This is a genomic window from Kaistella yananensis, assembly GCF_026107505.2.
Taxonomy (GTDB): domain Bacteria; phylum Bacteroidota; class Bacteroidia; order Flavobacteriales; family Weeksellaceae; genus Kaistella; species Kaistella yananensis.
The window spans coordinates 344,705-402,375 of the sequence record NZ_JAPCHZ010000005.1 but is presented as its reverse complement, the minus strand read 5'-3'; the positions used below and the strand labels follow the sequence as shown (position 1 = coordinate 402,375).

The window sequence follows — 57,671 nt, the reverse complement described above, 5'->3', positions numbered from 1 at the left end:
AATTCTGTGGTTTTAATTGTAGCATTACTCGGTTTATTCGCACTTTCATCATTATTGATTGAGCAAAAGTTGAAAGATGTCGCCATCAAAAAAATATTGGGAGCATCAGAAAAATCAATCGTTTTAGATTTAACGAAAAAATTCTTGATCATTTCTGCAATAGCGGTGTTAATAAGCATTCCAATAAGTTATTATTTTATGAATGAATGGTTGAAAGATTTCGCATACAGAATAGAAATGCCTTGGTTTCCTTACGTTTTAAGTTTTGTGATTTTGTTGCTTTTGACTTTCGCTGTTGTGAGCATTAAGGCGTATCGTGCAACGCAAGTGAACTTGGTGAAATATCTTAAATACGAATAATTTTCAAACACATTAGTCACATTAGAAAGAAGATAGGACGCAAAAAAGTTCACAAAAGATAAAATCAAAAATTTTCGAATTAGTTTTTTCTAAAACAAGAAGAATGACTGTCTAAAAAACTTATGTGACTAATGTGTCAAAAAAATAGTCTATGAAAAGTTTAAAATATATTTTAATATTAATTTCTTCAGCAATTTTTGCCCAAAATTGGACTTTGCAAAAATCCTTGGATTATGCATTAAAGAATCATTCTTTAATCAAGCAAAGCATTCTTGAAGTTCAGAAATCCGATCGCAATATTGCTATTGCAAAAGGAAATCTTTTGCCTTCTGTGAATGCGGGAATCAATCACAATTACAGTTTTGGTTCCACGATTGACCCTTCCACAAATTCAAGAAAAACCTTGAATACGCAATACGATCAATTCAGGATTTCAATGCCGGTTGAACTATTTAATTGGAAAAATTATGGAGAAATTAGCTTAAGTAAACTCAATAAAGAAAGTTCGGAATACCGATTAAAATCTGCACAAAATGATATTTCTTTAAATGTGATTCAACAGTTTTTTCAGTATCAATACGACAAAGCGTGGTTAGAGGTTTTGCAAACCCAAATTTCAGGAATAGAGGAGCAGATCAAGCGTACCGAAAAAGAAGTGGAAATTGGAAACCGTCCGAAAAGTGATATTTACGACATCAAAGCCAATCTCGGAACGATAAAGGAACAATGGATTTCTGCACAAAATCAAAAAGAACTTTCAAGAATTATTCTTCAAAACGCCATTGGTTTGTTGGATGATAAAATTGACTTTGTCTTAAATGAAGAAAATCCTGAAAACGTACTTATCAACAATGAAGATTTCGTTCAAAAGTTATTGGAAAAGAATCCACTTTATCAGAATGCCATCAAGCAAAATGAAATTGCTTCAAAAAGTATAGAACTTGCAAAATCTGATTATTATCCAAGACTTTCAGGAATGTACCAATGGTCGACATTTTTCAGTAAAGAGCTGGGAAAAGAAGCTGCATTTCAATTTTCAGAGCAGTTTAAGCAGAACAAAAATAATTACGTTTCTTTCGGTTTGGATGTTCCCATTTTCAATCGCTTTCAAACCAAAAATAGGGTAGAACTCGCAAAACTTTCTGAGGAAAATACTTCTTTGGAAAAAGACAAAATCGTCTTAGAACTCACAAAAAATCTTAAAACCATTGAGATTCAATACCGAAACGCACAAGAAAAGTATAACGCTCTCGAAGAAAACTTTGAAAATCAAAAACTGTCCTTTCAAAAATCCGAGGAAAAATACAAGGAAGGAATGATGGACGCCTACACTTTTTTTATGGTTAGAAACTCTTGGCTTCAAGCGAATTACAACTTGATTAAAAGCAGATATGATTTGATGTTGCAGAGTGAATTGGTGAAGGTTTATTTGAAGGATTGAAGGAGGTTTAAACAGGAATTAAAACTCATTTATCGCATTATCAATATCTGAATTATGTTTTTTGGATAGATGTTTGACTTTTAGTTTGGAAACAGTCCAATCTTCTGGAAGCTCACCTTCTTTACAAATAACGCTTTTTTCATATCATAAAAATTGACTAAATTATGCTCCTTTTTGAAAAGCAATAATCTATGTCAAAAAATCTCTCCCCACGCCAATCCCTCAATAAATCATTTCTTAAAATAAAGCCCAACAGAATTGAAATTGAAAACTTCAAAAGGAGTTTTATTACATTGTTGGATGACATTAATGAAAAGGAATCAGAGGAATTTCAGAAAAACTTGATTTCCAATTTTCTCAAGCAAAATGCATTTGAAGGCAATTATTTCATCAATACGAAAGGTAGAAATGATTTGGTTATTCATAACGACAAAACCGCAAAAAGTTCGGTTGGTGTAATTATTGAAACTAAACAATCGGGGAATAATGCGGAAATGATGACGACTAAGAAACTGAACACAAAAGCGTTTCAGGAATTGGTTCTGTATTATTTACGGGAGCGGATTACACATAAAAATTTGGAGATAAAACATCTCATTGCAACCAATGTTTACGAATGGTTTATTTTTGATGCGAATACTTTTGAAAATTGTTTTGCAAAAAACAAAAATCTAGTAAAACAGTTTGAAGATTTTGAAAGTAAGAGATTATCAGGAAACACGACCGATTTCTTTTATTCTGAAATTGCAAAACCTTTCATCGATGAGGTTGTACATCATATTGAATATACTCATTTCAATCTTAGAGATTATGAAAAGTTTGTCCGAAACAACAATCCGAAAGACGACAATCAACTGATTGCTTTGTTCAAGATCTTGTCGCCGTCTCATTTGCTGAAACTGCCTTTTATTAATGATAGTAACACGCTTGATAAGAGTTTCTACAATGAATTGCTCCACATTATCGGACTTACGGAGACGAAAGATGGCGGAAAAAGATTGATTGAAAGAAATAAAGAAAATCAGCGAAATTCGGGTTCGTTGATGGAAGATACCATCATTCAGTTGGATACTTTGGATAAAGTAGGTCGCGTGAAAAAATCGTTTCTCTACGGTGATAATTACAATGAGAAACTGTTCAGCATTGCACTTGAACTCAATATCACTTGGATAAATCGTGTACTTTTTCTGAAACTTCTAGAAGGTCAGTTGATTAATTACCATAAAGGCGACAAGTCGTATGCATTTCTCAATTTTGACAAGATAAAGCAATACGACGACCTCAATACTTTGTTTTTTCAGGTTTTGGCAAAAAGGTTTGAAGACCGAAATTCTGATGTCAGCAAAGCATTTGCAAAAGTTCCTTATCTCAATAGTTCGCTTTTTGAACCGACAGAATTGGAGCATACTACTTTAATGATTAGCAATCTTCGTGACGATAAAAACATCCCAATTCTCAATTCCACAGTTCTGAAAGACGAACAAGGCAAAAAAAGAACAGGCGAACTGAATACTTTGCAGTATCTTTTCGAGTTTTTGGATGCGTACGATTTTGCGAGTGAGGGTTCAGAAGAAATTCAGGAAGAAAATAAAACCATTATCAATGCCTCTGTTTTAGGACTTATTTTTGAAAAAATTAATGGTTATAAAGACGGAAGTTTTTACACGCCTGGTTCCATCACGATGTATATGAGCCGTGAAGTTTTGCGAAAAGCCGTTCTTCAAAAATTTAATGAAACAAAAGGTTGGAATTGTGAAAGTTGGTCGGACTTAAAAGAAGATATTAATCAGTTTGTTAAAAACTATTCCGCAGGAAGAAGAGAAGCAAGGAAGGAACTTAATGTTATTTTTAATAGTATTAGAATTTGTGATCCTGCAGTTGGTTCAGGACACTTTTTGGTTTCTGTTTTAAATGAGTTGATTTATATAAAGTTCGAACTCAACATTCTTGTTGATAGAAAATTTGAAGTCTTAAATGATTATGAAATTTCAGTAGAAAATGATGAATTAATAATCGAGGCAGATAAAGTATTCTTTAAGTACAATCCTAAAAATTCGGAAAGTCAGCGAATTCAAGAAACGCTGTTTCACGAAAAGGAAACCATTATTGAAAACTGTCTTTTTGGAGTTGATTTAAACCCCAATTCTGTGAAAATTTGCCGTCTTCGTCTTTGGATTGAGTTGCTGAAGAATGCGTATTACAAATCCGAAAATGAGTTGGAAACCTTGCCGAATATTGACATCAATATCAAAAATGGTAATTCATTGATTAGCCGTTTTCCGTTGGATAGTGATTTGAAATCCACATTCAAGAAAACCAAGGTTTCTGTGGAGGACTATAAGCAAGCCGTTTCCGATTATAAAAGTGCTGAAAGCAAAGAGAAGAAACGCAATCTCGAAAAATTTCTAGAAGATTTGAAATCTGATTTCAGGTCAGAAATCAGCAGAAACAGCAAAGAAGTTAAATCTTTGAACCTGCTTCGTGGCGAATACTACAACAAATACGGAAGCGAACAACTTTTTGAAGTGGAACTTTCTAAAGCTCAACAAAAAGACAAAAAGGATTTGGAAACCAAAATCCGCAAATTGGAAGATTTTATTGAGGAAATAAAGAACAATAAAATCTACGAAAATGCTTTTGAGTGGCGTTTTGAATTTCCTGAAGTTTTGAATGATGAAGGCGACTTTGTAGGTTTTGATGTGATTATTGGAAATCCGCCTTACATTCAGTTGCAGAAAATGGGAGCTGAAAGTGATGCATTGGAAAAGGTCGGTTATAAAACCTATGCAAAAACAGGAGATATTTACAGTTTATTCTACGAGCAAGGAAATAATGTGCTGAAAAAAAATGGTTTCTTGATGTTCATTACTTCTAACAAATGGATGCGCGCAGCGTATGGCGAAAGTCTGCGAAAATTCTTTGTGGAAAAAACCAATCCGCTTTTATTGATTGATTTCTCGGGAAATCAAATTTTTGATACAGCAACTGTTGATACCAATATTTTGATGTTTGCAAAGCAGAAAAATGAATTCAAAACAGAAGCCTGCATCATCAAAGAAAAGCTGTTAAATAATTTGAGCGTTTTTGTTAGACAGAACGCACAAAAATGTGAGTTTTCGATAAGTGAAAGTTGGGTGATTTTAAGCCCAATTGAAAAAAGTATTAAAAGAAAAATTGATGAAGCAGGAACACCTCTAAAAGATTGGGATATTAATATTTACAGAGGAATTTTGACGGGGTATAACGAAGCATTTATAATTGATGGGAAAAAGAAAGATGAGCTAATTGCTGAAGACCCAAAATCCGCTGAAATTATACGACCTATTTTACGTGGCAGAGATATAAAAAGGTACGGTTATGATTTTGCGGATTTATGGTTGATAAATTCACATAATGGAATTAAGGAAAAGGGCATAAAACCAATAAATATTGATGATTTTCCTGCGATTAAAAAGCATTTAGATAAATATTATTTTGAGTTATCAAAAAGAGCTGACAAGGGTGAAACTCCTTACAATTTGAGAAACTGTGCTTATATGGACGATTTTTCTAAGCCAAAAATAATTTGGAAAAGAGTTGGTTCCATTTTGAAGTTTTGCTACGATGAAAATGGAACAATGGCATTAGATAGCACTTGTTTTGCAACAGGAATATATATGAAATTTTTAGTCTGTTTTATGAACTCTTCAATAGGAAATTATTTATTATTAGATTCACCAAAAACAGGAACGGGAGATCTGCTTATTAGTGTTCAAGCAGTTGAACCAATCGTTGTTCCATTGCCTAGTGATGAGAATCTACAATTAACGAATGCTTTATTTGAATTGGCTTTAAAAGAAGATAATGTAAATAGCAAAATTAATAATATCTTCTATAATATTTTTGAATTCACAGAGGAGGAAATTCAATTTATAGAGGAACAAATTAACTAATAGAATTTAATAGCTGTTGAACTGAATTTTCTATTTCTTCGATTTCAAAATTATCAAAGCCAAACAAACCATATACATATTTATCAATTTTATCATAATCTAATTCACTCGTTAGATCTACAATTTCTGATAAATCGTTATCAATAGGGAATGGTAGATTTTGAAAATAATCTGTGAAAATCTTAAAGCCCGTCTGATCAAATGAATAAATGTAATATCTGAACAAATATCCACACAATGTGGAATTTAAAAGAAGCCATAAATACTCCAAATTTTTTCCAACAATGAAGTAGCAGTCATTTCCAAAGAAAAAATTCTTGTCATTATCTAATGCAAATCTTGGGAAATTAATGCTATTACTTTTTGCTATTCTCATTATTCCAGGATATATTATTTTCTGCTTAGAAAAATCGTCCCAATAACTTATAGAATCCTGAGTTTCAAACCATTGATTATTAGTCTTTTTGCGTGCTCCAACATCGCCCGTCTGCTTCAATCTGTCATAGCCAAAACTCAATAGATGCTGTTTTATCGCAGGAAATAGCTCTATATCAATTTTCAAACTTGGAAATGTAGTGATAATGTAAAGGTCTGCGAATTCATAAGAATAACGCTTTATATCTCGTCCTCTTAATAACGGTCGTATAATTTCTTCACTTTTAGGATCCTGTTCTATAAGTTCTTTTCGCTTTTCCCCACTTATGATAAATGCTTCATTTAATCCTGTTTTTATGCCATAATTGATTGAGATGTCCCAATCTTTTAATGGAACACCAATACGTTCTATTTTTTCCTTAATCTGCTTTTCAATGGTTGAAAGAATTACCCAAGAATCTGATTTTTCAAAAGCCGAAATCACCGAGTTCTGTCTAACAAAAACGCTCCTTTTGTATGATGAAAAAATAGCAATGTTTTATTCTATGCATTTTTGGTTTAATTTAACCAGTTAAATAATTTAATACAGACAATATGATTTACGGTTATATCCGCGTAAGCACAGACAAACAAACAGTAGAAAACCAACGCTACGAAATCAACCAATTCTGCGAAAGAAGTATCGTTGTGGTTGATAAGTGGCTTGAAGAAACCATTTCAGGTTCCAAAAAACTAGATGAAAGAAAACTTGGCAAACTTCTCAAAAAAATGAAAAAAGGCGACATCCTTATTTGCTCCGAACTTTCACGCCTCGGCAGAAATCTCCTGATGATTATGGGAATTCTCAACGAATGTATGAACCGCGACATCCAAGTTTGGACAATTAAAGACAATTACCGTTTGGGAAGCGATATCAATTCAAAAGTTCTCGCATTTGCTTTCGGTTTATCGGCAGAAATTGAAAGAAATCTGATTTCCCAAAGAACCAAAGAAGCCTTGGCTCGCAAAAAAGCAGAAGGCGTGATTCTCGGCAGACCAAAAGGTAGAAAATCCGCCAAAACAAAACTTACAGGTCAGGAAAAGAAAATTCAGGAACTGCTTGATAAAAAAGTTTCATACTCTGCAATCGGCAGAATTTTGAATGTTCACCGATTGACGGTTTCGGCTTTTGTGAAAGAGAAAATGAATTAAAATCATTAATTTTGGTAGATTGTAACAAAAATCAAAATGCATCTATTTACCAATTCTAAAAACATCCTTCCAGAATTAAAAGAAATTCCATTTAAACTTGAAAAGGAAATCCAAGCAATATTTGAGAAGAACATCTTTTCAATTACAGGATTTCATTTTGTGAAATCTGAATTCACAATAAAAAGTAACAGGATTGATACTTTGGCTTTTGATGAGGATAGTAATTCATTCGTGATCATCGAATATAAGAGGAATCAGAATTATAGTGTGGTTGACCAAGGTGTTTCATACCTCAATCTAATGCTGGAATACAAAGCGGAGTTTATTGTGGAATACAATGAAACACAAAAGAAAAATTTAAAACGTTCTGATGTTGATTGGTCTCAAAGCAAAATTATTTTCGTTTCTCCATCTTTTAATGATTTTCAGAAGCAATCCTCGAATTTCAAAGATTTGGCAATAGAATTATGGGAAATAAAGCAGTTTGAAAATGATGTTTTAGTCATTAATCCTGTGAAAAAATCAAAATCTGCCCCAAGTATCAAACAGGTTCAGAAAAATGATAATTCAGAAATCAGTAAGGTCATTCAGCAAACTAAAGTTTATACGGAAGATGATCATCTGCAAGGTAAACCCGATTATACTATTGAACTTTATGAAATTTTCAAAACAGCAATTCTCAATTTAGGAAATAACCTTGATATAAAGCCTAAAAAACAAGAAATTGGCTTTATTTCGAAAGGAAAAATATTTGCCGATGTTTGCATTCTTAAAAACAGTTTAAAATTTTGGATTAATCTTAAGCGCGGTCAATTGGATGACCCGAAAAAAATTTCGCGTGATGTTTCATCCGTTGGACATTGGGGATTATGAAGTTGTTGTAGATGATACACAAAATTTGGAGTATGTGATGAGTTTAATAAAACAAGCCATACAATAAACACATATCGATGGCAGAATTTCTAAATAAAAAGAAACTATTAGAGTGGGTCCCAAAACTTATTGAGACCGCTGGAAAAGAATTGGTTATCATCAGTCCTTATATACAAATTTCAGAGAAGATTTTTAAACTTTTAAAAGAATCTGAAAAAAGAGGAGTTGAAATAACCTTGATCTATAAAGAGGGTGAGCTTTCTGAAAAAGAACGAAAAAAGTTTGATGAAATTGAAAATTTGAATCTATTATATCAACCCAACTTACATAGTAAATGCATATATAATGAAAAGTATTTACTTGTAACTTCAATGAATCTCTATGATTTTCGCAGAAGCATAATCGTGAAATGGGTGTTTTGTTCAGAAGAACAGATGAAGATGACACAGGTTGGAACGACTACAGAAATTCGAGAGATGACGAAAGTATCTTCCAAGATGCTATTGAAGAAATTAAATCGATCTTGACAAGTTCGGAATTTGAGAAAGAAAGTTTTGAAACAAAAACCATTGCTTTTGAAATGGAAATCATCAAAACAAAGAGAGATTTTGTTGATGAGAAGTGTCGTAATTTGAATAAGTTTTCAAAAAATAAAAAATTTATCCCATTTCAGCACGGTGAAGAATGGTTCTGCAGATGCGACAATTTTGTGGATGGTGTAGATTTAATAATTGAAGACAATAGAGTTTCCTTAAATCTGAATTTTGATGAAGATCGAACAAATGATATTTATGAGAAACTTAAAACCAATAGGTATAATAAAGGTAGGGAAGATTTTAGAATTATAGAATGTTTTCGTCTTTATTGGACTTACCCGAAATCTTCGCCAACTTTGTATTCGTACAAGAACCACGATGTTTGGAATCATAAGTCAGGAAGCAAAGAATTCCTTGACGGCTATTTTAAAGGCTTGAATGAGTTTTTTCGAATTTTGAAACATGAAATTAAGAGAACTAAAATCTTGTATGTCTTCAAAAGAAAGTGTACTTTTTCTTAGGGAGTGTTTTTGATTTTTTAAAGGTAGATAAAAAAGTTATTTACCTAAAATTTTTAGAGCTTTAAGGGCTCAAAATTTTCCAGAATAACTTTTTTCTAGGTTTTACAACAACAATTTTTGTTTAAAATATTCATTTCTTCTTCTTAAAAGCGTCTGCTTTTTGATTTCTGCCCTCGTTTTAAGGATTTCGTCGGTTCTTCCGAAGTAAACGTCAGCTGGAGTGAGGTTTTTCAGTGATTCATGATAACGCTCGTTGTTGTAGAGGTTTACGAATTCTTCCAAAGCAGCCTCCAGTTCTTCCGGACTGTAGTAATGGTGCAGTTTCACGACGTTTTTCATCGTCCGGTGATAGCGTTCAATCTTTCCCTGGGTTTGCGGATGTGCCGGTTTTCCGTTAATCTGATTCATATCGTGATTCTCTTTCAGATAATCCTTCAGTTCTGCAGCAACGTAGCAGGAACCGTTGTCGGAAAGAAGTTTGGGCATCTGTCCTTTTCTTAATCCTGCCTTTTTCACAGCCCGGTCAATGGTGCGCTGCACATCCTCTGCCTTCATGGTTTCACAGAGTTCCCAGTGCACAATATATCGGCTAAAATCGTCGATTACGGTACTCAGGTAATACCAACCCCAACCGATGATCTTGAAGTAGGTAAAATCCGTCTGCCACATCTGGTGTACAAAGTTGGTTTGTCCTTAAACTCGTTGGCTGCCGAAATCAAAATGTGTGACGGTGCTGTAATCAGGCCTCTGTGTTTCAGAATGCGGTAAACGCTGGATTCTGAGATGAAAATTCCCTGTTCATCGGTTAAGGTATGCGCTACTTCGCGGCTGGAGAGTTCGGGATGTTCCAAAGCGGTTTCCACCACCAGATTTTTCTCCTCTTCAGGAATGCTGTTCCATTGTCTGCGCGATTTGGGAGCGTTGAAAAATCCCGCATCTCCTTTTTCCAGATACAATCTGTACCAGTTGTAAAAAGTGCTTTTGTGGATGCTCAGTTCCTGAAGTGTCCTGTTTACGCCAATCTCGCTTCTGGTAACCATGCGGATGATTTCCAGTTTCTCTTCTGCGGATAATCTCATATACTTACGGTATTTTTCCGTTATCCCAGAATTTCCAAACTTTTTTTTATGATGTCGTAACGGATAACAAGATCGGCAACCGTTTCCTTGAGTTTACGGTTTTCTTCCCGCAGAAGTGCGACTTCGTCGGAAGTGGCTTCACGGGTGGTATCTCCTGAAAGACGCTTCTTGCCGGCCTCAATAAACTCTTTGTTCCATTTGTAAAAGGTGGATTCCTGTATGGCGTATTTGCGGCAGAGCTCTGCAATGGATGTTTCTGCTCTGAGTGCTTCCATCACAACAAGGATCTTTTGCTCAGCCGTGAAAACTCTTCTGGTTTTTCTTCTGATGTATTTCAGGTAAGTCTCCGGTGTGGACTTCTTTTCTGTTCTCATAATATTCAAATTTAATTATTAAATGATTACAAAAACACTATCTTAGTTTTAGCTTAAATCAGTACACTTTTTGCTGACGATTTACACTAATTTAACTATTAATAAAAAACTAATAACCACTATGAATTTTCTATTATTTGGAGGTGAGCCTGATTCAGGTAAAACTTCAACAGTTACAAGATTAACAAACTTGTTATTATCTACACCATTTTCATTTACAATTGCTGATGGTATATTTCCTCCGGTAGGAGGAACAGATTTTTTAATCCTATTGCATAGAGTTGTAAAAGTACAAAGTCAATATGTTATAGTAAGCTCACCAAGTGATGATGCAGCAGCTATAAATAATTTAAGAGATTTTATCATTAAGCATAGTAGTGCTAAATAATCGATATTATTGTGAGTAGTGTAAGAGATATTGATTGGGAAAGAAGTTATTTTTTCACCACAATAAAAATAAATCCGACAGATGCAAATGTGTTTGAAATTCCTTTGGCACGGATTACAAGAAGACATTCTTCTGGACTTTTTGCTCCTGCAATAAATTGGTATGAAAATACAGTAGATAGACTCGTTAATTTTATAATAACAAATCCTCCTTTTAATCTGTAAATTAAGTATCATTTAATAAGAAATCAATGACTGAAATAACAATACCTAAAAATATCACTCCAAATAAAATGGAGGATTTATATAAAAAATATATAAATAACCAGGATGTGAGCAATATACATCTTAAAATTCCAGGTTCATTAAACAAATATACCTTTGGATTATTGGGAGATTTGTTGAAGTTTATTATAACGTTAAATAGTAAATCAAAAATCCAGACATTAATACTAGATGTAGATAATGAAAATCTAATCAGTTTTTATGATGAAGAGTATGCTTATCCTATAATTTCATTATTGTGGAATACATCAAATTTCACTGATAAAAATAATGTAAATATTAAAGATAGCTTAAGAGAAAAGCAAAATGAATTTTTCATAAAAATGAATTCGTTAGCTAGGATAAAGGGCAATAAGTATATTTTGACTAATACGGATCATCTTTCAAAAAACAAGGGTTTAATCAGATTACTTGAAAATCCTGATGGCTTCAATGATGATGAGGATCAAATTAAATATAGTGTCAAGAAAATTTTTAATGAGTATGTTTTGACCTTTAATAAAAGCAATAAAGTCGAGCTTGAGAACCTTATCGAAGATATTGGTGCAATAGTTTATGAGTTAACAAAAAACACTTACGAATGGGGCAAAACAGACCAAAATTTAATTGAGATTCCAGCGAGTATACGTGGAGTTTATTTTAGATTTCATATAAATAATAGTAAAAAAATATTGGAAGAGTTTGAGGAAACACCTATCCAATCTTTTTTTCAACACCCATTTATTTTAGAAAACTGTATAAATGATCAAAATCAAATTTATTATTTAGAAATTCTTGTATTTGATTCTGGAGTAGGATTTATCGATAAATTTATTCAAAAAGAAGATTTAACTGATTTAGAGGTTATTAAAAAATGTCTTATAAAAAATCAAACTTCTTCCACCTCCAACCTTAAATCGAAGAAAGGTATAGGATTAGACCGTATTTTAAACATATTAAATAAAAAAGGTTTTGTGAAAATTTCAACTGATAAGTATTGTGTTTACAGGGATTTAATAAAAGACAATTACAAACCTATTGACGTAGAAAAACTAAAGGATTTGAAGCTTGAAGATTGGAATAATGATAATTTCAAAACAGATAATATCACTAAATCGCGAGGTTCTTATATCAGTATTCTATATCCATTTAAAAGCAATAGATAATGGGGAAATTCTACATTTACAACTCAAATATTGAAGATAAAAAATATAAGAGTGCTACAATAATATTTAATCCAAATATCGAATTTGATTTTGGCGCTTTAAAAAATGAATTAACGGAACACTTTCGAGATTTCCATCAAACGAATGCTCTTGTTTTTCTTCATTGCTCTTGTTTTTCTTCAATAGATTCCCACCTGAAAGATAATCTTGATAAGATATTTAGAAGTATTCCGAAAGCAGAAGAAAATTCACTTGTAGAGAGTATTTTTTATGTTGGCTACAATAAATCAGATTTTATCTTTTCAAAGAAAGATAGCTTTCTGAGAGAAAATTTTAAGGAAATAGTTAATCAAGGATTAGCAAATATTTTTATATCAAATGGAGGCCTAGTAGAAAGTAATGGTGTTTCTCATCATTATGTTTTTCCATCAGGAAAACATTCAACCAAATTTTTAAGAACAGCAAATGTATTAGTGCAAAAAAGTGAAATTGATTTTATTGGATTAAATCTTTTGCATTTATTTAAATACGCCGAAATTAAAAATATTTATTGTGACACATTATCGATAAATGTAATTGGGTATTCTATGGGGCAATACCTGAAAAGATATGAGAATAGAGAAGATTTTAATATAGAATCTTTTAAATCTTACGATGGTATATTTAGTAAAAATACAAGATTCTATAAAGATTCTATTTTTTTAATATCTGCATCCACTTCGGGAGGTTTAGTTCATTATTTAAAAGAAAATCATCCAGAAATAGACTCAAAAAATGTTTGTGTCCTTTACTATCTACCTATAGAAAAAGCTTCAAATCTTTCTCTAGAAAGAGTGCTTTGTAATTTAGAACAGAATGAAAAATTTAGTTACGGATTAGAAATTTATAAGCAATTCAAAGCAGGCGAAAAATGTTCCTTTTGTGATAATCAATCGACTGCAATCAAGATAGTTGGTGATTCCTTCAGTTTGGACGAACCTATTATAAATAGTAGGAATATTGTTGCAAGTAAATATATATCAAAGTCCTTAAAAGATTTTGTGGAGGTATTCAAATATAATGAGGAAACAGGTACTTCTTTAAAAGTTTCTTTTAGTGAAGATACTATTAACAGAAAAAAATACAACTTGTATATTGATTACGAGAATATTATTAAAAATATTGAAAATAAGCAATATGAAAATCATAAAAATAAGATAGATGCATTTGTTAATCAATATGTACCAGCATCATTAAAATATATTATTCATTTAAACGATAAGGGTTCAGAGTTATTAGCAAAGTATATCTTAGAAAAGACAAAATGCTTTTCTAAGAATTCTATTGAAGTTATAAATCACTCGGAACTAGCTGATAAAAAGATTCTTGAAGACGAATCTGGCTCCATTTTGATTGTGGCCTCTTGTATCACAAATGGAAAAAACTTACTTTATTTAAGTAGGTTTTTCAGAAACTACAACAATATCCGGCTTATCTACTTTGTTGGAATCAATAGAATTAGTGATTCTGACAAGCATAAAGAGCTTAAAAGTAATATTAAATATGGGTTGTATGGAGCCGAAAATAGTTCATTTGTCGAAATAGAAACTATTAATTGTGATAATTCTAATTTCCAAACACCTTGGGAAATCGAGTTAGACCATTTGAGAGAAATTCAAGAAGGTTTGAATGAACCATCCAGTTTTATAAAAGAAAGAATAACAACAATAACTAACTTTTCAAATAAGGAATTCAAAGGGGGCTCACAAAAAATCTTTTATCCTGACATTTTAGGAAATGAGTTGAAAATCCGAAAAAATTCAGCTTTCTTTAATAGTAATGATTATTTTGGAAATGTATCTCAGTCGGATGTCTATTTTACTATTTCTTGTGTTTTAAATAATATGAGAAATAATAGAGTTGACGGACTTTATCAAACTAATTTTGTGAAAAATTTACTTGATCCATTTATTTTTAATCGTTTCAATGACGGTATTATTCAAGCAGCAATTCTTCGAGCTGCAAAAAATGATGAACTAAATTATTCATTTAGTCGCAAGAATTCTGAAGATATGTTGATGCTTTTAAAGACTTTTGCGAAACATAATGACGAATATCAAGGAGAAGCATTATTGGAGTTTCTACATGCTATGTCTATAGGTAAATTACGTTTGTTTAAAGAACACTACCTTCCTTTGATAGATGAACTTAGTAAAATTGAAAATGAACACATTCAGATTTTGCGTAAGATAATTTTCAAAGTTTATGAGAAGAGTTTATAGGATTAGTATAATTTCATTAGAATTAAAAGACTAGTCATTCTACTATTTTCTAATGTTTTCATACCTACCTACCAAACAGTAGATAAGACGCAAAGCCTATTTTTTTAAATTTATTTCAGTACTTGACTACACTATGTTAAGAAAGGGAATAGTTTTATTAATGAGGAAGTGAGAGTTTTAGTGTTAGTTGATTTTATAACTTTGTTTAATATAAACCTATTAATAATTATTGATGTATTTATCTAATATAAAATTGTAGAATTTTAGGAAATTCGGTTCGGAGAATGAAATAGATCTTGGAAATCCAAATTTGGATTTAAAATTTACCAAAGGTTTAAATGTAGTTATAGGCGAAAATGATTCGGGTAAAACAGCTATTATTGATGCTATAAAACTTGTTCTTAAAACCCATAGCTATGATTATATCAGAGTTGAAGACAGAGACTTTTATAATGAAGCAAGTCGTTTCAGAATAGAATTGATTTTCGACGACTTAACACCTAACGAAGCCAAAAACTTCACAGAATGGTTAGGTTGGACAGGCACAGCCGAAGAAGCTAAACCATTTTTGAAACTTAATTATGATGTACAACGCCGAGCTGAAAAAATAATAGCTGTTGACATAAAGGCTGGTGCTGATGAAGACGGTTATCAGCTCACAGCAGTGTGTAAGCTCCCCATTTTCAGTACACATCAAAAGTAGAATTTTTTCTTGATATTTTACTGCTGTTGTTGTCGGATGTGGAAAAGCGGGCAGGAAAAGTGCTTGCCTTCTCCATCCTGGTGGACAGATTATCCTTGTAACTGATGGGGTAGGATATTATCAGGAAAAAGGGCAACAAAAAAAGATTTTACACAAGGGCGATGTTATCAAATGTCCGGCAAATGTCGAGCATTGGCACGGTGCCAGTAAGGATTCTTATTTTGTTCAGGTTGCAATCACTGATAATAAGAATGGTTCTGTAGTATGGTTACAATCTGTCACAGAAGAAGAGTATCATAAATAATGTAGATGGAGAAGATTTTTAAGCTATAATTATTAACCAATCAAAAATAAATTTGGTAACTATCTAATTAATTTTACCAGATTTTATTTTGAGTAAGTCAAAATATAATTCGGCAGTTTACTTTTATTAATTAGAATATTAAATATTTTGTCTAAACGGTAAGACTTCTAAACATAGTTCGATAATGGTTTTTAAGAAGTTCTTCATTCAAATGATATTTTCCAAAATTTAAATATGAAAAAAAGTCTTCGTTAATAAAATCGGTGAAAGCTTTAGGATAGTAATCCTCAATATTGATTTTTTTAACAAAATCTGATTCTGTACTAAAGTCAATACTTCTATTAAAGTGATTTTGATTTCCATAATACCATTCTATTCGTAACGAACCATTGATAATGCTCCCTGCAAAACCAATATCATTACTTTCTCCAACATAGATTGTTGATCCAAATGCTATATTACTCCGGTATTTATCACGAGGATTTATTTTAAGTTGTTCAGTAAATTCTTTTGTAATCTCGTTGAGAAAAATTCTGACATAAAAATTAGGAACATTTTCTTTACCCAATATAAATAATCGAAGCTGAGAAATATCCACTTGATCGACAAAATTGCTAGTCATTATTTTACATCCTGCGTGCTTTGCAAAATAACGATGTATGTCAATTTTTGAAGATTTCCAATTACTCGGAAAAATCTCGTTATAATTGATATGTCCTGTTTGCTCAATCATATTGTTGATTTTGTCTATATTCTCAAAAAATATAGTGTAGGCATCATCAGCATTTCTCGTCTTGTTGTTATTACAATCAATACAAATGATTTTTGGGAATTTAATCAGTTTATCTTTTGGAGAATTAAAAGGGTATAGCTTTTCTCCGTCATAATAAACAGCGTCAAAAGATTTACCAAATTGGCGTCTTATATCAGATGCCTTAAATTTATGTTCCTCCGAATTTGCTTCGTTAATTTGACAGATCCAACATTTCATATTTTACAAGTGTTACTAATTATTATTTCTTATTTTCTCTAAAACATCTTTTATATGTTGAGGGTATTGACCGGTAAAGTACTCATATATCAGAGGATTTTTTGAGAAAAAATGACTTGTGAGATCTACAAAAGTTTCAGTTGAAATTTGACCATTAATTTTAAATAATTTTTTTGATCTCGATTTAATTTGAGAGTATTCCTTTTTATTGTAGTTGAGATCTAAATCTCTTCTTTGATAATACTCTTGTTCTGTGTAGAAATGGAATGCACCATCAAAGTGTCTGAAAGTATTTGTATTCATATCAAATTCTGCATGAACAAAGCGAACTGGGAAGTATAATTCTTCAGCAATTGTCAAATTAATACTTTCTGTTTTAAATTCCTCTGCCTGAAAAGTTTTAATATTTTGTGATGAAGACCACTTAACGTCTACGGAATAAGTACCTCCGAATAATGAAGATATATCAAAATCGTCAAAATCATAAGAAGGTCTCAGTTTAACTACTTGATCGGAAATTTTCCCAACATCTTGATTAAAAGTTGCACCATACCAAGTATCAAGTTCTAATAGGGAAGAATCTTGTATATCTATTTTTAAATTATCAACATCCAATCTAATTTTTATTTCATCATAATCCGCAGGATCCATTCTCCAAAATTTTTCAATAAATCTTGGTTGAAAACCATTATGGGGAGAGTATGCTCGTCTAAATAAATAGTCAGCCATAATTATGTAATTGTCAGCAAAAAAATATCCATCACTAAAGACGTGTTTTTTAAATTTTGAATTGAGATATTTGTAATCTAATAAACCATCTTTGTCAGGTATAATATCTTCGTTAAATTTTAAGAATAAATTTTTTGAGTTAACGGTTATTCCTGATACCTGACTACACTTAAATTCGTGCTCAGTCAAATCAATATTCTTTGATTGTGCAAAGTTGATAAATGCAGATATAATATTTTGATTTTCTTTCAATATCGCCGTGGCTTCTTCTTCAAGATGCTTAAAATAATTCTTTTTAAAATCGGACATTTCACTCACCGTAAATCAGATGTTTAATTGTTTTTTCTCTTGTTAAGATATTCAAAGTACCAATATTTGTTTTTATTTTTCCGATCACATATAAAACCATTAAAATCAAAAGGAAAGAAGAAGTTTTCACACCGCATCGTTAGATAATTGAAATATTTGGATGTAGTTACCAAATATTATTTATTTGATACTCTATCCAGTTTAATTCTATGAAAGGAATAGAGTTGATTTTTATTAAAATATAATTTTACTTCGAATAGATAGTCACTTGATTTACTTCTAATTTATCTATGATAACTTTAGATTAAAATTTTGAATATTTACTATAATGTATAAAGTGTATTTAGATTGAATTTTTCAATTTAAGGAATATTTAATCTTCCCAAATAATACTTAGTGCACAATTTTCATACACTATACAATGTTCATAAAAAATTCTTCTGGAATCTTCAGATTTTACACCTTCAAAGCAATCTATAGCAAAAATTTCTTCTGGATTTTCAATTGAAGTTTTTACATTATTAAAATAATCAGCCATAGCTAAACCTTCAGGAACTTTTTTATCATTAAGTAAGTTCCAGAAAGGGAAGCCCTGACTGTTTTTTTGCCATTTCACAAATCCATTCTCAGCATAAACTATTTTGATAGGATGGTTTCCTATTTCTGCAAATCTGAGTGCACATGAAGTTTTACTAACATTATATTCCTTGCTTAACTCATCAATTACTTTAAAACTAAATTTTTTTCTCTTCCATAAATCTCGTTGAAAAGATTCTTCCGGCATTAAGAGACAAGCCGCAAAATAATCTGCTTCTCTTTCAATTTTATCGAATTGAACCTTGTCAATTTTCGAGGGATGAGGTTCTAAAATTCCCAGTTTTAGCCCAACGCGATGTGTGTCTATAAAATAGTGTCCAAGTTCGTGAGCTAGTGTAAATCTAGAACGTGGAGAATTAAACCTATTATGATTATCTATATTAATATGAATATAAAATTCATTATCATCATATACAGTCATTCCATCAAAAGTCCCTTTGTCATAATGGTCATAAAACACCTCAATGTCCTCAGATTCTGCAATAAGATGTAATGGAATTATTTTTTCAGTATTGAAATTTCCACTAATGGACCCAGCAATCTTTTTAATTTTTGATAAGGAACTGCTATCAATCACCTTTCTTCTTTTTCTGATTCTCTTTCATTTTGTCAAAGACGCTTTGAGAAATATTGCTTTGCCCTTTTCTGGCGACCATTTTCAAACTTTCTATTTCATGACTTAGGTTTGTGTCAATTGATATAATTTTTGATTCTTTTTCAACGCAAAAAGAACCATCAATAATTGATTTGACATTAATACCTGTGTTTTTCAACTTAAAATCATAATCTTCATAAAGTTTATTAAACCTCTCTATCTGAGTTTTAGTCTGAGGAAATAAAAAACCTGTTGAGTGTAACCAATCATCAAGGTTAGTCTCTGTAACCTTTCCTATATATTTTTTATCTATTCCCATTGAAAGCTTTTAGATAGTTATTAATGTGATCGTTAGCTTCTTTTTTATAAACCTGAATTGAATTTTGAACTAAATTCAATCTGTCTCTCAATTTTTTACCCACCGACCTTGGTATATTTTTTTTTCCGGTATTTTCGTAAGCTTTATATGTAAGATACACAATCTTATGTTTTTCAGATAAACCTAGAATAGCTCTCTCAATGATTTCTAATCTAATTTTCAGCTCTCTTTTCTTTTGTATATCGTCGTCTCCTACTGTTAAAGAAATTAGATCATCAATATTCTCTACAATTGATAAATCGTCTTCATCAGGTTCCGCACAGGTATTTAGATCTCCATATTTTACCAATTGAGTATATACTATTGGATAAAGCCATAACAAAATCGACCGATCAATATCATCCGGATACTTGGCTTTACTTTTATTAAAAGAATGATATTTCCAAACGCGGGCAAAAGCACAAGTTGCTATTTCAAGTGCAACAACCTCACTGTAATTAAATTTATTACAATATATTTCTGCTTTTTGCAAAATATCTCTTTCAAACCTACTACAAAACTCAGTAAACGCTGCAGCAGCTTCTTCAGGATATTCTTCTTTAAAAGAAATATAATCTATAAGCTCATCACTGGGTAATGTCTCAAAAACTATTTCATCGGTTTTTTTTTGTTCTACATTCATCTATATACCAAAAAGCATTACTAATGGAATTAGTATATGAGTGGATAGGCTCATATACTTCAAAGTTAAAAAAATCTTTCTAATGGAATTAGTATATGTTTGAAGTTTGTTCAATGGTCAATTCTTTTATGGCCTAGAATGTTAAAGGAAAAAATGCATACTAATTATGGCAACTAACAAACCGGCTGGAGACGGTCACAGAAACGGAGCAGTTAAGGGGCGTTCCCAAACCTACAATCCACAAACAGATTCTTGGGTGAAACGCGATACTGCTACAGGTAGATTTATGGATGTAAAAACTTCTAGTAACACTCCCTTCAAAGGAGTTACCAAGGAAAAGTAACTCCATTTAAGCTCCAGGTATCCTAAAAATGATACTTGGAGTTTACCAATTTTTAATATCATTATATAAATGAGAAAGAGGTGTAGTTCTTTAAAAGATTATAATATGCTTACGGATTCCGTAATATATTTTTGAAAAATAAAATTACATTTGGCTCTATTTATATTAAAATCAGACTTTTATGACAGTTTGTCATTACTACTATTGTAGGAGAAAAGTTTGATGTAATAAATTTAATAAACAAAAAAATGAAATTATCAGACAAAGATTTACAGTTTTTTATTAGTAAAATCAAACTGCAGCCTGAAAACATGGGCAAGTATAGAGATCAGGTAAACAACCTAAAAGAAAAATTAGATAAAAAAATTGCTGAAGATGACAGACACGGATTAAAGGTTGAGAAATATCTTCTTGCTGGTTCGTGGAAAAAGCATACGATTTTGAAGCCTACAGGAGACCATCCCATAGATATTGATCTTGTGCTTTTTGTTACTGGTGATGAAGATATCCATAATGATATTGGGAAGCTTTTTGATTTTATTGTAGAATATTTGAAAGAAATTTATCCACAAAAAGACATTTCTAAAGATGTGGATGCTGCTGGAAATACAAAGTCGGTAACCATTTATTTTTCAGGCTCAGGATTAAGTGTTGATATTGTTCCTGTAGTCCCATTAAGCACACCAAAGGATTATGTATGGCAACCCAGCAGACACGGAAATGGTAAAAAGTATATTACCAGTATTTCCAAGCAGTTAAGTTTTTCACTTAACAGAAGACAGGAAAATTCTGCTTACACTTCAATTGTAAGAGCTATAAAATGGTGGAGAAATTACAAAGAATTAAAACCTTCTGATAATGAACCAGGATTATCTTCTTTTACGATTGAATTGATTGTTGCCTATCTTGACATAAATAAAGGAATCCAAACAAATATCGAAGAAGGAATCATTCGGTTTTTTGAATTTGTAAGTTCAACTGAATTTCCCGAAATTACTTTTCAAGATTCCATTCGTAGTGTTCCGTCGCAATACGATTCAGCTATTTATGTAGCAGACAACACTAATAAGGAAAACAATGTTGCAAAGAGAATGACCAAACCAAGATGGAACGAAATTATTGAAGAGGCTGAAGAGGCATTTGATACTTTGAACTTTGCTCAAGCAAGAAATAATGAAGGAGATACTATACAAGAATGGAAAAGCGTCTTCGGCCCAACCTTTAACATTAAATAAATTAAACTATGTACGGAACAAATACAAAAACCAATACTTATACTGTCCTTGATATACGAAAAACATTTGAAAACTGTGAGGCAGATATCAGAACAATTGCCAGACGCACTAATAAGTGGACAATGGAATATGTAGATAAGGTTTTCCATGATGTGCTCAAATTTGCAGAAAAATATTATTTACAATCAGTAAGTATAACCTTGATTAATACTAATACGGGTTTACCTGTGAAAGCAGCTAAATTTATTGTAAATGATTTAGGTGATGCAACCGATAGCGAACGTGCTGGGAAAAATAATGATTGGCCAGATACTGATAACACTTCACTATCAATCATATTATCTCATACTCAGAAATGGAGGAGCTTAACTTTTGAAGACAAAGCAAATTTTCAAAAGGAATTAAAACTGAGTTGGGGGAGTACAGATATTAATACTAATTTTCCACATCTACAACAGTCAGACGCACAGTTGTACGCAAGCAATGGATATGAATTACAAAAAAAGAATTTCAAATAAATATGAGCACAATTTTCGATAATATAACAGAACTTCCTAGCAGAGAAATTGCAGAAAGAGCTAAACACTTAATAGGTTTTGAAGACAAGTATAGTAGGATATTCTCAAACTTAAAACTATTGTTGGATCAGGAAGGTCTAGTTGAGTGGAGTAAGAAATTCCACAAAACGGAACTACCCGTAATCTCACAACTCAAAGAGAAATATCCTTTAATTATATTAACAGGTGATGCGGGAACTGGTAAAACTGTTTCTGCAGAAGCTATTGCGGATAGAATGCTTAGAGAATTAAAAAAGGAGGGCTTTTTTCTAAAACTGAGTACTAGAGTAAGAGGAGAAGGTCTTCATGGGCAAATGGGCAATTTAGTAAATGATGCATTTGCTGAACTAAAAACCCAAGCAGGTAAGAAAAGAATAGCATTTTTACTAATTGACGAAGCAGATGCAATTGCTTCAACACGATCTACTATGCAGATGCATCAGGAAGAAAAAGCAGCTGTAAATACATTGATTCAAAAAATTGATGAAATTCGTGAACTAAATGGGCGAGCAATATTGTTTATGTCGACAAACAGATTGCATTTTCTTGATGAAGCTATTGTGAGAAGGGCGGCAATTATTTTAGAATTTGAGCGTCCCACCTTTGAGGAAAGAGTGCTTCTTTTTAAAACCTCTCTCGCTGGTGTTGAAATTACAGATAAGCAGTTAGAGGAATTGGCTAACCTGTCAGGAGAGGAATCGAACAATGGACTTTCTTTTTCTTTTTCAGATATAAGACTAAGAATATTGCCAGAAGCTGTTGCAAAATGTTTCCCGGATAAAGCTTTAGATTTTGAAACTGTTGCCGAGACAATTAAAAAACTTAATCCAAGTCCCAAAATTGTATGAAAAAAGGACCTATCTTTCTACAAATAATTCTGTCTGTTATTCTAATCGTTGGAGGATATATCGAAAAAGGAAACTGGACAGAATCTAAATATTCCACCACGGGATATATCACTTTACTTACCTTCATTGTAACTTTTGTATATGAAAACTACAATAGACTTGGGTTTTATTTCCAGTCAAAGGTTTTGTTAAAAAATACTGATGTTCGTGTTTCTATTTCATATCTGTATAGAATAAAAGTTGAAAATGAATACTTACTTGTTAAAAGCAGAACAAGAAAATATTTTCAGCCTGTGGGTGGTTGTTATAAAACGTTACCTGGCTGTGAAAAAATATTCGAAGAATTAGATGTTAGAGCTGATAGAAAATTTGAAACTGAAAAAGGAATAGCAAAAAATGATCTCCGTGTTCATGTAAAAGGTAAAAATCTAATTAAATTTCTTAAATGGTTCGATTCAAAAGAGGATCGTGAGATTTCGCCTTGGAGAGAATTTTGTGAAGAATTAATTGCGACAGAAATTTTAGAGTGGAGGCCTTTTAGATACATCGACTACAAGTTTAAGAAAAAAATTCAATCACCTATAATTGATCTGGATATGGGAGGTAAAGGTCTTTTTATTTATGAAGTTTTTGACTTAGTAATTAATGATGAGCAAATGCCATTACTTAAAGATTTAAAGAGTAAAACATCTGAAAATTACATTTGGGTTACAGATGAAGTTATTCAAACACTAGGGCATGAGACCGGGTCGAAATCTTTTCCGCATGAAATTGGGCCACATACAAAGTATGCACAAAACTTAAAATGGAGTAAATAAAAACATCAACTGTTGATTTTTATGACATAGTACGTAATCATTAGGAGGTAATTGCATTGAATTTACTTAATTAAATTTTTACAATTTATCAAATATAAACCAGATTAGCACAAAAGTAATTTCCTAGTTTTTTAATTTCGTTTATTCAAATATATAATTGACAATTTTTGTTATCATGATTATTATTTTAAGAATGAAAAATATGGAGAGGAATTTTTTGTCTTTGAAAGTCTGTGTTTTAGTGAAATATAGTCTTGAAAAATTTTCTTTTTTTTGGTAAAACTAAAAAAAGACCTATATTTGCACCATTGAAAACGACGCTCTTATTGGTATATTTTCAGTGACCTATTTAGTGACCTGTTAAAAGCCAAAGCAGCATAAAGATGATGGATAGGGCATTTACGAAAATAAATTAAGTCCCGTCCGGATCGCGAAAATCTCTCAATCATTTGGGAGATTTTTTTTGTTATATACCGAGTCCTGTATTTCTATTGCACGACATTAACATTGGGTTTTTCAGTTAGAATTCCGGATTTTTATATTTCCTAAATTTTTTTATCATGTCTCAGCATGATTTACGTCTTTGTATTTTGAAAAGTGCTTAAAAATCACTAATATTGTTAGGTATCAATCTTGCTGGCAAACACAAAAATTTAATCCTATGAAACCAAGTGTCATCTCAATAGTGCTCGGCGGTGGACGCGGAACACGGTTGTTTCCTTTAACTTATTCGCGCTCTAAACCGGCGGTTCCCATAGCCGGAAAATACAGATTGGTGGATATTCCGATTTCCAACTGCCTGAATTCGGGATTCAACAGGATTTTGGTTTTAACGCAGTTTAATTCGGCTTCTTTAAATTCTCACATCAAAAATTCTTACCATTTTGATATCTTCAGTAAGGGTTTTGTAGATATTTTGGCTGCAGAACAGAATGTGGAAAACGACCAGTGGTATCAGGGTACAGCTGATGCGGTGCGACAGTCGATGAAGCATCTCGATAAGTATGAATATGATTATATCCTGATTCTCTCAGGTGATCAGCTTTATCAGATGGATTTTCGTGCGATGATCGATTTTCACTGCAATAATGAAGCGGATATTACCATTGCAACCATTCCTGTAAATTGGCAGGATGCGCCGGGATTTGGTATTTTGAAAGCTGATGATGATGGAAATATTAACTCATTTATCGAAAAACCATCGCGTGACGTGCTGGATGACTGGAAGTCTGAAGTTTCTGAAAAAAGCAGATCCGAAGGTAAAGAATTCCTTGCATCAATGGGTATTTATGTCTTCAGTAAAAATATGCTGAAAAAAATGTTTGATAATGATCCGGGAGATGATTTCGGTGGCGAACTTATTCCGAACGGGATTGGAACGTTTAAAATGATCAGTTATCAATATGACGGATACTGGACAGATATCGGAACGATACAGTCGTTTTTTGATGCCAATTTGGAGCTCACGCAGGATTTCCCGAAATTTAATTTATTCAGTCATTCGCCGATTTATACCCGCGCGAGAATGCTTCCACCATCCAAAATACTGGGTTCATACGTGAGTAAAGCTATTTTTGGTGACGGCTGTGTGGTAATGGCAGATAAAATTGAAAACTCAATTGTGGGAAACAGAAGCCGTATCGATAAAGGAAGTACGCTCATTAATACGTACATGATGGGGGCCGATTATTATCAGGATACCAAAGAAATCGTAATAAATGACCAGAAAGGTACAGCAAATCTTGGTGTAGGGAAATACTGCTATATCGAACGTGCGATCTTGGACAAAAACTGCAGGATTGGTGATAATGTGAGAATCATCGGCGGTAAACATCTTCAGGATGGTGATTACGATACCCATTCGATAAAAGACGGTATTGTAGTCGTGAAGAAGAATGCGGTTATTCACCCCGGAACAATTATCCCTTAAAACAGAAACACCTATACAACGCGGCAATATTTATACTGCCGCGTTTTTTGTGTGAGAGATTTTTGTATTTTTGCCCATGCGTTGGTTAAAATTCGGAACTTTAATTATCATCTTTTTATTGGCAGTGTACGCCGTCTCTATGACTTTCGTGGCAGAAAGCAAGAGTTTCACCGTTGAAAAAGAAATCAATTATCCTGTCGATAAGGTTTTTCCACAGTTTAATAATCTCCAGAATTTCAGCCGCTGGAGCGGATTTTTTGCTGATAACAAAAATCTCACTTTTGATTATTTTACGCCATATGAGGGTCAGGGCAGCTCGATGAGTTACCACGATAAAAAAAACGAAGACGTTTTTGGTGACTTGTTTATCCGTTACGAAAATCCCAACAAAACCCTCCGCTATCAGTTATTCGAAGGCCGAAACCGCAATCCTTATCTTATCGATTTAAAATTTATTCCGGAAAATGGAAAGACCAGAGTCATTTGGTATGTTCATACTCCCAAGCAGCCTTTCCTCAAACGTTCACTTAATTTAATTTCAGAAGACGATATCAACCAGAATATTGAAAGCGGAATGATTACGCTCTTTAACATCTTAGGAAACAAAGTCAATAAAGAACAGGCGCGCGAAAATTTGAAATTCGACAGTTTGATGGTGGAAGAAAAAGAAGGCCAGCTTCTCTTAGGCGTTAATGTAAATTCCAAGAATACCAAAGACGCGCTTTTTAAGAATATCGTGATGAACCATAACAAAACCCTCAACTTTATAACAATGGATTTGGGGAAGAGAGAAGACGAGTACGGCGAGCCGGTTTTAATCACTAAAGCCAACAATTTTAAAGATAAAGAAGTTTCTTATTACTACGGAATACCGCTTTCCAAAAGAATTGGTGTATCCGATAACAACTTCACCTTCAGAACGGTGAATGCCTCCAGAAACTATGTCATTTATTACCGGGGCAGTTATTCAGGCCGAATTAGTGCAATACAGCAACTCCTTCAGCAGGCCAAAAAAGATACGATGCGTACCGGCGATCTGCAGCAAACCTTCCTCGAAGAACCGGCTGTGGAAAGTAATACAGTGATGAAATTATCTTTGCCGGTTTACAGATGATTTGTTTAATTGTTTTTTAAAATTTTTCAGCTTTATTACTTCACTTATTTTGCTTAAATTTGTAGTAAAATAAATCAACAACAGTTAATCTGTAAATAATGGACAAATTTTCATTCCTGAACGCTGCTCATTCGCAGTTAATCGAAGACTTATACCAACAATATTTAAGATATCCCGATAGTCTGGAGCCTTCCTGGAAAGCATTTTTCCAGGGATTTGATTTTGCGCTCGAAAATTACGGTGACGAATCTTCTGAAAATACTTCAGTTTCAGCAAATTCATCTGAAAAAGTAGTGCAGTTTGCCAATCAGTCTGCATCTAGTGGTCAAATTCCGGATGATATTCAGAGAGAATTCAAAGTTTTAAATTTAATTGAGGCTTACAGACACAGAGGGCATTTGTTTACCAATACCAACCCTGTTCGCCAGAGAAGACATTATGAGCCTACACTGGCCATCGAAAATTTCGGACTTACGCAGGCCGACCTTACCCGTAAATTCAATTCCGCTACAGAAATCGGAATGCCGGGTGCAGCAACACTTCAGGATATTGTAAAACGTTTAGAAAATATCTATTGCGAATCTATCGGGGTAGAGTATATGCACATTAATAATACGGATGAAAAACTGTATATCAGAAAATGGCTTCAGGTAAACGAAAACCGTGCTCAGCTCAATGCTTCTGAGAAAACTGAAATTTTAGGCAAGCTAAACCAGGCCGTTGCTTTTGAAAATTATCTGCACACCAAATTCGTTGGGCAGAAGAGATTTTCACTCGAAGGAGGTGAATCGCTAATTCCTGCGCTTGATCAGCTCATCACGCGTTCTTCGCAACACGGAGTTGATGAAGTGGTGTTAGGAATGGCTCACCGTGGAAGATTAAATGTACTCACCAATATTTTCGGGAAATCTTACAAACAGATTTTCTCAGAATTTGAAGGAAAAGAATTTGAGGAGGATGTATTTTCAGGTGACGTAAAATATCACTTGGGTTCATCCAAAAAAATAAAAACAGCCAACGGAGAAGAAGTTTCAATCAACCTTACCCCGAATCCCTCGCATCTGGAAACCGTTGCAGCTTTGGTTGAAGGTATATGCCGTGCGAAAGTAGATGATACCTACCACGATTACAAGAAAGTTTTACCGATCGTAATTCACGGTGACGGTGCAATTGCCGGCCAGGGAATTGTGTACGAAGTTGCGCAGATGATGACCCTTGAAGGTTACAAAACCGGAGGTACAGTTCATATTGTTGTAAACAATCAGGTTTCATTTACAACCAATTACCTGGATGCACGTTCTTCCATTTACTGTACAGATATTGCTAAAGTTACCGAATCTCCGGTGATGCACGTAAATGCTGATGATGTGGAAGCTGTAGTACATGCCATCAGATTTGCAGCAGATTTCCGTGCTCAGTTTGGTAAAGACGTGTACATCGATTTATTAGGCTACAGAAAATACGGTCACAACGAAGGTGATGAGCCTCGTTTTACCCAGCCGAATCTTTATAAAGCGATTTCAAAACATCCAAATCCACGCGAGATTTACAAAGAAGTGCTTATTAAGGAAGGAATTGTTTCTGATGAGGTGCTGAAAAAAATGGAAAGCGAATTCAAAAATCTATTGGATGCAGATTATGACGCATCCAAGGAAATTGAAAAAAATGCCATGGCTATCTTTATGGAAGATGCCTGGAAAGATTTCCCGCTTTGTCCGCGCGGTGCCATGCAAAACAGCGTATATACCGGATTCGACTTAAAAATGCTGAAAGAGCTGGCAGTGAAAATGACTACTTTACCTGCTGATAAAAAATTCATTTCGAAAATTACCAGACTTTTCGAAAACCGTTTGAAAATGATCGAGAGCAATTCACTCGATTGGGCACTTGGGGAGTGGCTTGCTTATGCAACCTTACTTACTGAAGGTAAAAATGTACGTATTTCCGGGGAAGACGTGGAAAGAGGAACTTTCTCTCACCGTCACGCAATGGTAAAAACAGAAGATACAGAAGAAGAATACATCCCGTTAAGACATATTTCCGAGAGCCGTTTCGATATTTATAATTCGCATCTTTCAGAATATGGAGTTCTTGGTTTCGATTATGGTTATGCCATGGCTTCACCAAATACACTTACAATCTGGGAAGCACAGTTTGGGGATTTCGTCAACGGAGCTCAGATTATCATCGACCAGTATTTAGCAGCCGCTGAAGAAAAATGGAAAATCCAGAATGGGTTGGTGATGCTCTTGCCTCACGGTTTTGAAGGTCAGGGTGCTGAACACTCATCTGCGAGACTCGAAAGATTTTTAGGACTTTGCGCCAACGAAAATATGACTGTAGCCAATGCAACTACGCCGGCAAACTATTTCCACTTGTTGAGAAGACAGCTGAAGTGGAATTTTAGAAAACCTCTGGTTGTAATGACTCCGAAATCACTGTTGCGTCATCCGAAAGTATTATCGCCGTTAGAAGATTTTGCGACCGGAACGTTCCAGCCAATTATTGATGATGCTGTTGCAAATCCGAAGAAAATTGAAAAACTAATCCTGTGTTCAGGTAAGATTTACTACGAGCTTTTAGCCAAAAAAGAAGAACTGAACTGCGAAAATATTGCATTGGTAAGATTAGAACAGCTTTACCCTCTTCAACAAGATAAGATCGAAGAGATCTTAAGCAAATACAGCAGCAGAACACAATTGGTTTGGGTTCAGGAAGAACCTGAAAATATGGGAGCGTGGGCTTATATCTTGCGTAATTTCAGAGATACAGGGATTCAAGTGATTGCACCGGTTGCCAGTGGATCACCGGCTCCGGGTAGTCACAAAATGTTCGAAAGAAACCAAAATAATGTAATCAACAGAGTTTTCAACCGTGATGATGCGCCTGCAAAAAGACCGGTAACTGCGTAATTTTATGACCAAAAATATTTTTCTTTTACTGTTTATTCTTTTTTCTGCCCTATTTTTCGGACAGAATTTTAAAACTGATGTGGAAAATCAATTTCGGGATTATAATTCATTGATTTCTAATAAGGATTTTAAGAAAGCAATGGATCTGTATGCAAATGAAGATTTCTTTAAAATAGTTCCAAAGGAGCAATTAATCGAAATGATGGGGATGGTGATGAATGCTCCTGAAATGGAATTTAAAATGCATCCTCCTGAAAATATAATCATCGATGAGAAGAACGTCGTAAATGAAAACGGAAAAAAATATTTAAAACTAATTTATAATCAAAGACTTGATATGAAATTCAAGGATTCTAAGGTAAAACCTCAGGATTTGTTGTCAGCATTGCAAGGTCAGTTTGGTTATAATCAGGTGCGCTATAATGAAAAAACTGATTTTTTTGAGATAAGCACTATAAAAAGTACAGTAGCTAATTCATCAGATTTTAAAAATTGGAAATTTACGGTTATCGAAAAAAAACAAATTCCAATTTTAAAGCAATTTATCCCTGAAAAATTTTTGAAAGAACTTAATTAACAAATATTAAAAAAATATATCCGATGTCAATATTAGAAATGAAAGTCCCTTCACCGGGAGAATCCATCACAGAAGTTGAAATCGCATCATGGTTGGTAAAAGACGGCGATTATGTAGAAAAAGACCAACCCATTGCTGAAGTTGATTCCGACAAAGCAACTCTTGATTTACCTGCTGAAGAAAGCGGAATTATCACTTTAAAAGCCGAAGAAGGTGAAGTGGTACAAGTTGGTCAAGTAGTTTGTTTAATCGACATGGATGCCAAAAAACCTGAAGGTTCAGCTCCTGCTTCGGAAGCTCCAAAAGCAGAAAACGCAGAAGCTCCGAAAGCAGAACAAAAAGTGGTTGAAAAACCTGCAATCGTTCAGGAAGCGAAAAAAGAAGAGGCAAAACCAACTTCTTACGCAACCGGAACTCCTTCACCTGCTGCAAAGAAAATCCTTGATGAAAAAGGGGTAGATGCTGCTCAGGTTTCAGGTTCAGGAAGAGGTGGAAGAATCACAAAACAGGACGCTGAAACTGCTTCCGTACCTGCAATGGGTGCTGCATCATCTACTGGCGGATCAAGATCTTCAAGCACCACAAAACTTTCAGTTCTCAGAAGAAAATTGGCAGCAAGATTGGTTTCAGTGAAAAATGAAACCGCAATGTTGACGACTTTCAATGAAGTTGACATGTCTGAGATCTTCAGATTAAGAAAACAGTACAAAGAAGAATTTGCGGCGAAGCACGGTGTAGGTTTAGGATTTATGTCATTCTTCACCAAAGCGGTTACCAGAGCACTTCAAATGTATCCTGATGTAAATGCTTCAATTGATGGAGATTACAAAATTAATTACGATTTCTGCGATATTTCAATTGCGGTTTCTGGACCTAAAGGCTTAATGGTTCCGGTTTTAAGAAATGCTGAAAACATGACCTTCCGTGGAGTAGAAGCCAACATCAAATCTTTGGCAGAGAAAGTAAGAGACGGTAAAATTACTGTTGATGAAATGACTGGCGGTACATTTACGGTAACAAACGGCGGAACTTTCGGATCTATGATGTCAACGCCGATTATCAACCCGCCTCAGTCTGCAATTCTGGGAATGCACAATATCCTGCAAAGACCGATGGCGATTGACGGACAGGTAGTAATTCGTCCGATGATGTATGTTGCACTTTCGTACGACCATAGAATTATCGATGGTAAAGAATCTGTTGGTTTCCTGGTTGCAGTAAAAGAAGCAATCGACAATCCTGTTGAATTCTTAATGGGAGGCGACGAAAGAAAAGCGCTTGAATTATAAATTTATCCGAGCGATTTATAAAATAAATGAAATCCCGTACTGAAAAGGCGGGATTTTTGCATTTCCCCTATAAAACCTACTGAAATGTTTTCTACAACTACCTTTGATATTAAAGTTTCTGTAATTCCCGAATATGATATTAAAAACAGTTTTCCGTCTGAAAACCGTTTTGTATTCAGGTATCATGTAACCATTGAAAATCTTGGCGACCATCCGGTGCAGCTTTTGAAAAGGAAATGGCTGATTTATGATGTAGGTTTCGGTTACACTGAAGTGGAAGGCGATGGTGTCATAGGTCTTACTCCCGAAATCAATCCTGGAGAAACATTCAAATATTTTTCTAATGTTGTGCTGCGCTCGGGAGTCGGCAGTATGAGCGGTGTTTATTTTTGCATCAATCTTCACAACAGCGAAAATTTAGCGATTGATATTCCCAAATTTAACCTGATGGCAGAGGTTTTAAGCAATTAAGAAATGATTCAAAATATAATTTAAACGGTACAGCTTACTGCTGATGCCGTTTTTTTGTTTAAAAGTTTGAGAAGTTAGAGCAATTTCATGTTCTTCTTCATTACTTCCTGAACTTCGTCGTTCGACGTAACCATCAGTTTATCGAAAGCCAGCAGCGAAATTTTAGCGCAAACTTCCGCATCGTCCCCGGCACGGTGATGGTTGAAGGAGAGGTGGTGATGCTCAGCCAGACTCTTCAATCCATATTTGGGAAGATTTTTCCACGATTTCTTCGCAATGGAAATACTGCAGAGGTAATTAATTTTTGGCTTGAAAAAACCGTAATAATCAAGACAACTGCGCAGTACACCCGCATCAAAAGCTGCGTTGTGAGCAATCATAAGATTTCCGTACATCAGGTTTTCCGCTTCATGCCAAATATCTTCAAAACTGGGCGCATCCTGCACATCTTCAGGAAGAATTCCGTGCACATCAATATTTCTTGGATGGAAGTAAGGAAAACTCGGCGGTTTTATGAGCCAGGTCTGGGTTTTTACAATCTCTCCATTTTCCACAACGCAGATTCCCATTTCGCAGGCAGAGTTGCGTTCGTGGGTGGCTGTTTCGAAATCGATGGCGCAGAAATCTATCATGAATTGCTTAAGGTTTTTGAATTAAATCTAATTTGATGATTCGTAAGTTATTTTAAAATTTCTCTCATTTGATCATTGTATTGCTGAAATTTCGCCAGATCATCATGAGTTCCGCCTTCAACTTCTATAAATTTTTTTGGAAGAGAAGGATGGTGATCCGCAAATATTTTGAAAAGTTTTTTTCCTGAATTTATCGGAACTATTTTGTCCTTGGTTCCATGAAAATGGTAAAGAGCGGTGTTGATATTGAGAATATTTTCGTTGGAAAGAAAATGATATGTCATTTTGGTTGAAACTTTATCAGTTACTTTAACAGGAAGCCAACGGTTGGCGATATCCTGCAGATTATAAAATGTAGCTTCAAGAATAACCACTTTTGGATTGTTATCGGCAGCCATTTTTACGGCAAATGCACCGCCAAGACTTCTTCCGTAAACTACAATATTTTCTTCGCCATAATGCTGTTTTGCGAAATCATACACAAACTGTGCATCAGAATACAGAAATTTTTCGTTTCTTGAACCTGAGCTTTTTCCGTAGCCACGGTAATCCATTATCAGTATGTCATAACCAAATTTAGTAAACTCCGAGGCAATTTTTCCCCAACGGTGAAGGTTATCGGCATTCCCATGAAAATACAGGATTATGCCTTTGGGATTTTTAATTTTAAAGTGCAGCACATTTATTAAGCCTTCAAAAGGAGTTTCCCATAAATATTCTTCAAAATCAACTTCAAAGTTGAATTCATGTTTTGGGTGCAATGGAACGGGAAGAAACACCACCTTTTCCTGAAAATACTGAAGGATTTTTGCCATGATTATTAAGGCTTAGTTCTTGTAATGAGGATTTTATCTACACGCTGGCCATCTTTATCCAGAATTTCGAGTTCAAGATCCTCAATATTGATTTTATCACCAACCTGTGTCACGCCGTGATGTTGATTCAGGAAAAAGCCAACCAAGGTGGTGTAATTATCTTTGTTATCGAACTCATAATCAATGTCAAAATACTTCAGGAATTCTACAATAGGAACCTGCCCATCAGCCAGCCATGAATTTTCGTTCCGTTCGGTGATGCGGTAATCGAAATTATCTTCGGTCGTTGTATCGCCAACCAAAGCATCCAGCAAATCACCCAAAGTAATCATCCCCACGGTGTTTCCGTATTCGTCGATTACAATTCCGTAGTGGTTTTTTTCTTTTTTGAAAACTTCCAGAGCCTTGTAGGCATAACTGTTTTCGTTGAAATAAAGAGGTTGTTTCACATATTTTTTAACATCAAAATTGTCAGGTTCTTCGATGGGAAAAAGATCTTTAAGTAAAACAATTCCAAGGATTTCATCCAGATTATTTCTTTTGGTTACGGGATATGCGGTATGTTTATCGTTCTTAATTTTCACTAAAATTTCCGGTAGCGAATCCTCAGTACTGAAAAAAGTCATTGCAGTTCTGTGCGTAAGCAGGGTATTGATTTTACGATCCCCAAGTTCGAAAACGCGCTCCACAATATTGTGCTCGATAATGTCGATTTCACCTTCCTGGGCGCTTTCCTTTATGATAGATTTTATTTCTTCTTCCGTCACAATACTTTCGGAACTGCTTTTAATTCCCAATAATTTCAGAATTAAATTATTAGAAGTGCTGAGCAACCATACAAACGGAGACGTGATTTTCGACAGAATATCCATGGGTTTTGCCACCATTGTAATGACGGTTTCGGGATACGTCATGGCAATTCTCTTTGGTAAAAGTTCGCCCAACAAAATCGACAGGTAAGTAATAAACAGTACGATACCGGCTGTTGCCAAGGATTTTGAATAAGGTTCAGTCAAAGCAAATCTGCTTAAAAAGCCCTGAAAATCGTTTGTGAGATTTTCGCCGGAATAAACACCGAGCAAAATTCCGATAAGCGTGATTCCGATCTGTACAGTCGAAAGAAATTTTGTAGGATGTTCCGAAAGTTCAAGCGCTTTTTTAGCTCCTGAACTGCCTTTTTTGCCTGCATTTTCTAGTTTAAACTTTCTGGAGGACACAAGTGACATTTCAGACATGGAGAAAATTCCGTTGAGCAGCACCAAAAATATAATGATAATAAGTTCCATTAAGAATAAAAATTTACAGCAAAGATATATGAATTGTGAAAAGCAGAAGCAATTTTAGTTTCTATGTCTCACATTTAAGTTAGTTTTTTCTTTATCGCTTACGGTTTTCCCGTCATTGAAAATTTCTTCCATTACATGATGATATTCTTCAAATTAATGTACCTTGGTTGTCCTGCGCCCGAAATTATACAATTGTAATTCGCCATGTTGTGACGGTGAAAAATTTCACACTAAATAAAATGCTTGAAAATCAGCCATTTGGATTGATAGTAATTTCTGATCTGATTTTTGCTGCGTAATTGCAGCGTTTTCGGCAGCTGAGCGTAAAAACTGAAATGGGCGCGCAAAACTGCCCAAAGGTGAGGAAATCCGTTTTTGAATGCAAAGTATAAGGCTGCAGCTCCGTCCAGAATCAATCGGGAAAAAATAATCCAGAAAACCTTGGAAACTGGAAGATTTTTTACCAGCATAGTAAGGTTGTTCCGCATATTCAGAAAAGTTTTTTGTGCACTCTGTTTATTTAAAGTTCCGCCTCCTACATGATAAACTGTAGATTTTCCGGTGTAGAAAATTTTCTTTCCGTCATTTTTAAGCCGCCAGCATAGATCGATTTCTTCCTGATGCGCAAAAAATCTCGCATCGAAACCGTTCTGTTTCCAGTAATCTTCAGAACGTATAAATAAACAGCAGCCAGAAGCCCAGAAAATTTCGGTTTCGTCATCGAATTGGCCTTTGTCTTCTTCAATATTTTCAAAAACTCTTCCACGGCAGTACGGATAACCCAGGTTATCGATGAAACCACCGGCAGCACCGGCAAATTCGAAGAAATTCCTGCGGTTGTAATCTAAAATTTTGGGTTGAACCGCCGCGATCTTTAAATCCTTTTGAAATAAATCTAAAACCGGCTTCAGCCAGTTTTCGATAACCTCCACGTCAGAATTCAGCAGGCAGTAAATCTCCGCATTAATTTTCTTCAACCCTTCATTGTATCCGCCAGCAAATCCTTTGTTTTCAGTATTCTGTATAATTTTTACCTGCGGAAAGTTGAGTTTCAAAAACAGTACAGAATCATCCGTCGAAGCGTTATCAATCACATAAACGTCGCTATTTTCTGAATGCAAAATTACATTGGGAAGAAATTTTTCTAACCAGTTTTTTCCGTTCCAGTTCAATATGGCAATGGCTAAATTCAAGGATTTTGATTTTTAGTTTGCGTCATCCATCACTTTTATGGCGTGCTGGTATTTCCATCTGCGGTGGGACCAAAGATAGTTGTCTGGCCTTTTATTGATAGTGTTTTCAAGAAGTTTATGAAATTTCTTTACCACTTCATGTTCCACAAACTGCTCGCCGTCAGGATAAATTCTGTAATAATTGATCTGATAATAGCCGCGCTTCACTTTTTTCATTTCACAGAAAACAAAAACCAGATCCATCCTCGTAGAAAGTTTATCGTATCCGATGAAAGCTGGAGTTTTCTGGTTCAGGAAATTTAATCCGAAAGAAACTTCTGATACATGCGGTGACTGATCTGCTACAAACATATACACGGATTTTCCGTCATTAGGATTGCGGAGAATATGCCGAATCACTTCTTTTGCTTCGAGCGCAGTATTGCCGAAACGGTTGCGGATACCTTTGATTTTTTCTTCCCAAAAACTGTTCTGAACCTTGCGGTAAACCGGGAAGCAGTTTTCTTGCGGAATGATCGTAGCCAAAGCATTAAACCATTCCCAGTTAAAAACATGGCCAGTAAGCAGAATTACGTTTTTGTTTTCAGCATTTGCCTTATGAAAAACATCCTGATTAAGATGCTGAACCCTTACACGAAGTTCTTTGGAAGAAATGGTAAAAGCTTTTAGGGTTTCTACGATATAATCAGAAAAATTCCGGTAAAAACTTTTACGGATTTTGTCAATTTCTGACTCAGATTTTTTTGGAAATGAATTTTTGAGATTTTCGGTCACCACTTCTTTTCTGTAGCCCACTAGACTGTACATCAGAAAAAAAATAACATCTGACAGTACATATAAAACCCGAAGCGGGAGCTTCGAAAAAAGAATGATAATTTTAAATAAAAAATTCACAGTTTGCAAATTTAGCAATTATTAACGTGAACGGTCCCGCTAATTTTGTTAATTTGCGCATCAAAATCAAAAATCAATGAAAATTAATTTTTTAAAAATATTTGCGTTCGCATCGGTCTTTATTTCAGGAATAGGATGTGCACAAAAATCTGATACAAAATCGGCTGAAAAATCTTCCGGAGCAACTGTTGCCGTAGAACAGGATTCCGCCGCAATTGCTGAAGCAAAAAAGAAAGCCGCAGCTGAGGAGAAAGCCAAACTTCCGAAACCTTATAACGCAGCAGAAAATGCCGAAGCTAAAATCTCCGAATTGGTAAAAAAAGCAAAAGCTGAGAATAAAAATATCATTTTACAAGCCGGCGGAAACTGGTGTATTTGGTGTTTAAGGTTCAATAATTATGTTCAGACAACTCCCGAATTGAAAGAAATTGTGGATGCCAATTACCTCTATTACCACTTGAATTATTCGCCGGAGAACAAAAACGAGAAAGTTTTTGCGAAATATGACAATCCGGGAGCGAAATTCGGATACCCGGTTTTTGTCGTTCTGGACCAAAACGGAAAGATGATTCATACGCAAGATAGCGCGGTGCTAGAAGAGGGAAAGGGGTATAGCAAAGAAAAAGTGAAAGCGTTTTTCGAGAAGTGGGCGCCAAAATCATAAAACAAAAAAATTCCGGAAATTTCCGGAACTTTTTTTATAGCAGTTTCTTAATCCAATTCATTTTGTTCTCCGTGTATGGAGGATATTTCAAATCGGGCTCTCCCCAATTTACACGCTCGAGAACGGCTTTTTGATGGGAGAAAGTTTCAAAGCCAAATTTTCCGTGGTAATTTCCAATTCCCGAATTACCAACACCTCCGAATGGTAAATTTTCATTGCTCAAGTGCATCACTACATCGTTAATACATCCACCACCAAAGGAAATTTTCGAAGTAAAACTCTCTTTTTCTTCGGAATTATTGGTGAAAAGATAAGCAGCCAAGGGTTTTTCTTTTTCTGAGATTTTAAGCAAAGCTTCATTAAAATTATTAAAAGTGAGAACCGGCAAAATCGGACCAAAAATTTCTTCCTGCATTACAGCGTCTTCCCAACTGATTTCATGCAAAATCGTGGGTTCGATATAAAGCTTTTGAGAGTCGAGTGTTCCACCGAAATATATCTTATCTTTTTCAATGAAATTTACCAGTCTGTCGAAATTTCTTCGATTGATTATTTTTGTATAATGTTCCGAATCTGGTTGGTAATTGAATTTCTGAATGTAAGATTTCAATGTATCCAGAAAACTGTCTTTCACTTTTTCATCCACCAAAATATAATCCGGAGCCACACACGTTTGTCCGGCATTCAGAAATTTCCCCCAAACAATTCTTTTGGCTGCTATCTCAAAATCAGCATTTGTAGTTACAATGGCTGGACTTTTTCCACCCAATTCCAAAGTTACCGGTGTTAAATTTTTCGCAGCAGCTTCATACACGATTTGTCCAACTTTTGTGCTTCCTGTGAAAAATATTTTATCAAATTTCAGTTTTAGTATTTCCGTAATTTCTTCCACAGCGCCTTCTGCCACGAAAATATAATCATTGGGAAAGTTTTCATTGATGATTTTTGCCATTGCTTTCATCGTGTTTTCAGCAACTTCGCTGGGTTTTACTATACAGGTGTTTCCTGCTGCCATAGAAGTAACCAGAGGAGAAAGCGAAAGTTGGTAAGGATAATTCCACGCGCCGATCACAAGTGTACAACCGAGTGGTTCGCTATGGATTTTACTCGTTCCAAGTTGATTCGCAAGGTTGGTTTTGACTTTCTTTGGCTTTGATAGGGTACTGAGGTTTTTCAGGTAAAAATCGATGTCTTTCAAAATGAAAGAAATTTCTGTCGTATAAGTATCAAATCTCGATTTTCCGAAGTCTTTATAAATGGCCTCATAAAGCAGTTCTTCATTTTTAATGATCAAATCTCGCAGTTTTTCCAGATACATTTTTCTGAACTTGATGCTTTTGGTTTTCTGGCTGTTAAAAAAGGTACGCTGATCAGCTAATATCTTTTCAAAATTCATTAAATTTATTTTATAATTCAAACAAATTTACTCCAAATTAAATAGATAGAAAGCAAAATGAATTTCAGAAATAAAAAAATTCTAATTACCGGCGGGTGTTCCGGAATCGGGAAAATTATGGCGAGAAAATCTTTGGAAAGAGGCATCAAAAAACTGGTAATTTGGGATATTAATGAAGAAACTTTAGCGGCTACAAAACAGGAATTTGCAAAACTTGGCGGCGAAATTTTCACTTATAAAGTTGATGTTTTTAATTTGGATGAAATTAGAATTGCTGCGCAGAAAGTACGTACAGAGGTAGGAAAGATTGATATTCTAATTAATAATGCAGGAATTGTAGTCGGAAAATATTTTCATCAACATACCCACGACGAGATTCAGAAAAGTATGCTCATCAATTCCAATGCTTTTATGCATATTGGGCTTGAATTTCTTCCCGGAATGATGGCGGATAATTCAGGAGCGATTTGCAATATTGCTTCGTCTGCCGGATTAATTTCTAATCCCAAAATGTCGGTGTATGCCGCTTCAAAATGGGCAGTTGTCGGGTGGAGCGACAGTTTAAGACTGGAAATGGAACAACTCGGAAAGAATATTTCCTTCACCACCATCATGCCTTTTTATATTAATACAGGAATGTTTGATGGAGTAAAATCGAAACTGCTTCCCATTCTCGAACCTGAAAAAACTTCGGAAAGAATTATAAAAGCAATTGAGAACGAAACCAAAATGCTCGCACTGCCAATGCCGTACTGGTTTATTCGACTTTCTCAAGGGCTTTTGCCACTGCCAATATTCGATTGGGTGATGAAAAATGTTTTCGGAGTTTACGACACTATGAAAGATTTCAGAGGCAGAAAATAACCCACAGGATTTGTTGATTTTAGCACTAAAAAATGCAAATGCAAGTCCTCAGATTCTTATAATTTTCTTAAATTTGTGCATCTAAAAAAGTAAAAAGAAAGAATGAATTCCTACAAAAATCCTCTTGAAGAACGCTATTCAAGTGAGGAAATGCTCTATAATTTTTCGCCGAACAACAAGTTCAGAAACTGGCGAAAATTGTGGATTGCTCTTGCCGAAATCGAAAAAGATCTTGGTTTGGATATTTCCGACGAACAAATCGCACAACTCAAAGAAAACGCAGAAAACATTGATTATGTGAAAGCTGCAGAATACGAAAAAAAATTCCGACACGACGTGATGGCTCATGTGCACACGTACGGCGATGCAGCTCCTTCCGCAAAAGGAATCATCCATCTCGGTGCGACGTCCGCTTTTGTAGGGGATAATACCGATTTAATTCAAATGCGCGATGGATTGCTGATTTTGAGAAAGCAATTGGTGAATGTCATTAAAAATTTGTCGGATTTCGCTTTGAAATATAAAGATTTGCCGACTTTAGGTTTTACGCACTATCAACCGGCGCAATTGACGACCGTGGGGAAACGTGCTACACTTTGGCTACAATCATTAATTCTGGATTTTGAGGAACTCGAATTTTTCCTGGAAACTTTAAGATTCCGCGGTGTAAAAGGAACTACCGGAACTGCAGCAAGCTTTTTGGAGCTTTTCGATGGTGACTATTCCAAAGTAAAACATTTGGATACAGAACTTTCAAAACGTTTTGGATTTGATAAAGTTTTTGGCGTTTCCGGGCAAACCTACGACCGAAAAATTGATGCGAAAGTTTTGGCTTTATTGTCGAATATTGCTCAATCTGCCCATAAATTCACTAATGATTTACGGCTATTGCAGAATTTAAAGGAGATTGAAGAGCCTTTCGAGAAAAATCAAATCGGTTCCTCAGCGATGGCGTACAAAAGAAATCCAATGCGTTCCGAAAGAATCGGCTCGTTAGCGAAATTCGTGATGTCGCTTTCTTCCAGTTCCGCAATGGTGGCAGCAACGCAATGGTTTGAAAGAACTTTGGATGATTCAGCGAACAAAAGACTCGCAATTCCCCAATCTTTCCTTGCTGTGGATGCTATTTTGTTGATTTGGAACAACATCATGAACGGAATAGTGGTTTACGAAAACCGTATCAAAAAACATATCATGGACGAACTTCCTTTCATGGCGACAGAATATATCATTATGGAGGAAGTAAAAGCTGGAGGCGATCGTCAGGAAATCCACGAAACCATCCGCGTGCACTCCATTGAAGCTTCTAAAAAAGTAAAAATCGAAGGCAAAGAAAACGACCTGATCGAAAGGATTTTGAACGATGATTCCCTGAAAATGGATAAATCCAAATTTATGGAAATGCTCGACCCGAAAAATTTCATCGGATTCGCTCCGATTCAAACCGAGGAATTTGTCCAGAATGAAGCACAGCCAATTCTTGATAAATATTCCGATTTAGTTGGCTTAGAAGCTGACCTTAAAGTATAAAGTGATGCAGGCAATTTTGTCTGCATTTTTTAATGTTTTACTCCCTTTAAAATTGACATAGAATGTCTGATAAAAAAAGAATTTTTGTAGAAAAACGCGGCATATTCGATGTGGAAAGTCCCAAGATTTTCAGCGAAGTAAAAACCATCGTTCCTCATATTCAGGATGTGAAAGTTTATAACATCTATGATTTGTACGGGATCGAAGAAAACGATCTTAACAAAGTAATTTTCAATACTTTTGTAGATCCGGTCGTTGATATTCTTCACACCGAAAACCCGGCTAAAAACCTTCATTTTGCTACTGAATTTCTACCTGGCCAATACGATCAGCGAGCAGATTCTGCGCAGCAATGTATCGCTCTACTCACAGAAAATGAAAACTCAAAAGTGAGAAGCGGAAAGTTGATCGAACTTTTTGGCGTTACAGAAAATGATATCGAAAAAATAAAAAATCATTTAATAAACAAAGTCGAAAGTCAGGAAAAAGATTTGTCCAAGCTCGAAATCCCGTTGGAAGATACCCCAGATCCGGTTATGATTCATGAGGGTTTTATTGATTTTTCTACGGAAGAACTTAATGAGTTTTATCACCAACACGGTTTTGCTTTGGGATTCGATGATTTAGAATTTATTCAGAAATATTTTAAATCTGAAAACCGAAATCCGTCGGAAACCGAACTCAAAGTGCTCGATACCTATTGGAGCGATCATTGTCGACATACCACTTTCGAAACAGCACTAACTGATATTCAGTTTAATGATTCTTTTAAAGATACTTTAGAAAGAATTTTTAATGATTATTTAGAGAAAAGAAAATTTCTCGGAAGAGAAGCAAAACCGATTTCTTTGATGGATTTGGCTACAGTTTGTGCAAGATATTTCCACAAAACCGGTAAGCTCGAAAACCTCGTTGTTTCCGATGAAATCAATGCGTGTACCATAGAAATTGAAGCCGAATTTGATGGTAAAAAAGAACCTTGGTACCTTTTATTTAAAAATGAAACACACAATCACCCGACAGAAATTGAACCTTTTGGCGGTGCTTCTACGTGTTTAGGTGGCGCGATCCGCGATCCATTGTCCGGTAGAGCGTTTGTTTATCAGGCGATGCGACTTTCCGGAGCTGCAGATGTTTTAGAACCGATTAGCGAGACTTTACCTGGAAAACTTCCGCAAAGAACTATTTCTAAACAAGCTGCAAACGGCTATTCTTCCTACGGTAACCAAATTGGTTTGGCGACGACTTTAGTGAATGAGGTTTACCATGAAGGTTACAAAGCAAAACGAATGGAAGTTGGTTTTGTAGTGGGAGCGGTGAAAAAAGATTGGGTTCGACGGGAGAAACCGCAACCTGGAGATTTGGTGATTCTGCTGGGTGGAGCAACCGGCCGAGATGGAGTGGGAGGAGCAACTGGAAGTTCAAAAGAACAAGATGAAACCTCTATTCACACCTTATCTACAGAGGTGCAGAAAGGAAATGCGGTGGAAGAACGCAAAATTCAGCGTTTATTCAGAAATCCTGATGTTACTACTTTAATTAAAAAATCCAACGATTTTGGAGCCGGTGGCGTTTCTGTTGCTATCGGCGAGATTGCTGATTCGTTGGAAATTAACCTTGATATTTTGCCTTTGAAATATGAAGGGTTAAACGGAACAGAACTCGCTATTTCCGAATCTCAGGAAAGAATGGCGGTGGTGATTGAAGCGAATCAGAAAGAAAAATTCATCAAATTCTGCGAAAACGAAAATATCAAAGCTGTAGAAGTGGCGAAAGTAACCGATTCCGGAAGAATGCAGATGTTTTGGCAAGGTAATAAAATTGTGGATTTAAGCCGCAATTTTTTAGATACTAACGGTTGTGCAAAATCTCAACGTGCAGAAATTTCACATTTGCAAAAAGTTGATAATCAAAATATCAAATTTACTGAGGAGAATTTCTTGAAGGCAATTTCTAGTAAAAATAATGCTTCGCAGAAAGGTTTGGCAGAAATGTTTGACGCATCCGTTGGTGGAACTTCCGTTGCGATGCCTTTCGGAGGGAAATATCAGGAGACTGAAATGGAAGGAAGTGTCCAGACGCTTCCGGTTTTAAACGCTGAAAATATTGAAACTGTTTCTTTGGCAAGTTGGGGTTTTGATGCGGAAATTTCTTCGCAAAACTCGATGATTGGGGCTGCAAATGCGGTGGTCGAAAGCGTTGCCAAAATCGTGGCAATGGGAGGAAAATATCAAAATATCCGTTTGAGTTTCCAGGAGTATTTCGAAAAATTGGGAAATAAACCCGAAAAATGGGGAAAACCTTTGGCTTCCTTGCTGGGAGCTTACGATGCACAAATGAATTTGGAACTCGCTGCAATTGGCGGAAAAGATTCGATGAGTGGAAGTTTCCAGGATATCAATGTACCACCAACTCTGATTTCTTTTGCTTGTGCAAATGGCGAAAAGAAAAATATCATTTCTCCGGAACTGAAAAAAGCGGGAAACAAATTGTATTTTTTCCAACATGTTCCTCAGGAAAATGGTTTGCCGGATTATGAAAATTTGAAGAAAGTTTTCGATGATATTCATGAAAATATTCAATTAGGAAATATCGTTTCTGTTAAAACTGTGAAAGATGAAGGAGTAGCAGTGTCGTTGGCAAAAATGAGTTTCGGCAATCAGTTAGGAGCTGAAATTTCTTTGGAAGAAAATTTACTTTTAAATAAAAATATTGGAAGTTTAATTATTGAAGCTACCTCAGATTTGAAAAATGATTTGTTTCAATTGATTGGTGAGGTTAAAGCTGATAAAGTTTTAATAATTAATGATTTAAAAATTGCTATCTCAAGTTTATTTGAGGCTTACAAAGGAACTTTTGAAGAGCTGTTTCCTACGGTTGAAAAAGAGAAAATTGTGGTAGAACTTGACGAAAAATTCAATGCTACAAAAGCAGAAACCATAATAATTGGAAAACACGGAATTGCAAAACCTCGTGTTTTTGCACCTATTTTTCCGGGAACCAATTGTGAATATGAAACTCAAAATGCCTTCCGAAAAGAAGGAGCAGAAGTTTCAAGTTTGCCGTTGATCAATTTGAATCATCAGCTTATTAACGAAAGTTTGGAGGCGTGGATTTCGCAAATCAAACAGTCTCAAATTTTGGTGTTTTCTGGAGGTTTCTCTGCAGGTGATGAGCCGGATGGTTCTGCAAAATTCATTGTCAATGTTTTGAAAAACGAGAAAATGAAAAATGCTGTTCACGAATTATTAAACCGCGATGGAATGATTCTCGGTATTTGCAACGGGTTCCAGGCATTGGTAAAATCCGGACTTTTGCCTTATGGTGAGATTCGCGATTTGGACGAAAATTCGCCTACTTTGACGCACAATGCGATCGGAAGACATATTTCTCAGATGGTTGATGTAAAAGTAGTCAACGATCATTCGCCTTGGTTAAAAGGGATGAAAGATCAGGTTTTTACCATTCCGATTTCTCACGGGGAAGGAAGATTTATGGCCTCTGAAGAAGTGATTAAAGAATTATATGAAAACGGACAAATTGCGACGCAATATATTGATTTTGAAGGGAATATTGCGCACGGAATGCCTTTTAATCCAAATAATTCTTTATTCGGAATTGAAGGTATTGCAAGTAAATCAGGGAAAATCTTTGGTAGAATGGGGCATCCGGAAAGATTTTCGGAAGGGTTGTTGAAGAATATTCCGACCGCCAATTATCATAATATTTTCAAAAACGGTGTGGAGTACTTCAAGTAATCGCTGCTTTTGTGATTTGTAAAGATTTTAAAAATGAAAAATAAATTATAAGTAAATTTCCTTATAAAATAAATTTATTAGCGATTTAGCTTATATTTATGTTTTATAAGGGTAATTGCTTATATTTGTGAAATGATTGCTATTGTTACCGGAGATATTATCAATTCTCAAAATACTGATTCCGAATTGTGGCTTCCTAAGTTGAAAAATTTATTAGGAAGTTGGACTGCAACTCCCCAAAACTGGGAAGTATATCGTGGCGACGAATTTCAGGTAAAATGCAGTGTAGATGAAGTTTTTTCAAAATCAATGATGATTAAATCACTAATCAAAACTTTTGAGAATCTGGACGTAAGATTAGCAATCGGTATCGGAAACGAAGTTTTTCTGTCTGAAAAAATTACCGAATCCAACGGCTCTGCCTACGTGAATTCTGGGCGACTTTTAAATGACATAACTACCGAAGGACGCACCTTGGCAATAAATACCGATAATGATAAAGTGAACCGTGATTTGAATATTCTTTTTAAATGGACCTCGATAGATTTCGACAGTTGGTCCATTGCCACGGCAGAAATTATTCACCGCTTGCTGATCAATCCGGAGCTAACGCAAGAAGAATTAGCAAAGGAATTGAATATTACTCAATCATCAGTAAGTCAGAGAATTAAGCGATCTCATTTCGATTTGATTCAGGAAACCGATTTGTTTTTTAGAAAAAAAATAGCAGAACTCTAATGATTTTTATTCCTCTCATATTGGCACATTTGTTAGGAGATTTTCTTCTACAGCCCAATTCGTGGGTTGCTGATAAAGAGCGGAAAAAAGCCGGAAGTATTTATTTGTATTTGCATATTTTGCTTCACACAGTTTTGGCTTTTGTTTTTTTATGGAATATTGAACTTTGGTGGATCGCTGCAACCATCGGCTTTTCGCATTTTTTAATCGATTGGGCAAAACTAAATTTTCAAAATGCAAAAACCAAACGAACCTGGTTTTTTGTCGATCAATTGCTTCATGTTTTAGTTATTGTCGCACTATCGATGTTGTATTTTCCATATTTTATATGGGAAGATTTCTTTAATTCTGAATCTTTAAAACTTATCACGGCCGTGTTTTTTTTAACGGTTCCATCTTCTATTTTTATCAAAACATTAATCTCGATTTGGACTCCAGTTACCGTAGAACACAGCAAATTACAAACGGAATCCTTAGTGAATGCAGGGAAATATATAGGAATCCTCGAAAGACTTTTGGTTTTTGTATTCATCCTTGTCGACCATTGGGAAGGCGTGGGTTTTATGATTGCCGCAAAATCGGTTTTCAGATTTAGTGATTTGGCAGAAGCAAAGCAAAGAAAACTGACCGAATACGTATTGATAGGAACTTTACTAAGTTTCGGAATCGCTGTATTGACAGGGATTTTAGTTAAAATTTAAATTAAAAAAACAGTTGAAATAATCAAATAAAAAATAAAAATGACAAAAGGAGCAATGCTTTATGAAGGAAAAGCAAAACAAGTTTTCGAAACCGATCAGCCAAATGAAGTAATTGTTCGTTTCAAGGATGATGCGACCGCTTTTAACGCACAGAAAAGAGGAAGTGTAGATTTGAAAGGCGAGATGAATAACGCCATCACCACCTTGATTTTCGAATATTTGAATGAGAAAGGAATTCCGACACACTTTATAAAAAAAATCGATGAAAGAGAGCAGTTGGTTAAGAAAGTGAACATTATTCCCTTAGAAATGGTGGTAAGAAATTATTCTGCCGGAAGTATGGCGCAAAGATTAGGGGTGGAAGAAGGCATAAAATCACCGGTGACCATTTTCGATATTTGCTATAAAAAAGATGAATTGGGAGATCCGCTCATCAATGATCATCATGCAGTTTTCTTGGGGGCAGCAACCTACGAAGAACTCGATGAAATGTATGAACTTACTTCTGATATCAATGATATTCTGATCGATCTTTTCGATAAAATGAATATCATTCTGGTAGATTTTAAAATCGAATTGGGCAAAACGGCAGACGGAAAAATTGTTCTTGCCGACGAAATTTCACCCGATACTTGCAGACTTTGGGATAAAGATACGATGAAAAAATTGGATAAAGACCGTTTCAGAAGAGATTTGGGCGAAGTAACAGAAGCTTACGTTGAAATTTACGAAAGATTGAAAAAGGTACTGAACAAATAATTTTTTGGGAGAAAAGTAAAAAATGAAAGATTTACAACATCATAAAGTAAATTATTTAAACCAGTTCAAAGAAAGAACATACGGAAGAAATTTGCTGAAATCAGAAGACCTTTTTGATGCACCCTCTGAAGAATGCGGAATCTTCGGGCTGTACTCCGATAAGGATTTAGATACCTTTTCACTTTCACAGTTCGGCCTTTTTGCGTTGCAGCATCGCGGGCAGGAAGCTTGCGGTATTTCAGTAATGAAAAGCGGAAAAATTTTTAATATTAAAGATGAAGGTCTCGTGCTCGATGTGTACAAAAACATTCGCGAACCCGAAACTTTCATGGGAAATTCCGCGATTGGACATACAAGATATACCACAGCGGGCGACAAAAAAAAGTATAATTTTCAACCTTTCTTTGCGAAAAACGAATACGACCAAATTATCCTTTCGATCGCTCATAATGGTAATTTGACCAACGCTGAGGAACTTAAAAAAGAACTTGAAGCAGAAGGAGTTGTTTTCAAGGCAACTTCCGATTCTGAGGTAATTTTAAGACTCATTCAGAAAAACTTGGATCTGGGGTTGCGAGGAGCCATCAAAGCTACGATGGAAAAAATTGAAGGTGCTTATTCAGTGGTGGGAATGACACGAAATAAATTTTTTGCTTTCCGAGATTTTCACGGCATCCGTCCGCTGATTTTGGGAGCGATTGACGAGAAAACCTTCGTTGCAGCTTCGGAATCTGTCGCTTTAGACGCGGTTGGTGCGCAATATGTTCGCGATATTCTACCCGGCGAGATCGTTTATACCAGTGAAAATGAAAAAGGTTTAAAATCTTTCTTGGTTAAAGAAAACTGCGAGAAAAGAATCTGTGCTTTCGAATATATTTATTTTGCAAGACCCGATTCTGTGCTGGAAAATATCAATGTTCATGAAATTCGCGAAAAATCTGGGATGAAAATTTGGGAACAAGCTCCTGTGGAAGCTGATATTGTGATCGGTGTTCCCGATTCCGGAGTTCCGGCAGCGATTGGTTTTTCTATTGCTTCGGGTATTCCTTTTCGTCCGGTTTTGATTAAAAATCGGTATATCGGACGAAGTTTCATCGTTCCAACCCAGGAAATGCGGGAAAGAATTGTGAACTTAAAACTCAACCCAATTCTTTCAGAAATCAAAGGAAAAAGGGTTGTGATCATTGATGATTCGATTGTTCGGGGAACTACTTCGAAGCGATTGGTGAAAATTTTGAAAGATGCGGGAGTAAAAGAAATCCATTTCCGCAGCGTTTCACCACCGATTATTGCGCCATGCTATCTTGGGATCGACACGCCTTCGAAAGACGATTTAATTTCCGCCAATATGTCGGTAGAGGAATTGCGTAGTTATTTGGGCGTAGATTCGTTGGAGTTTTTAAGTATGGATAACCTGAAAGTTATCCTGGGAAGTTCCAACCATTGTTTCGGTTGTTTTACGGAAGAATATCCCGTTCCGGCGGGGCCAAACCCAGATTATACTGATAAATAAATAAAAAAAAGGTTGGGAAATTTCCCAACCTTTGTAATATTAAGTGTAATATGATTGTTGTCTTAGAATTTATAAGCTAAACCAACTTGGAATACGTTGTTTTTTACAGCGTCACCAGAGTTTTGTCCATCTTTATAAATATCTGTAAAACCAGCAACATATCTCGCAGTTAAACCTACATTAGGTGTAAAATAGTAACCTGCACCAAGACCTAGTCCAAAGTTAAATCCATTTAGATCATCTTTATAGTTGTCTGATTCACTTATAGTTTGACCCGAAGTTTCATTTTTTACTTTATTTTTTGCACTTACCAACAATCCGAACTCAGGACCTGCTTCTAAATAAAAACTTGGAGTTGCGTTATATTGGAACATTACAGGTAAAGTCACATAGTCAAGTTTTCTTGAGTAAGAATATTCGTTTCCTGCAATAGTAGCGTTAGCTTTATCACCGTACTGAGAATAAAGTAACTCAGGTTGGATGCTGAAGTTTTCAGCTAATGGTGCGTTCATGAATACACCTGCGTTGAAACCGATTTTAGATTTTTGATCGTCTAAACCTTCTTCAGTTGATAGTGAAGAAACGTTCATCCCTGCTTTAATACCAAATTGTTGTGCGAATGTTAATGAACTCATTGCAATTGCTGCACCTAAAAATAACTTTTTCATAATTTTTAAATTTTAATTAATTTTTTGAGAATTTGATAATTTCATGCTTGAGTTGGTAAAATTCTATGGTTAAAAATTTAATTCGACTCAAAATGCTTATCAATTCACATTTTAAATTTTTGTTTTACGCTTGGTTATTCACAAACGCTGTGCCAAAAATCTTTCAAAATATAAAAATTTAAACAACGGTTTAAAAATATTCTAACGTAATATACTGATTAACAAATAATTACTTAATCTATATTTTGTTTAAACCGGGCTGTTTTTTTAGATGATATTATGTAGTAAATAGTAATAAAATAGGTTTTAATTCAAATTTCGATAATAATGGAGGGCAGATATAAGCGTTGTTTCTGAGATCTCACAGTCGAAATTTCCCTCGCCTATAGTGTTGAGAAGCGAGAAACTAATATTCCCGCCCGAATTCTTCTTATCATTCATCATTAAAGACAATATTTGTCCATCAGAAAAGTTACTGATAGAAATGTAAGGGTAAAATCTTGTGATGTTTTTGATAATATTTTCTGCGGATTCTTCAGAAATTAAATTGATCAGAAACGCCAGTCTGGTTTCGCAAATCATTCCCAAAGCTACCGCTTCGCCATGCGGGATCGCAGTTCCGTTCTGTAAAAAAAGACTTTCAACGGCATGCCCAACCGTGTGTCCGAAATTAAGCGTCTTTCTGATGTGTTGCTCTTTAAAATCCTGCGCTACAACGCTTTCTTTAATCTTCATCGATGTTTCGATAAAAGGAAAAATAGCTTCCGGATTCAGGTGTTCTATTGAAATAAGATCATTCCAGTGTTTGTGATCTGCAATTAAACCGTGTTTCAGCATCTCTGCAAAACCGCTTCTGAGCTGAGCAAAAGGCAATGTATTTAAAAAATCCCGGAAGACAAAAATCTGTTCCGGCTCCGCAAAAGTTCCGATAATATTTTTCAGAAAGTGGTGATCAATCCCTGTCTTACCGCCAATTGACGCATCACACATGCCCAGAAGCGTGGTGGGAAGATTAATAAACCGGATGCCCCTTTTGTAGGTAGAAGCTACGAAACCGCCCAAATCCGTAATCACGCCACCGCCCAGATTTATCATCAAAGATTTACGGTCGGCTTCAAACTCAGCCAGGATTTCCCAAAGCTGTGTTGCGGTTTCAATGGTTTTCAGTTCTTCACCGGCTTCAATTTCAATGATTTCAAAAGGAATTTCGGTGGCCAGATTTCCTAAAAGTGTGGGAAGACAGTGTTCATGCGTGTTTTCATCTACCAGAATAAACAGTTTTGAAGGTTTTAAAGTTTCAAGAAAAATGTTGAGGTCGGAAAAATTCTGGTCTAAAACTGAAATCATATTATGAAATTTTTCACAAAATTAAACTTTAAATTCGTTTTTTCAATTCATATAGTATCGTTAAATTTGCTCAATTTAAATTTACTCATGAGCATTTTCAATAATACACAAATTGCCTTTGCAGACAAGACTGATGCACAACTCCGCAAAGCATACTGGATGTTTAAAGCTATCGAACAGCCCGTTGTTACAAAATTAGGAATCTCGGCCCTGAATTTTACGGTAGAGAAAGATTTTCCTTTCGTTACGGATATTGTAAAGAAAACCCTTTTTGAACAGTTTTGTGGCGGCGAAACCCGTGAAGAGAGCATGCAAGTGGTGAAGCAAATGTTTAAACGTCACGTAGGCAGCATTTTCGATTATGCAATTGAAGGGAAAGCAGAAGAAAATGTTTTTGATGAAACTTGCGAAGAAATCAAACAGAACATCAAGTTCGCTGAAGGAAATCCGGCAATTCCTTTTGTAGTCTTCAAACCTACAGGTTTTGGCAGAATTGAAATTTATGAAGAAGTAGGAAAAAAAGTGGAATTAACCACGTCTCAAAAAGAAGAATGGGCCAGAGTGGTAAAAAGATATGAAGAGGTTTGCCAAATGGCATTCGACAGAAATGTGATCCTGATGATCGATGCTGAAGAAACCTGGATGCAGGACGCAACCGATGATTTGGTAAACCAAATGATGGAGAAATTCAACAGAAAAAAAGCAATCGTGTGGAATACCATCCAAATGTACCGCACCGGAAGAATGGAGTATCTTGCTGAAGATTTAGAAAGAGCCAAAGCAAGAAACTATTTCCTGGGTTATAAGTTCGTCCGCGGCGCTTATATGGAAAAAGAACGCGAGCGTGCAGCTGAAATGAATTATCCAGATCCGATCCAGCCCACAAAACAGGCTTCAGATGATAACTACAATGCCGCGATCAATTTCGTACTGAATAATTTAGACCGCGTTTCCGCGTTTTTTGGTACCCACAACGAAAAATCTACTGAACTTGTTATGGATAAGATGCGCGCCATGAATCTTCCGCATGATCATCCGCAGATTCATTTCGGTCAGCTTTATGGAATGAGCGATAATATCACTTATTATCTGGGGGAAGAAAAGTATAATGTCTGCAAATATCTTCCGTATGGTCCCGTGAAGGACGTGGTTCCTTACCTTACCCGAAGAGCACAGGAAAACACTTCAGTCGCAGGACAAACAGGTAGAGAATTGGGACTCATCAATAAAGAACTGAAACGTAGAAAAAACAAATAATCTCATAAGAGAAATTAATATCGAACGGGCTTTAGCCCGTTTTTTTATTTAGAAAGTTCCGCGGCTTTAGCCAAAATTATTTCTAAATTTGTCAACCTTACCCATACAAACTTTTACCCAATTAAACCGATCATTTTGAATTTCGCCCAAATTATTTTACCGCTTAATCTTAAAGGAACATTTACCTATAAAGTTCCGGATGAATTATTGGGAAATTTTCAAATCGGGATGCGGGTTCTGGTTTCCTTCCGCGGAAAGAAAATTTATACGGGAATCGTTGCTGAAATTCATCAGAACGATCCCGAAACTTTTGTTCCCAAAGAAATCATCAGCATTCTCGATGATTCGCCGATTCTTCCAAAAGAACAGATTGATTTTTGGCACTGGATTTCAGAATATTATATGTGTAATCTCGGCGAAATTTATCGTTTAGCTTTCCCGTCTTCTTTGAAACTTGAAAGTGAAACGTACCTGAAACTGAAACCAAATGTAAAAGTAGATTTCGAAAATCTGGATGTAAATGAAATGTATCTCATCCAGGCTTTGGAGGTCCGCCAACTCATCAATGTTACTGAAATTGAAGCTTTTATCCCTAAAAAAGATATTGTAAAGACCGTAAAATCATTAATCGATCTGCAATATATTGAAATTGATGAAAAGATTGCAGAAAAATACAAAGCCAAAGAAATCGCGTACCTGCGCGTAAACGAAGAAGAACTTGCCGGCAACAGCCTTCCGCAAATCCTTCTTTCGCTGAAACGGTCGCCCAAACAGCAGGAAATGTTTCTCGCGATTCTCGAGAAACAGACTGAAAATCCCGAAAAACCCATCAGGAAATCTGAAATTTTAGATGAAGGAAATTTTTCGCATTCACAACTGAAATCTTTGGTTGATAGAAATTTGGTCCAGGAATATTTTCTTCAAAAAGATAGATTAGAAGCGTATCAGGGCGAAATTGAAGAGATCGAAAAATTAACACATGAACAGTTACAGGCTAAAAAAGAAATTGATGAAGCCTTTGATGAAGGAAGAAATGTGCTCCTTCACGGCGTAACCTCTTCAGGGAAAACGCATATCTATCTTGAGAAAATTGAAGAAGCTGTGGAATCCGGAAAAAATGTTCTGTTTCTGCTTCCTGAAATTTCACTCACCAAGCAAATTGTGCAGCGTTTAGAAAAAAAATACGGCAAAGAGCTGGGCTTTTATCACCAGAAACTTACCGATTTCGAAAGGGTAGAAGTTTGGCGCAGAATTAAGAACAATGATATAAAAATCCTCATCGGAACACGCATTGCGTTATTTTTACCTTACCAAAATCTGGGATTGATTGTGGTGGATGAGGAACACGATTCCGCTTACAAACCGCGGGAAGTTTCTCCCTTTTTCAATGCCAAGGATGCCACGCAAATGCTATCGAAATTTTATGCTGCGAATTTGATCCTCGGTTCTGCAACACCGTCTGTAGAATCTTATTATCTCGCGAAAAAAGATAAATTGAAGTATGTCTTTCTCGGTGAACGTTTCGGAAAAGTAAAACTTCCGGAGTTTGAACTCATCAACTTTAAAGAAGAGCAGGATTCCAAGAAAATTATCGGTAATTTTTCTTTAAAACTGATTGACGAAATTAAAAAAGAGCTGGAAAGAAAAAAACAGACCATGATTCTCCACAACCGTCGCGGTTATGCCAATGTGATTGAGTGCGAAACCTGTGGCTATGTAAATTATTGCTCAAATTGTGATGTGGTAATGACGTATCACAAATATTCAAACGAAATGAAATGTCATTATTGTGGGCAAAAGGCTTCAAAACCAAAGGTTTGCCCTAAATGTCATTCCGAAAACCTAAACGAAAGAGGCGTCGGTGTTGAACAGATTCATGAAGAAATTTCGCGGCTTTTTCCAGACTCAGAGGTTGACCGGATGGACGTAGACTCCATGAGGAAAAAGTTTGCCTACGAGAAATTATACGAAAAAATTGAGGAGGGCGAAACCGATATTATCGTTGGAACTCAGATGATTTCGAAAGGGCTCGATTTCGATAATATCGAACTGGTGGCGATTCCCAGAGCAGATTCTATGCTTTATGTACAGGATTTTCGCGCAGAAGAACGCGCATACCAACTCATCACGCAGGTTTCCGGTCGGGCAGGCAGAATTTCTGGAGAGGGAAAAGTTCTTATTCAGACCTATAATCCTCAACATTCAGTTTTTCAGTTGATTAAAGAGAATAATTCTGATAAAATTTATAAGCATTTTCTCGAAGAAAGAAAGAAATTTCTTTATCCGCCTTTCGTAAAACTCATTATGATTGAACTGAAACACCGCAAAGAAGACAAGGTAAACCGTTCTGCTCAGTTTCTGGGATCGGTTTTAAGAAAATATCTCCCTGAAGAATGTATTTTAGGTCCCGAAAAATCGCCTATCGGAAAACTTAATCTGATGTACCAATATCAGATTTTACTCAAACTTCCAAGAGGGAAAAAATATTCGGAGATGAAAAATTTAGTTTTACAAAGTTTGGAAGAGTTTGATGAAATTACTGCTTACCAAAGCATCAAAAAGATGATTTTTGTCGATTTTTAACAATTTTTAACATAATTTACCTGCTTTTGGGATTGTTAAATCCTTGTGTTTCAACAATAATATATATTTTTGACCGTTGAAAATATGTTTTGCATTTCATGTTTTCAATTTTTAAACTAAAAGAGTTTTCAGATAATCAAATAAATATATTAAATGATTAGACTTAAAAATATCTTTCTTGCCCAGGCATTAGCGTTTTCAGCAATTGCATTCGGGCAGGGAACATTCGCGTCAAATTACCCCCAAACTTACGATAACCGACCAAGCAGCACCGTTAAAGATTTCAGTTCTCCTGAAAAATTAATGTCTGCGAAGGAACTTGTGGACATCAATATCAACGCGATGATGAATGATCCTGTACTTCGTAATGCGAACTGGGGATTTGTAATTTATGATCCAAAAACCAAGAAAGTCGTAAGTTCCTATAACGAAAATGCCTCTTTAATTCCGGCATCTACCACAAAACTGCTTACCACTGATGCTGCGGTAAGTTTGCTAGGTGAAAACTTCCGTTGGATTACACAGTTGGAATATTCGGGGGAAATTGATGAGAACGGCCATTTGCACGGGAATTTGTACATCGTAGGAAGTGGTGATCCATCTTTGGGAACCAACAAAGCTGGAGCTTCATCTTATTCAGCAATTGTGTCTGATTTTATCGCTGCAATCTCGGAAAAGGGTATTAAAAAAGTAAACGGTGATATCATCATCCAGACCGGAATATTCAAAATAAATAAAACACAGACACTCCCGGAAAATATCGTGTGGCTGGAGAATGGTAATTATTACTTACCGGCAGGTTCTACATACGAAATCAATCCGCAGAATGAAAGACTCATTGCAAAGCCTTCAAATCCATTTGCTGAGAATAAGAATTTCTATTACATCTCTCCGTATATAAAGCAGATGGTATATGCCGATAAATTCGATGGGCTTTCATTAACAACGAAAGTTGCAGATCCACCGGCATACCTTGCAAATTCACTAAGGACTTCAATGATTAAAAAAGGTGTGGGTGTTACAGGAAAAGTAATTACCAAAATCACAGACAGTAATCCCGAAAAAAGAGTGGCTATTACTGCTTACCAATCACCAACTTTAGCTGATATTATATACTACACCAACCAGAGAAGCGATAATAATTTAGCCGAAGCTACGCTGAGGATGGTAGGTTTCCAGAAAAAGGGAGATCAAACTTTGGAGTCGGGCAGAAGTGTTGTTGTGGAGCATTTAAAAGCTAATGCATTCGAAACCGAAGGGTTGAATTTTATGGATGGCAGCGGACTTTCCCGAAATAATCTGGTGACTCCAATTTCGCAGGTAAAGTTTTTAACCAATATTATGGATGAAAAATATTACAAAACTTATTTCAATTCTTTACCAATCGCAGGACAGACCGGAACATTAAAAAGTATGTTCAACGGTGAAGGAAACGGCCAGATTTTCGCCAAAACCGGAACATTAAACAAAGTAAAGACCTTAGCAGGTTATATGAAAACCCATACCGGAAAAACATTGGTTTTCTCATTACTCATCAACAATTATGCAGGATCAGTAGATCAGGTAAAAGGCAGGATGGAACAGATTCTACAGCCTGCGCTGAATCTTTAATCTTTAAATAAATCGCTAATTTATTAACCTTTCAATAATTATTGAAAGGTTTTTTTTAACTTTATCGCAAAATAGTATTAAATGAAAAAAATTTATGTAATGCTGCTTGGATTGATTTTTGTGCAGATTTATGCACAAAAAAATGAAGAAGCAGAACGCAAGAGCATGATCAACAAGGAGCTGCTAAAGTATTCTAAAATGGTCGATTACAATGTAAATCCAAATACGCTGAATTATGATTTAAGATATCAGCGTTTGGAACTTGATTTAGATCCTGCACAACAGTTTGTGAGTGGCACCGTAACAAGTCATTTTGTTCCGAATCAAAATATATCGAGTATTTATTTTGATTTATCTGATGCACTTACTGTTTCGGAGGTTAAATATCATGGTGCCATTCTGCCTTTTACGCAACTTGCAACGAAAGAACTTAAAATTGATTTTCCTGCCGTAATTCCCTCATCTTCTCTGGATTCACTATCTATAAAATATTCTGGAGCTCCGGATACCGGAGGAAGTGCAGGTGATGCCTTTACTGTTTCCACACAAAACGGAACTCCTGTTCTGTATACGCTTTCAGAGCCTTATGGAGCTCAGGAATGGTTTCCTACAAAGCAAAGTTTGAATGATAAGATCGAAAAAGTTGATCTAAAAATTAATACCCCATCACAATATAATGTTGCATCAAACGGAAAATTATATTCAGAAACATTGCTGCCCGGCAACAGAAAACTTACTTTTTGGCAAACCAATTATCCTATTCCAGCTTATTTGATAGCTTTAGGTATTACAAATTATACGAAACTTAACGACACAATGGGAAGTCCTGCATTCCCTTTTGTTAATTATCTTTACCCATCTACCACATCGAATTCTACGGTAATGTCTAATATTGAATGGACGAAAACCGCGATGAATACTTTTGAGCAGTATTTCGGGCCATATCCCTACAGAAATGAAAAATACGGCCATATGCAGTTCGGATGGGGTGGTGGTATGGAGCATGCTACCATGTCATCAATGGGATCCTGGGGAAGAGGAATTATTGCACACGAACTGGCACACCAGTGGTTTGGCGATAAGGTAACCTGTGGAGCATGGAACGACATTTGGCTTAACGAAGGTTTTGCAACATTTGGTGAACATCTGGCTAACGAAAAATTATTGATGACCAATTCTCAGTTTATGAGCTATCTGAGCTCCGAAATGAACTATATAACAAGCTCTTCTGGTGGTAGTGTATATGTTTCCGATACTAATCTGGGAAACACGGGAGCTATTTTCAGTGGGAGGTTAAGTTATTCTAAAGGGGGCTATGTGGTAAGAATGATCAAGTGGATTTTAGGTGACGATGTATTTTATTCTGCATTGAAGGATTA

The 57,671-nt window shown here is 35.3% G+C and carries 47 protein-coding genes and 3 pseudogenes (2 of these 50 running past the window's edge); 35 read left to right on the top strand and 15 right to left on the bottom strand.

The window, feature by feature from the left end; all coding sequences use genetic code 11:
* From OK344_RS11075 to OK344_RS11065, 3 genes are all read left to right on the top strand, one after another.
* Positions 1–360, top strand: the end of a protein-coding gene (locus OK344_RS11075; protein ID WP_265144841.1) for an FtsX-like permease family protein. It extends 2,070 nt beyond the left edge of the window; only the last 360 of its 2,430 coding nucleotides appear in the window; its start codon lies off the left edge, out of view; the stop codon is at positions 358–360.
* Between the two features lie 151 nt (positions 361–511).
* Positions 512–1,801: a TolC family protein gene (locus OK344_RS11070; protein ID WP_265144840.1), complete on the top strand. Its 1,290-nt coding sequence runs from the start codon at positions 512–514 to the stop codon at positions 1,799–1,801.
* A gap of 191 nt (positions 1,802–1,992) precedes the next feature.
* Positions 1,993–5,733, top strand: coding sequence for a DUF7149 domain-containing protein (locus OK344_RS11065; RefSeq protein WP_265144839.1), 3,741 nt, complete (start codon positions 1,993–1,995; stop codon positions 5,731–5,733).
* Here OK344_RS11065 and OK344_RS11060 read toward each other — a convergent pair.
* The gene (locus tag OK344_RS11060; RefSeq protein ID WP_265144837.1) at positions 5,726–6,592 is read right to left on the bottom strand and encodes a TaqI-like C-terminal specificity domain-containing protein; all 867 of its coding nucleotides are present in this window, start codon (positions 6,590–6,592) and stop codon (positions 5,726–5,728) included. The genes OK344_RS11065 and OK344_RS11060 overlap by 8 nt on opposite strands.
* 110 nt (positions 6,593–6,702) lie before the next feature.
* On the opposite strand from OK344_RS11060, the gene OK344_RS11055 reads away from it, so the two are divergent.
* The 4 genes from OK344_RS11055 to OK344_RS11040 all read left to right on the top strand — a co-directional run bounded on the left by OK344_RS11055 (position 6,703) and on the right by OK344_RS11040 (position 9,229).
* On the top strand, positions 6,703–7,299 hold the full coding sequence (locus tag OK344_RS11055; RefSeq protein WP_265144835.1) for a master DNA invertase Mpi family serine-type recombinase: 597 nt from the start codon (positions 6,703–6,705) through the stop codon (positions 7,297–7,299).
* A 36-nt stretch (positions 7,300–7,335) separates the two neighbouring features.
* A complete protein-coding gene (locus tag OK344_RS11050) occupies positions 7,336–8,172 on the top strand; it encodes an endonuclease NucS domain-containing protein (protein ID WP_306400506.1) in 837 nt (278 codons plus the stop codon).
* Between the two features lie 77 nt (positions 8,173–8,249).
* Positions 8,250–8,699: a phospholipase D-like domain-containing protein gene (locus OK344_RS11045; RefSeq protein WP_265144834.1), complete on the top strand. Its 450-nt coding sequence runs from the start codon at positions 8,250–8,252 to the stop codon at positions 8,697–8,699.
* Positions 8,591–9,229, top strand: a complete 639-nt coding sequence (locus OK344_RS11040; protein ID WP_265144832.1) for a hypothetical protein — start codon at positions 8,591–8,593, stop codon at positions 9,227–9,229. The genes OK344_RS11045 and OK344_RS11040 overlap by 109 nt, the downstream gene beginning before the upstream one ends.
* Positions 9,230–9,331: 102 nt before the next feature.
* Here the strand turns inward: OK344_RS11040 and OK344_RS11035 are convergent.
* Positions 9,332–10,682, bottom strand: a pseudogene (locus OK344_RS11035) (IS3 family transposase).
* Between the two features lie 121 nt (positions 10,683–10,803).
* On the opposite strand from OK344_RS11035, the gene OK344_RS11030 reads away from it, so the two are divergent.
* The 5 genes and pseudogenes from OK344_RS11030 to OK344_RS11010 all read left to right on the top strand — a co-directional run.
* Positions 10,804–11,070: a hypothetical protein gene (locus OK344_RS11030; RefSeq protein ID WP_265144831.1), complete on the top strand. Its 267-nt coding sequence runs from the start codon at positions 10,804–10,806 to the stop codon at positions 11,068–11,070.
* A 250-nt stretch (positions 11,071–11,320) separates the two neighbouring features.
* On the top strand, positions 11,321–12,499 hold the full coding sequence (locus tag OK344_RS11025; RefSeq protein WP_265144829.1) for a hypothetical protein: 1,179 nt from the start codon (positions 11,321–11,323) through the stop codon (positions 12,497–12,499).
* Positions 12,499–14,760 (top strand): hypothetical protein, encoded by a 2,262-nt coding sequence (locus OK344_RS11020; RefSeq protein WP_265144828.1) that lies wholly within the window; start codon positions 12,499–12,501, stop codon positions 14,758–14,760. Before OK344_RS11025 ends, OK344_RS11020 begins: the two co-directional genes overlap by 1 nt.
* A 271-nt stretch (positions 14,761–15,031) precedes the next feature.
* Positions 15,032–15,463 (top strand): annotated as a pseudogene (locus tag OK344_RS11015) (AAA family ATPase); the annotation flags it as partial.
* Between the two features lie 64 nt (positions 15,464–15,527).
* A pseudogene (locus OK344_RS11010) lies at positions 15,528–15,767 on the top strand (cupin domain-containing protein); the annotation flags it as partial.
* Positions 15,768–15,918: 151 nt separating this feature from the next.
* On the opposite strand, the gene OK344_RS11005 reads toward OK344_RS11010, so the two are convergent.
* The 5 genes from OK344_RS11005 to OK344_RS10985 all read right to left on the bottom strand — a co-directional run bounded on the left by OK344_RS11005 (position 15,919) and on the right by OK344_RS10985 (position 19,989).
* Positions 15,919–16,758, bottom strand: a complete 840-nt coding sequence (locus tag OK344_RS11005) for a hypothetical protein (RefSeq protein WP_265144827.1) — start codon at positions 16,756–16,758, stop codon at positions 15,919–15,921.
* 15 nt (positions 16,759–16,773) lie between these two features.
* Positions 16,774–17,805 carry a hypothetical protein gene (locus OK344_RS11000; RefSeq protein ID WP_265144826.1) on the bottom strand — a complete coding sequence of 344 codons (1,032 nt, stop codon included), beginning with the start codon at positions 17,803–17,805 and terminating at the stop codon, positions 16,774–16,776.
* Between the two features lie 364 nt (positions 17,806–18,169).
* Entirely contained in the window at positions 18,170–18,970 is an 801-nt protein-coding gene (locus tag OK344_RS10995; RefSeq protein WP_122027994.1) for an ImmA/IrrE family metallo-endopeptidase, read from the bottom strand.
* Entirely contained in the window at positions 18,963–19,307 is a 345-nt protein-coding gene (locus OK344_RS10990) for a hypothetical protein (RefSeq protein WP_122027993.1), read from the bottom strand. The genes OK344_RS10995 and OK344_RS10990 overlap by 8 nt, the downstream gene beginning before the upstream one ends.
* Positions 19,294–19,989, bottom strand: coding sequence for an RNA polymerase subunit sigma (locus OK344_RS10985; RefSeq protein WP_122027992.1), 696 nt, complete (start codon positions 19,987–19,989; stop codon positions 19,294–19,296). The genes OK344_RS10990 and OK344_RS10985 overlap by 14 nt, the downstream gene beginning before the upstream one ends.
* A gap of 166 nt (positions 19,990–20,155) precedes the next feature.
* Here OK344_RS10985 and OK344_RS10980 point away from each other — a divergent pair, with 166 nt between their 5' ends.
* The 11 genes from OK344_RS10980 (at position 20,156) to apaG (ending at position 32,083) form a co-directional block, all read left to right on the top strand.
* Positions 20,156–20,332: a hypothetical protein gene (locus OK344_RS10980; protein ID WP_162989998.1), complete on the top strand. Its 177-nt coding sequence runs from the start codon at positions 20,156–20,158 to the stop codon at positions 20,330–20,332.
* 248 nt (positions 20,333–20,580) lie between these two features.
* Positions 20,581–21,567 (top strand): CBASS oligonucleotide cyclase, encoded by a 987-nt coding sequence (locus OK344_RS10975; protein WP_265144825.1) that lies wholly within the window; start codon positions 20,581–20,583, stop codon positions 21,565–21,567.
* 8 nt (positions 21,568–21,575) lie between these two features.
* A complete protein-coding gene (locus OK344_RS10970) occupies positions 21,576–22,085 on the top strand; it encodes an HORMA-1 domain-containing protein (RefSeq protein WP_265144824.1) in 510 nt (169 codons plus the stop codon).
* A gap of 2 nt (positions 22,086–22,087) precedes the next feature.
* Entirely contained in the window at positions 22,088–22,972 is an 885-nt protein-coding gene (locus tag OK344_RS10965) for an AAA family ATPase (RefSeq protein ID WP_122027989.1), read from the top strand.
* The gene (locus tag OK344_RS10960) at positions 22,969–23,790 is read left to right on the top strand and encodes an SMODS-associated NUDIX domain-containing protein (RefSeq protein ID WP_265144823.1); all 822 of its coding nucleotides are present in this window, start codon (positions 22,969–22,971) and stop codon (positions 23,788–23,790) included. The genes OK344_RS10965 and OK344_RS10960 overlap by 4 nt, the downstream gene beginning before the upstream one ends.
* A 661-nt stretch (positions 23,791–24,451) precedes the next feature.
* Positions 24,452–25,720, top strand: a complete 1,269-nt coding sequence (locus tag OK344_RS10955; RefSeq protein ID WP_265144822.1) for a glucose-1-phosphate adenylyltransferase — start codon at positions 24,452–24,454, stop codon at positions 25,718–25,720.
* A 76-nt stretch (positions 25,721–25,796) separates the two neighbouring features.
* Positions 25,797–26,834 carry an SRPBCC family protein gene (locus tag OK344_RS10950; protein WP_265144821.1) on the top strand — a complete coding sequence of 346 codons (1,038 nt, stop codon included), beginning with the start codon at positions 25,797–25,799 and terminating at the stop codon, positions 26,832–26,834.
* Positions 26,835–26,932: 98 nt separating this feature from the next.
* Positions 26,933–29,746: a 2-oxoglutarate dehydrogenase E1 component gene (locus OK344_RS10945; protein ID WP_265144820.1), complete on the top strand. Its 2,814-nt coding sequence runs from the start codon at positions 26,933–26,935 to the stop codon at positions 29,744–29,746.
* A gap of 4 nt (positions 29,747–29,750) precedes the next feature.
* Positions 29,751–30,323 (top strand): hypothetical protein, encoded by a 573-nt coding sequence (locus tag OK344_RS10940; protein WP_265144819.1) that lies wholly within the window; start codon positions 29,751–29,753, stop codon positions 30,321–30,323.
* A 23-nt stretch (positions 30,324–30,346) separates the two neighbouring features.
* Positions 30,347–31,612 carry a 2-oxoglutarate dehydrogenase complex dihydrolipoyllysine-residue succinyltransferase gene (gene odhB, locus OK344_RS10935; RefSeq protein WP_265144818.1) on the top strand — a complete coding sequence of 422 codons (1,266 nt, stop codon included), beginning with the start codon at positions 30,347–30,349 and terminating at the stop codon, positions 31,610–31,612.
* Between the two features lie 84 nt (positions 31,613–31,696).
* On the top strand, positions 31,697–32,083 hold the full coding sequence (gene apaG / locus OK344_RS10930; protein ID WP_265144817.1) for a Co2+/Mg2+ efflux facilitator ApaG/CorD: 387 nt from the start codon (positions 31,697–31,699) through the stop codon (positions 32,081–32,083).
* Positions 32,084–32,157: 74 nt separating this feature from the next.
* Here apaG and OK344_RS10925 read toward each other — a convergent pair whose 3' ends face one another.
* The 5 genes from OK344_RS10925 to OK344_RS10905 all read right to left on the bottom strand — a co-directional run bounded on the left by OK344_RS10925 (position 32,158) and on the right by OK344_RS10905 (position 36,903).
* Complete coding sequence (locus OK344_RS10925) at positions 32,158–32,715, bottom strand: 3'-5' exonuclease (protein WP_265144816.1); 558 nt, start codon at positions 32,713–32,715, stop codon at positions 32,158–32,160.
* A gap of 47 nt (positions 32,716–32,762) precedes the next feature.
* On the bottom strand, positions 32,763–33,530 hold the full coding sequence (locus OK344_RS10920) for an alpha/beta hydrolase (protein WP_265144815.1): 768 nt from the start codon (positions 33,528–33,530) through the stop codon (positions 32,763–32,765).
* Positions 33,531–33,535: 5 nt separating this feature from the next.
* Positions 33,536–34,816 carry a hemolysin family protein gene (locus OK344_RS10915; RefSeq protein WP_265144814.1) on the bottom strand — a complete coding sequence of 427 codons (1,281 nt, stop codon included), beginning with the start codon at positions 34,814–34,816 and terminating at the stop codon, positions 33,536–33,538.
* Positions 34,817–35,046: 230 nt separating this feature from the next.
* A complete protein-coding gene (locus tag OK344_RS10910) occupies positions 35,047–36,009 on the bottom strand; it encodes a glycosyltransferase family 2 protein (protein ID WP_265144813.1) in 963 nt (320 codons plus the stop codon).
* A 12-nt stretch (positions 36,010–36,021) separates the two neighbouring features.
* Entirely contained in the window at positions 36,022–36,903 is an 882-nt protein-coding gene (locus OK344_RS10905) for a lysophospholipid acyltransferase family protein (RefSeq protein ID WP_265144812.1), read from the bottom strand.
* A gap of 76 nt (positions 36,904–36,979) precedes the next feature.
* Between OK344_RS10905 and OK344_RS10900 the strand changes: the two genes are divergently transcribed.
* Complete coding sequence (locus OK344_RS10900) at positions 36,980–37,567, top strand: thioredoxin family protein (protein WP_265144811.1); 588 nt, start codon at positions 36,980–36,982, stop codon at positions 37,565–37,567.
* A gap of 34 nt (positions 37,568–37,601) precedes the next feature.
* On the opposite strand, the gene OK344_RS10895 is transcribed toward OK344_RS10900, so the two are convergent.
* Positions 37,602–38,963, bottom strand: coding sequence for an aldehyde dehydrogenase (locus tag OK344_RS10895; protein ID WP_265144810.1), 1,362 nt, complete (start codon positions 38,961–38,963; stop codon positions 37,602–37,604).
* A 57-nt stretch (positions 38,964–39,020) separates the two neighbouring features.
* Here OK344_RS10895 and OK344_RS10890 point away from each other — a divergent pair, with 57 nt between their 5' ends.
* From OK344_RS10890 to purF, 7 genes are all read left to right on the top strand, one after another.
* On the top strand, positions 39,021–39,827 hold the full coding sequence (locus tag OK344_RS10890) for an SDR family oxidoreductase (RefSeq protein ID WP_265144809.1): 807 nt from the start codon (positions 39,021–39,023) through the stop codon (positions 39,825–39,827).
* A 102-nt stretch (positions 39,828–39,929) separates the two neighbouring features.
* A complete protein-coding gene (purB, locus tag OK344_RS10885) occupies positions 39,930–41,357 on the top strand; it encodes an adenylosuccinate lyase (RefSeq protein ID WP_265144808.1) in 1,428 nt (475 codons plus the stop codon).
* Between the two features lie 62 nt (positions 41,358–41,419).
* Positions 41,420–45,115, top strand: a complete 3,696-nt coding sequence (locus tag OK344_RS10880) for a phosphoribosylformylglycinamidine synthase (RefSeq protein WP_265144807.1) — start codon at positions 41,420–41,422, stop codon at positions 45,113–45,115.
* A 132-nt stretch (positions 45,116–45,247) separates the two neighbouring features.
* Positions 45,248–45,853, top strand: a complete 606-nt coding sequence (locus OK344_RS10875; protein WP_265144806.1) for a SatD family protein — start codon at positions 45,248–45,250, stop codon at positions 45,851–45,853.
* Positions 45,853–46,554, top strand: coding sequence for a DUF3307 domain-containing protein (locus tag OK344_RS10870; RefSeq protein WP_265144805.1), 702 nt, complete (start codon positions 45,853–45,855; stop codon positions 46,552–46,554). Before OK344_RS10875 ends, OK344_RS10870 begins: the two co-directional genes overlap by 1 nt.
* A gap of 39 nt (positions 46,555–46,593) precedes the next feature.
* Positions 46,594–47,313 carry a phosphoribosylaminoimidazolesuccinocarboxamide synthase gene (purC, locus tag OK344_RS10865; protein ID WP_265144804.1) on the top strand — a complete coding sequence of 240 codons (720 nt, stop codon included), beginning with the start codon at positions 46,594–46,596 and terminating at the stop codon, positions 47,311–47,313.
* Positions 47,314–47,335: 22 nt separating this feature from the next.
* Positions 47,336–48,826: an amidophosphoribosyltransferase gene (gene purF, locus OK344_RS10860; RefSeq protein WP_265144803.1), complete on the top strand. Its 1,491-nt coding sequence runs from the start codon at positions 47,336–47,338 to the stop codon at positions 48,824–48,826.
* Positions 48,827–48,888: 62 nt separating this feature from the next.
* On the opposite strand, the gene OK344_RS10855 is transcribed toward purF, so the two are convergent.
* Together OK344_RS10855 and aroB are read right to left on the bottom strand one after the other, a co-directional pair.
* Positions 48,889–49,494, bottom strand: coding sequence for a porin family protein (locus OK344_RS10855; protein WP_265144802.1), 606 nt, complete (start codon positions 49,492–49,494; stop codon positions 48,889–48,891).
* 306 nt (positions 49,495–49,800) lie between these two features.
* A complete protein-coding gene (gene aroB / locus OK344_RS10850) occupies positions 49,801–50,841 on the bottom strand; it encodes a 3-dehydroquinate synthase (RefSeq protein WP_265144801.1) in 1,041 nt (346 codons plus the stop codon).
* 87 nt (positions 50,842–50,928) lie between these two features.
* Between aroB and OK344_RS10845 the strand changes: the two genes are divergently transcribed.
* From OK344_RS10845 to OK344_RS10830, 4 genes are all read left to right on the top strand, one after another.
* Positions 50,929–52,098, top strand: coding sequence for a proline dehydrogenase family protein (locus OK344_RS10845; RefSeq protein ID WP_265144800.1), 1,170 nt, complete (start codon positions 50,929–50,931; stop codon positions 52,096–52,098).
* Positions 52,099–52,233: 135 nt separating this feature from the next.
* Complete coding sequence (priA, locus tag OK344_RS10840) at positions 52,234–54,681, top strand: replication restart helicase PriA (protein ID WP_265144799.1); 2,448 nt, start codon at positions 52,234–52,236, stop codon at positions 54,679–54,681.
* 153 nt (positions 54,682–54,834) lie between these two features.
* Positions 54,835–56,292: a D-alanyl-D-alanine carboxypeptidase/D-alanyl-D-alanine endopeptidase gene (dacB, locus tag OK344_RS10835; protein ID WP_265144798.1), complete on the top strand. Its 1,458-nt coding sequence runs from the start codon at positions 54,835–54,837 to the stop codon at positions 56,290–56,292.
* 81 nt (positions 56,293–56,373) lie between these two features.
* Positions 56,374–57,671: the 5' portion of a M1 family metallopeptidase gene (locus OK344_RS10830; protein WP_265144797.1), read on the top strand. The gene runs 637 nt beyond the window's last position; the window shows 1,298 of its 1,935 coding nt (coding positions 1–1,298); it begins with the start codon at positions 56,374–56,376; the stop codon falls past the right edge of the window.

What these genes read in the sequence shown, in the direction of transcription:
- purF (WP_265144803.1), top strand. Translation starts at nt 47,336, where the DNA reads ATGAAAGATTTACAACATCATAAAGTAAATTATTTAAACCAGTTCAAA.
- OK344_RS10940 (WP_265144819.1), top strand. Translation starts at nt 29,751, where the DNA reads ATGACCAAAAATATTTTTCTTTTACTGTTTATTCTTTTTTCTGCCCTA.
- OK344_RS10945 (WP_265144820.1), top strand. Translation starts at nt 26,933, where the DNA reads ATGGACAAATTTTCATTCCTGAACGCTGCTCATTCGCAGTTAATCGAA.
- OK344_RS10990 (WP_122027993.1), bottom strand. Translation starts at nt 19,307, where the DNA reads ATGGGAATAGATAAAAAATATATAGGAAAGGTTACAGAGACTAACCTT.
- OK344_RS11050 (WP_306400506.1), top strand. Translation starts at nt 7,336, where the DNA reads ATGCATCTATTTACCAATTCTAAAAACATCCTTCCAGAATTAAAAGAA.
- OK344_RS10985 (WP_122027992.1), bottom strand. Translation starts at nt 19,989, where the DNA reads ATGAATGTAGAACAAAAAAAAACCGATGAAATAGTTTTTGAGACATTA.
- OK344_RS10970 (WP_265144824.1), top strand. Translation starts at nt 21,576, where the DNA reads ATGTACGGAACAAATACAAAAACCAATACTTATACTGTCCTTGATATA.
- OK344_RS11020 (WP_265144828.1), top strand. Translation starts at nt 12,499, where the DNA reads ATGGGGAAATTCTACATTTACAACTCAAATATTGAAGATAAAAAATAT.
- OK344_RS11005 (WP_265144827.1), bottom strand. Translation starts at nt 16,758, where the DNA reads ATGAAATGTTGGATCTGTCAAATTAACGAAGCAAATTCGGAGGAACAT.
- OK344_RS10960 (WP_265144823.1), top strand. Translation starts at nt 22,969, where the DNA reads ATGAAAAAAGGACCTATCTTTCTACAAATAATTCTGTCTGTTATTCTA.
- OK344_RS10955 (WP_265144822.1), top strand. Translation starts at nt 24,452, where the DNA reads ATGAAACCAAGTGTCATCTCAATAGTGCTCGGCGGTGGACGCGGAACA.
- aroB (WP_265144801.1), bottom strand. Translation starts at nt 50,841, where the DNA reads ATGATTTCAGTTTTAGACCAGAATTTTTCCGACCTCAACATTTTTCTT.
- OK344_RS11030 (WP_265144831.1), top strand. Translation starts at nt 10,804, where the DNA reads ATGAATTTTCTATTATTTGGAGGTGAGCCTGATTCAGGTAAAACTTCA.
- OK344_RS10895 (WP_265144810.1), bottom strand. Translation starts at nt 38,963, where the DNA reads ATGAATTTTGAAAAGATATTAGCTGATCAGCGTACCTTTTTTAACAGC.
- OK344_RS10845 (WP_265144800.1), top strand. Translation starts at nt 50,929, where the DNA reads ATGAGCATTTTCAATAATACACAAATTGCCTTTGCAGACAAGACTGAT.
- OK344_RS10855 (WP_265144802.1), bottom strand. Translation starts at nt 49,494, where the DNA reads ATGAAAAAGTTATTTTTAGGTGCAGCAATTGCAATGAGTTCATTAACA.
- odhB (WP_265144818.1), top strand. Translation starts at nt 30,347, where the DNA reads ATGTCAATATTAGAAATGAAAGTCCCTTCACCGGGAGAATCCATCACA.
- OK344_RS11025 (WP_265144829.1), top strand. Translation starts at nt 11,321, where the DNA reads ATGACTGAAATAACAATACCTAAAAATATCACTCCAAATAAAATGGAG.
- OK344_RS10920 (WP_265144815.1), bottom strand. Translation starts at nt 33,530, where the DNA reads ATGGCAAAAATCCTTCAGTATTTTCAGGAAAAGGTGGTGTTTCTTCCC.
- OK344_RS10950 (WP_265144821.1), top strand. Translation starts at nt 25,797, where the DNA reads ATGCGTTGGTTAAAATTCGGAACTTTAATTATCATCTTTTTATTGGCA.
- OK344_RS10915 (WP_265144814.1), bottom strand. Translation starts at nt 34,816, where the DNA reads ATGGAACTTATTATCATTATATTTTTGGTGCTGCTCAACGGAATTTTC.
- OK344_RS10880 (WP_265144807.1), top strand. Translation starts at nt 41,420, where the DNA reads ATGTCTGATAAAAAAAGAATTTTTGTAGAAAAACGCGGCATATTCGAT.
- OK344_RS10925 (WP_265144816.1), bottom strand. Translation starts at nt 32,715, where the DNA reads ATGATAGATTTCTGCGCCATCGATTTCGAAACAGCCACCCACGAACGC.
- dacB (WP_265144798.1), top strand. Translation starts at nt 54,835, where the DNA reads ATGATTAGACTTAAAAATATCTTTCTTGCCCAGGCATTAGCGTTTTCA.
- OK344_RS11070 (WP_265144840.1), top strand. Translation starts at nt 512, where the DNA reads ATGAAAAGTTTAAAATATATTTTAATATTAATTTCTTCAGCAATTTTT.
- OK344_RS10875 (WP_265144806.1), top strand. Translation starts at nt 45,248, where the DNA reads ATGATTGCTATTGTTACCGGAGATATTATCAATTCTCAAAATACTGAT.
- OK344_RS10890 (WP_265144809.1), top strand. Translation starts at nt 39,021, where the DNA reads ATGAATTTCAGAAATAAAAAAATTCTAATTACCGGCGGGTGTTCCGGA.
- OK344_RS11055 (WP_265144835.1), top strand. Translation starts at nt 6,703, where the DNA reads ATGATTTACGGTTATATCCGCGTAAGCACAGACAAACAAACAGTAGAA.
- OK344_RS10900 (WP_265144811.1), top strand. Translation starts at nt 36,980, where the DNA reads ATGAAAATTAATTTTTTAAAAATATTTGCGTTCGCATCGGTCTTTATT.
- OK344_RS10870 (WP_265144805.1), top strand. Translation starts at nt 45,853, where the DNA reads ATGATTTTTATTCCTCTCATATTGGCACATTTGTTAGGAGATTTTCTT.
- OK344_RS10980 (WP_162989998.1), top strand. Translation starts at nt 20,156, where the DNA reads ATGGCAACTAACAAACCGGCTGGAGACGGTCACAGAAACGGAGCAGTT.
- OK344_RS11045 (WP_265144834.1), top strand. Translation starts at nt 8,250, where the DNA reads ATGGCAGAATTTCTAAATAAAAAGAAACTATTAGAGTGGGTCCCAAAA.
- OK344_RS11065 (WP_265144839.1), top strand. Translation starts at nt 1,993, where the DNA reads ATGTCAAAAAATCTCTCCCCACGCCAATCCCTCAATAAATCATTTCTT.
- OK344_RS10975 (WP_265144825.1), top strand. Translation starts at nt 20,581, where the DNA reads ATGAAATTATCAGACAAAGATTTACAGTTTTTTATTAGTAAAATCAAA.
- purB (WP_265144808.1), top strand. Translation starts at nt 39,930, where the DNA reads ATGAATTCCTACAAAAATCCTCTTGAAGAACGCTATTCAAGTGAGGAA.
- apaG (WP_265144817.1), top strand. Translation starts at nt 31,697, where the DNA reads ATGTTTTCTACAACTACCTTTGATATTAAAGTTTCTGTAATTCCCGAA.
- purC (WP_265144804.1), top strand. Translation starts at nt 46,594, where the DNA reads ATGACAAAAGGAGCAATGCTTTATGAAGGAAAAGCAAAACAAGTTTTC.
- OK344_RS10965 (WP_122027989.1), top strand. Translation starts at nt 22,088, where the DNA reads ATGAGCACAATTTTCGATAATATAACAGAACTTCCTAGCAGAGAAATT.